The sequence below is a fragment of the Brevibacillus sp. Leaf182 genome (assembly GCF_001423865.2).
Lineage (GTDB): Bacteria > Bacillota > Bacilli > Brevibacillales > Brevibacillaceae > Brevibacillus > Brevibacillus brevis_C.
In genome coordinates this window covers 115,028-172,698 of sequence record NZ_LMPN02000014.1, presented here as the reverse complement: position 1 = coordinate 172,698, position 57,671 = coordinate 115,028, and the positions used below count along the sequence as shown (strand labels likewise).

54 protein-coding genes and 2 riboswitches (2 of these 56 running past the window's edge) are annotated in these 57,671 nt (G+C 49.0%); of the genes, 38 read left to right on the top strand and 16 right to left on the bottom strand.

What is annotated here, in order from left to right:
• Window positions 1-357, top strand: the final stretch of a protein-coding gene (gene scpC / locus ASG16_RS02910; protein ID WP_056488566.1) for a succinyl-CoA:acetate CoA-transferase ScpC. The gene continues 1,155 nt to the left of window position 1, outside the view; 357 of the gene's 1,512 nt are visible here — the last part of the coding sequence; the start codon falls outside the window, past its left edge; its stop codon occupies window positions 355-357.
• A 58-nt stretch (window positions 358-415) separates the two neighbouring features.
• On the opposite strand, the gene ASG16_RS02905 is transcribed toward scpC, so the two are convergent.
• From ASG16_RS02905 to ASG16_RS02870, 8 genes are all read right to left on the bottom strand, one after another.
• Window positions 416-1,447, bottom strand: a complete 1,032-nt coding sequence (locus ASG16_RS02905) for a cytochrome d ubiquinol oxidase subunit II (RefSeq protein WP_056488570.1) — start codon at window positions 1,445-1,447, stop codon at window positions 416-418.
• Entirely contained in the window at window positions 1,444-2,778 is a 1,335-nt protein-coding gene (locus ASG16_RS02900; protein WP_056488808.1) for a cytochrome ubiquinol oxidase subunit I, read from the bottom strand. The genes ASG16_RS02905 and ASG16_RS02900 overlap by 4 nt, the downstream gene beginning before the upstream one ends.
• Before the next feature lie 156 nt (window positions 2,779-2,934).
• Window positions 2,935-3,561 carry an FMN-dependent NADH-azoreductase gene (locus ASG16_RS02895; RefSeq protein ID WP_056488573.1) on the bottom strand — a complete coding sequence of 209 codons (627 nt, stop codon included), beginning with the start codon at window positions 3,559-3,561 and terminating at the stop codon, window positions 2,935-2,937.
• 58 nt (window positions 3,562-3,619) lie between these two features.
• The gene (locus ASG16_RS02890; RefSeq protein WP_056488577.1) at window positions 3,620-4,246 is read right to left on the bottom strand and encodes an FMN-dependent NADH-azoreductase; all 627 of its coding nucleotides are present in this window, start codon (window positions 4,244-4,246) and stop codon (window positions 3,620-3,622) included.
• Window positions 4,247-4,457: 211 nt separating this feature from the next.
• On the bottom strand, window positions 4,458-5,231 hold the full coding sequence (locus ASG16_RS02885) for a pirin family protein (RefSeq protein WP_056488579.1): 774 nt from the start codon (window positions 5,229-5,231) through the stop codon (window positions 4,458-4,460).
• 54 nt (window positions 5,232-5,285) lie between these two features.
• Window positions 5,286-5,672, bottom strand: coding sequence for a DoxX family protein (locus ASG16_RS02880; protein WP_056488582.1), 387 nt, complete (start codon window positions 5,670-5,672; stop codon window positions 5,286-5,288).
• Window positions 5,673-5,747: 75 nt separating this feature from the next.
• Window positions 5,748-6,374, bottom strand: coding sequence for an FMN-dependent NADH-azoreductase (locus ASG16_RS02875; protein ID WP_056488585.1), 627 nt, complete (start codon window positions 6,372-6,374; stop codon window positions 5,748-5,750).
• A gap of 135 nt (window positions 6,375-6,509) precedes the next feature.
• Window positions 6,510-6,956, bottom strand: coding sequence for a MarR family winged helix-turn-helix transcriptional regulator (locus ASG16_RS02870; protein WP_017247165.1), 447 nt, complete (start codon window positions 6,954-6,956; stop codon window positions 6,510-6,512).
• A 188-nt stretch (window positions 6,957-7,144) separates the two neighbouring features.
• Between ASG16_RS02870 and ASG16_RS02865 the strand changes: the two genes are divergently transcribed.
• The 8 genes from ASG16_RS02865 to ASG16_RS02820 all read left to right on the top strand — a co-directional run bounded on the left by ASG16_RS02865 (window position 7,145) and on the right by ASG16_RS02820 (window position 17,264).
• The gene (locus tag ASG16_RS02865; protein WP_056488588.1) at window positions 7,145-8,245 is read left to right on the top strand and encodes a carbohydrate kinase; all 1,101 of its coding nucleotides are present in this window, start codon (window positions 7,145-7,147) and stop codon (window positions 8,243-8,245) included.
• 3 nt (window positions 8,246-8,248) lie between these two features.
• Window positions 8,249-9,175 carry a pseudouridine-5'-phosphate glycosidase gene (locus ASG16_RS02860; RefSeq protein WP_007728920.1) on the top strand — a complete coding sequence of 309 codons (927 nt, stop codon included), beginning with the start codon at window positions 8,249-8,251 and terminating at the stop codon, window positions 9,173-9,175.
• 701 nt (window positions 9,176-9,876) lie between these two features.
• Complete coding sequence (locus tag ASG16_RS02855) at window positions 9,877-12,297, top strand: heavy metal translocating P-type ATPase (RefSeq protein ID WP_056488590.1); 2,421 nt, start codon at window positions 9,877-9,879, stop codon at window positions 12,295-12,297.
• Window positions 12,298-12,361: 64 nt separating this feature from the next.
• The gene (locus ASG16_RS02850) at window positions 12,362-12,562 is read left to right on the top strand and encodes a copper ion binding protein (RefSeq protein ID WP_048036115.1); all 201 of its coding nucleotides are present in this window, start codon (window positions 12,362-12,364) and stop codon (window positions 12,560-12,562) included.
• A 744-nt stretch (window positions 12,563-13,306) separates the two neighbouring features.
• Window positions 13,307-13,453: riboswitch (cyclic di-AMP (ydaO/yuaA leader) on the top strand.
• 388 nt (window positions 13,454-13,841) lie between these two features.
• Window positions 13,842-15,068 (top strand): quaternary amine ABC transporter ATP-binding protein, encoded by a 1,227-nt coding sequence (locus ASG16_RS02835; protein ID WP_056488593.1) that lies wholly within the window; start codon window positions 13,842-13,844, stop codon window positions 15,066-15,068.
• Window positions 15,052-15,891, top strand: coding sequence for an ABC transporter permease (locus tag ASG16_RS02830; protein WP_056488595.1), 840 nt, complete (start codon window positions 15,052-15,054; stop codon window positions 15,889-15,891). The genes ASG16_RS02835 and ASG16_RS02830 overlap by 17 nt, the downstream gene beginning before the upstream one ends.
• Window positions 15,888-16,823: a glycine betaine ABC transporter substrate-binding protein gene (locus ASG16_RS02825; RefSeq protein WP_082517190.1), complete on the top strand. Its 936-nt coding sequence runs from the start codon at window positions 15,888-15,890 to the stop codon at window positions 16,821-16,823. Before ASG16_RS02830 ends, ASG16_RS02825 begins: the two co-directional genes overlap by 4 nt.
• Before the next feature lie 18 nt (window positions 16,824-16,841).
• A complete protein-coding gene (locus ASG16_RS02820; RefSeq protein ID WP_056488598.1) occupies window positions 16,842-17,264 on the top strand; it encodes a hypothetical protein in 423 nt (140 codons plus the stop codon).
• A gap of 45 nt (window positions 17,265-17,309) precedes the next feature.
• On the opposite strand, the gene ASG16_RS02815 is transcribed toward ASG16_RS02820, so the two are convergent.
• Window positions 17,310-17,678: a Na-translocating system protein MpsC family protein gene (locus ASG16_RS02815; protein WP_056488600.1), complete on the bottom strand. Its 369-nt coding sequence runs from the start codon at window positions 17,676-17,678 to the stop codon at window positions 17,310-17,312.
• A gap of 242 nt (window positions 17,679-17,920) precedes the next feature.
• Window positions 17,921-18,067, top strand: a riboswitch (cyclic di-AMP (ydaO/yuaA leader).
• 564 nt (window positions 18,068-18,631) lie between these two features.
• Between ASG16_RS02815 and kdpF the strand changes: the two genes are divergently transcribed.
• The 20 genes from kdpF (at window position 18,632) to ASG16_RS02710 (ending at window position 42,313) form a co-directional block, all read left to right on the top strand.
• Window positions 18,632-18,709 carry a K(+)-transporting ATPase subunit F gene (gene kdpF, locus ASG16_RS31605; protein ID WP_111914364.1) on the top strand — a complete coding sequence of 26 codons (78 nt, stop codon included), beginning with the start codon at window positions 18,632-18,634 and terminating at the stop codon, window positions 18,707-18,709.
• 61 nt (window positions 18,710-18,770) lie between these two features.
• On the top strand, window positions 18,771-20,444 hold the full coding sequence (kdpA, locus tag ASG16_RS02805) for a potassium-transporting ATPase subunit KdpA (RefSeq protein ID WP_056488603.1): 1,674 nt from the start codon (window positions 18,771-18,773) through the stop codon (window positions 20,442-20,444).
• A 75-nt stretch (window positions 20,445-20,519) separates the two neighbouring features.
• Window positions 20,520-22,559: a potassium-transporting ATPase subunit KdpB gene (kdpB, locus tag ASG16_RS02800; protein ID WP_056488606.1), complete on the top strand. Its 2,040-nt coding sequence runs from the start codon at window positions 20,520-20,522 to the stop codon at window positions 22,557-22,559.
• 34 nt (window positions 22,560-22,593) lie between these two features.
• Window positions 22,594-23,154 carry a potassium-transporting ATPase subunit KdpC gene (gene kdpC, locus ASG16_RS02795; RefSeq protein WP_056488609.1) on the top strand — a complete coding sequence of 187 codons (561 nt, stop codon included), beginning with the start codon at window positions 22,594-22,596 and terminating at the stop codon, window positions 23,152-23,154.
• Window positions 23,155-23,172: 18 nt separating this feature from the next.
• Complete coding sequence (locus ASG16_RS02790; RefSeq protein WP_056488613.1) at window positions 23,173-25,503, top strand: universal stress protein; 2,331 nt, start codon at window positions 23,173-23,175, stop codon at window positions 25,501-25,503.
• A 12-nt stretch (window positions 25,504-25,515) separates the two neighbouring features.
• On the top strand, window positions 25,516-26,241 hold the full coding sequence (locus ASG16_RS02785) for a hypothetical protein (RefSeq protein WP_056488615.1): 726 nt from the start codon (window positions 25,516-25,518) through the stop codon (window positions 26,239-26,241).
• A gap of 50 nt (window positions 26,242-26,291) precedes the next feature.
• A complete protein-coding gene (locus tag ASG16_RS02780) occupies window positions 26,292-27,146 on the top strand; it encodes an arginase family protein (RefSeq protein ID WP_056488617.1) in 855 nt (284 codons plus the stop codon).
• Between the two features lie 501 nt (window positions 27,147-27,647).
• Window positions 27,648-28,214, top strand: a complete 567-nt coding sequence (locus ASG16_RS02770; RefSeq protein WP_056488619.1) for an RNA polymerase sigma factor — start codon at window positions 27,648-27,650, stop codon at window positions 28,212-28,214.
• A complete protein-coding gene (locus ASG16_RS02765) occupies window positions 28,195-29,859 on the top strand; it encodes a DUF4179 domain-containing protein (protein ID WP_056488622.1) in 1,665 nt (554 codons plus the stop codon). The genes ASG16_RS02770 and ASG16_RS02765 overlap by 20 nt, the downstream gene beginning before the upstream one ends.
• 185 nt (window positions 29,860-30,044) lie before the next feature.
• Window positions 30,045-30,611, top strand: a complete 567-nt coding sequence (locus ASG16_RS02760) for an RNA polymerase sigma factor (protein ID WP_048036129.1) — start codon at window positions 30,045-30,047, stop codon at window positions 30,609-30,611.
• A complete protein-coding gene (locus tag ASG16_RS02755; protein ID WP_056488624.1) occupies window positions 30,592-32,253 on the top strand; it encodes a DUF4179 domain-containing protein in 1,662 nt (553 codons plus the stop codon). The genes ASG16_RS02760 and ASG16_RS02755 overlap by 20 nt, the downstream gene beginning before the upstream one ends.
• A gap of 164 nt (window positions 32,254-32,417) precedes the next feature.
• A complete protein-coding gene (gene ytaF / locus ASG16_RS02750) occupies window positions 32,418-33,107 on the top strand; it encodes a sporulation membrane protein YtaF (protein WP_056488627.1) in 690 nt (229 codons plus the stop codon).
• Window positions 33,108-33,216: 109 nt separating this feature from the next.
• Window positions 33,217-36,021, top strand: coding sequence for a calcium-translocating P-type ATPase, SERCA-type (locus ASG16_RS02745; protein ID WP_048036133.1), 2,805 nt, complete (start codon window positions 33,217-33,219; stop codon window positions 36,019-36,021).
• 30 nt (window positions 36,022-36,051) lie between these two features.
• Window positions 36,052-36,753, top strand: a complete 702-nt coding sequence (gene yunB, locus ASG16_RS02740) for a sporulation protein YunB (protein ID WP_056488630.1) — start codon at window positions 36,052-36,054, stop codon at window positions 36,751-36,753.
• Window positions 36,754-36,879: 126 nt separating this feature from the next.
• A complete protein-coding gene (locus ASG16_RS02735) occupies window positions 36,880-37,854 on the top strand; it encodes a copper amine oxidase N-terminal domain-containing protein (protein ID WP_056488633.1) in 975 nt (324 codons plus the stop codon).
• Window positions 37,855-38,022: 168 nt separating this feature from the next.
• Window positions 38,023-39,093 (top strand): PAS domain-containing sensor histidine kinase, encoded by a 1,071-nt coding sequence (locus ASG16_RS02730; protein ID WP_048036136.1) that lies wholly within the window; start codon window positions 38,023-38,025, stop codon window positions 39,091-39,093.
• Window positions 39,068-39,724 carry a response regulator transcription factor gene (locus ASG16_RS02725; RefSeq protein ID WP_007726116.1) on the top strand — a complete coding sequence of 219 codons (657 nt, stop codon included), beginning with the start codon at window positions 39,068-39,070 and terminating at the stop codon, window positions 39,722-39,724. The genes ASG16_RS02730 and ASG16_RS02725 overlap by 26 nt, the downstream gene beginning before the upstream one ends.
• 241 nt (window positions 39,725-39,965) lie before the next feature.
• The gene (locus ASG16_RS02720) at window positions 39,966-40,133 is read left to right on the top strand and encodes a hypothetical protein (RefSeq protein WP_017247199.1); all 168 of its coding nucleotides are present in this window, start codon (window positions 39,966-39,968) and stop codon (window positions 40,131-40,133) included.
• A gap of 23 nt (window positions 40,134-40,156) precedes the next feature.
• Window positions 40,157-40,624, top strand: coding sequence for a cytochrome c oxidase subunit II (locus ASG16_RS02715; RefSeq protein ID WP_007726119.1), 468 nt, complete (start codon window positions 40,157-40,159; stop codon window positions 40,622-40,624).
• Window positions 40,625-40,639: 15 nt separating this feature from the next.
• Entirely contained in the window at window positions 40,640-42,313 is a 1,674-nt protein-coding gene (locus tag ASG16_RS02710) for a b(o/a)3-type cytochrome-c oxidase subunit 1 (RefSeq protein ID WP_056488637.1), read from the top strand.
• Window positions 42,314-42,536: 223 nt separating this feature from the next.
• On the opposite strand, the gene ASG16_RS02705 is transcribed toward ASG16_RS02710, so the two are convergent.
• Window positions 42,537-43,292 (bottom strand): SDR family NAD(P)-dependent oxidoreductase, encoded by a 756-nt coding sequence (locus ASG16_RS02705; protein WP_056488641.1) that lies wholly within the window; start codon window positions 43,290-43,292, stop codon window positions 42,537-42,539.
• A gap of 127 nt (window positions 43,293-43,419) precedes the next feature.
• Here ASG16_RS02705 and ASG16_RS02700 point away from each other — a divergent pair, with 127 nt between their 5' ends.
• Window positions 43,420-44,052, top strand: coding sequence for a nitroreductase family protein (locus ASG16_RS02700; protein ID WP_048036139.1), 633 nt, complete (start codon window positions 43,420-43,422; stop codon window positions 44,050-44,052).
• Window positions 44,053-44,157: 105 nt separating this feature from the next.
• On the opposite strand, the gene ASG16_RS02695 is transcribed toward ASG16_RS02700, so the two are convergent.
• Genes ASG16_RS02695 through ASG16_RS02685 form a run of 3 tightly spaced genes read right to left on the bottom strand, consistent with a single transcriptional unit; the run spans window position 44,158 to window position 47,648 of the window.
• Window positions 44,158-45,552 carry a sensor histidine kinase gene (locus ASG16_RS02695; RefSeq protein WP_056488644.1) on the bottom strand — a complete coding sequence of 465 codons (1,395 nt, stop codon included), beginning with the start codon at window positions 45,550-45,552 and terminating at the stop codon, window positions 44,158-44,160.
• Window positions 45,539-46,246: a response regulator transcription factor gene (locus ASG16_RS02690; protein WP_056488647.1), complete on the bottom strand. Its 708-nt coding sequence runs from the start codon at window positions 46,244-46,246 to the stop codon at window positions 45,539-45,541. Before ASG16_RS02690 ends, ASG16_RS02695 begins: the two co-directional genes overlap by 14 nt.
• 37 nt (window positions 46,247-46,283) lie before the next feature.
• The gene (locus ASG16_RS02685) at window positions 46,284-47,648 is read right to left on the bottom strand and encodes a hypothetical protein (RefSeq protein ID WP_048036250.1); all 1,365 of its coding nucleotides are present in this window, start codon (window positions 47,646-47,648) and stop codon (window positions 46,284-46,286) included.
• Between the two features lie 254 nt (window positions 47,649-47,902).
• On the opposite strand from ASG16_RS02685, the gene ASG16_RS02680 reads away from it, so the two are divergent.
• From ASG16_RS02680 to ASG16_RS02650, 7 genes are all read left to right on the top strand, one after another.
• On the top strand, window positions 47,903-48,859 hold the full coding sequence (locus ASG16_RS02680) for a YybI family spore inner coat protein (RefSeq protein WP_056488649.1): 957 nt from the start codon (window positions 47,903-47,905) through the stop codon (window positions 48,857-48,859).
• 97 nt (window positions 48,860-48,956) lie between these two features.
• The gene (locus ASG16_RS02675) at window positions 48,957-49,271 is read left to right on the top strand and encodes a hypothetical protein (RefSeq protein WP_056488651.1); all 315 of its coding nucleotides are present in this window, start codon (window positions 48,957-48,959) and stop codon (window positions 49,269-49,271) included.
• A gap of 218 nt (window positions 49,272-49,489) precedes the next feature.
• A complete protein-coding gene (locus ASG16_RS02670) occupies window positions 49,490-50,704 on the top strand; it encodes a GTP-binding protein (RefSeq protein WP_056488654.1) in 1,215 nt (404 codons plus the stop codon).
• 24 nt (window positions 50,705-50,728) lie between these two features.
• Window positions 50,729-50,878 (top strand): 50S ribosomal protein L33, encoded by a 150-nt coding sequence (rpmG, locus tag ASG16_RS02665; protein ID WP_056488656.1) that lies wholly within the window; start codon window positions 50,729-50,731, stop codon window positions 50,876-50,878.
• A gap of 125 nt (window positions 50,879-51,003) precedes the next feature.
• On the top strand, window positions 51,004-52,134 hold the full coding sequence (locus ASG16_RS02660) for a glycosyltransferase family 4 protein (protein ID WP_056488659.1): 1,131 nt from the start codon (window positions 51,004-51,006) through the stop codon (window positions 52,132-52,134).
• Window positions 52,131-53,123 carry a phosphotransferase gene (locus tag ASG16_RS02655; protein ID WP_056488662.1) on the top strand — a complete coding sequence of 331 codons (993 nt, stop codon included), beginning with the start codon at window positions 52,131-52,133 and terminating at the stop codon, window positions 53,121-53,123. The genes ASG16_RS02660 and ASG16_RS02655 overlap by 4 nt, the downstream gene beginning before the upstream one ends.
• 24 nt (window positions 53,124-53,147) lie before the next feature.
• The gene (locus ASG16_RS02650; protein ID WP_241970679.1) at window positions 53,148-54,479 is read left to right on the top strand and encodes a glycosyltransferase; all 1,332 of its coding nucleotides are present in this window, start codon (window positions 53,148-53,150) and stop codon (window positions 54,477-54,479) included.
• A gap of 91 nt (window positions 54,480-54,570) precedes the next feature.
• On the opposite strand, the gene ASG16_RS02645 is transcribed toward ASG16_RS02650, so the two are convergent.
• Together ASG16_RS02645 and ASG16_RS02640 are read right to left on the bottom strand one after the other, a co-directional pair.
• Window positions 54,571-55,704, bottom strand: a complete 1,134-nt coding sequence (locus ASG16_RS02645; protein WP_056488665.1) for a glycerate kinase — start codon at window positions 55,702-55,704, stop codon at window positions 54,571-54,573.
• A gap of 90 nt (window positions 55,705-55,794) precedes the next feature.
• Window positions 55,795-56,958, bottom strand: a complete 1,164-nt coding sequence (locus ASG16_RS02640; protein WP_056488668.1) for a cation:proton antiporter — start codon at window positions 56,956-56,958, stop codon at window positions 55,795-55,797.
• A gap of 232 nt (window positions 56,959-57,190) precedes the next feature.
• Here ASG16_RS02640 and ASG16_RS02635 point away from each other — a divergent pair, with 232 nt between their 5' ends.
• Window positions 57,191-57,535 (top strand): cupin domain-containing protein, encoded by a 345-nt coding sequence (locus ASG16_RS02635; RefSeq protein WP_056488671.1) that lies wholly within the window; start codon window positions 57,191-57,193, stop codon window positions 57,533-57,535.
• 49 nt (window positions 57,536-57,584) lie between these two features.
• On the opposite strand, the gene ASG16_RS31480 is transcribed toward ASG16_RS02635, so the two are convergent.
• Window positions 57,585-57,671: the 3' portion of a hypothetical protein gene (locus tag ASG16_RS31480; protein ID WP_007726154.1), read on the bottom strand. Its footprint extends 48 nt past the window's final position; only the last 87 of its 135 coding nucleotides appear in the window; its start codon lies off the right edge, out of view — the gene reads right to left on this strand; its stop codon occupies window positions 57,585-57,587.

The following is a 57,671-nucleotide window of genomic DNA, read 5'->3' as shown; positions in this document are numbered from 1 at the left end:
GATTTTGCTCGCAACGCACGTCTGGGCATCTTCGTAACCAAGTCGATTGCCAAAGGTGGAAATATTTCGAGCATCGTTCCGTTTGCTTCTCATGTGGATCATACTGAGCACGATGTAGATATTATCGTGACCGAGCAAGGCTTGGCTGACCTGAGAGGCTTGGCTCCGCGTCAAAGAGCCATCAAAATTATCGAGAACTGTGCGCATCCGATGTACCGCGATCAATTGATGGCGTACTACGAGGAAGCACTCACACGCGGCGGGCACACTCCGCATGTACTGGAAAAGGCATTCTCCTGGCATGTGCGTTACGCGCAGGAAGGGACGATGCTGGAGAAAAAGCCAGCGCTGGTCTAGTCGATTGAATGATGAAAAAACAAACCCGCTCGGGCATGGAAGCCTTGGCGGGTTTTTCTCATTTTTGCCGTACATACTGCTCGTCCCTCATGAACAGACGCCAGAAATAAATAAAACCGGGTACGAGAATCGCAAAACCGACCAAATAACAAATGAACAAAGCGTGGAACGTATCCGGATGTGTAAAGCTGGACTCAATCGTCACATGGGGATAGACGATGTAGGGGAGGCGCGCTGCACCGTACGCATAGCTGGCGAGCAGGTATTGCGTCGTGGCGACGATGACCGCAATCCGCGGAAGATGGATGCCGAAGTATCGACGGTCTTGGGGCAGCAAGAGAGCGATATAACTAATGAAAAAACAGACCGCCGATGCAATCAGCCACGGCAAATAGTCGAGCATGCGGTCATATAGCCATTTTGCCTCCAGTTGCATTGTGAGCACGGTAACCAATGCCGCAAGCAACGTAATTGGCCCCAGAAGCACCGCATCCCGGCGGTAGACGGAGAAGGCTTTCTTTTCACCTGCGACGAAGGAGTAGTCCGTGAGAAGCAGCGACGAGAGGTAGAGTGTGCTGCTGACGGCAAGACCAATAAAGGAATAGACGTGCGGGCTGGTCAAAAACAGTCCCCAATCGAGGTACTCCACACCATTGATCGTTCGAGACAACCCGCCCTGAGTCACAGGAAGCACGCTGATTAACAGAGCTGGCACCAATATCCCGGTAACGCCGGAGACGATGCTGAGCATCTTGTCATACTTGTAAATCAGATGAGAAAACACCATGAACGTACTGCGAATCAGCATCAATAACACCACGAGACACCCGGGAACCAGCAGCAGGCTCCCTAATGTGTAGGTCGCGCCAGGGAAAAAGGTTACGAGCGCGACAACAATTAACACGATAAAGACATTCACGACCTCCCAGGAGGGCGAGAGATAGCGATTGGCGATTTGAGTGGCTTTGGTTTTTTCTCGATTCAAATAGATCATCGACCAAAAACCTGCACCGAAGTCGAAGGAGGCCGCGACGGAATAGATGACGACGAAAATCCAGAGCAGCGTAATGGCAATAATCGTGTCGGTCATGCCGTTCCTCCGTCCACTTTCGGCTGTTCTGGCGGATCGAGCTCCAAGGGATGGCGGCCAAAATAGCTACGGAATACGAGCAGGGTGACGATCGCGAAAAATATGTACACCGAGAGGAAAATCCAGAATAGGGTGGAGATGCCTGCTGCTTTTGTAGCGGCATCTACTGTTTTCATCACACGATAGACTACCCATGGCTGGCGTCCTGTGCAGGCAAAAATCCAGCCAAATTCGATGCCTAACAAGGCGAGCGGTCCACTCGCGACAAATACCCAGAGAACCCAACGAGGAAACTGAGAGCGCTTTAGGAGCTTCTTCCAAGCGAAGCCGATGAAACCAACGAAGATTAACAAGCTGCCGATGATGACCATCCCGTTAAACAGCGTATGGACGTAGAGTGGAGGCCACAGCTCCTGTGGAAAGTCATCCAGACCGACCACGACCTCGTCAAAGCGATTGGCTGCAAGGAAGCTGAGCGCCCATGGAATCTCGATGGCGTATTTGACTTCTTTCGTCTCGGGATCGGTAAAGCCGCCAATCGCGAGTGGGGCGTATGCTTGTGTTTCAAACAGTCCTTCCGCAGCGGCCAGCTTTTCCGGCTGGTATTTATGCAAAAGCTGGGCGGATTCATGACCGTTCAAGGCGGTTAGAAGGGAAAAGGTGCCACCCACGATTAAACCGGCCAAAAGAGCTTTCTGATGATACAAATAAACCCGACTGCCTTTTGCAGCGCGCAGCATTTTCCACGCTGCCACTCCAGCGACGATGAATGCCCCCGTCATATAAGCAGAAACAGTTACATGACCTGCCGTCACGATAAAGCTGGGATTGAAAAAAGCTTTCCACGGGTCCACGTCGACGATCTGCCCATCGACCATCCGGAACCCAGTTGGCGTGCCTTCGAAGGCGTGGACATTCGTAATCAGAATCGCGGAGGCCGTCGCACCAAGCAAAACCATGAACAAACTCAACAAACGCATGTTGCGGGATAGGCGGTGAGCCGCGTAGACGTAGATGGACATAAATAAAGCTTCCACGAAGAAAGCGAATATTTCGATCTGAAAAGGCAGCGAGATCACCCTGCCGACAATCTCCATGAACCCAGGCCATAACAGGGAGAGCTGGACTCCAGCAATCGTTCCTGACGGGATCGCGACACCTAGCAGGATCGCCTGGGCTTTTGTCCAGCGTTTGGCCATAATCTCGTAGTCGCGGTCACGCGTCCGCCAAAAGAGGAGCTCCACCAGCAAGATCATGAGCGGGAGACCAACGCCCAAGGTCGCAAAAATAATGTGAAAGGCCATAGTCGTCCCGAATATGGCTCTGGTCATCACGATATCTTCCACGTTCAACTTCCTTTCTGATCGGCACCAAAAATTGTTAACGATTTCCTCGTTAATGTCCCATGAGGAGGCGGAGTTTATACGAAAAAGACCGTCACAAAAATGTGACGGTCGAGGTTTACCAGTAGCCAAGGCTGGCGGTCCTTAGAAGGATTCCGCCAGTTTCGCTGCTTTTTCTACACCTGCTGCAGCGAGCTCGGCTGCTTTGTCCGGGAATTGGTGGTGGCCTTCTACGATTACTTCCGTTATATTGCTGATACCCCACATGCCTAACATGGCGCGAACGTATTTGTTTGCCATTTCCATGTCAGCCAAAGGCCCTTCGGAATAAACGCCACCGCGTGCGCTCAAGAGAGCCACTTTTTTGTCACCCATTAGACCAACTGATCCTTCTGGCGTGTACTTGAACATTTTACCTGGTTGGGAAAGGTAAGCAATGTAAGTTTGCAGAACAGCAGGAATTGTGAGGTTCCACAATGGGAAGGCTATCACAATTTTGTCTGCCTCTATAAATTGGTTCAAGTATTTACTTACGAAGTCGACATCTTTTTGCTCTTCAGCAGTCATTTCGATACCTTTGCCTGCATTCAACATAACAGTGATCAGGTTATTGCCATAGTATGGGAGGTTTTCCGCGAACAGATCCAATTCAGTAATTGTGTCATTTGGATGGGTTTGTCTGTAGGTTTTCATAAAAGCTTCGTAAAGCTGAACACTTATAGCGTGCTCAACAGGACGATCATTTGCTTTGATAAAAAGTACGTTACTCATGAAAATTTCATCCTCTCTATTTTTGTCTGTCAGCTTTGCATCAATGACGCGACGGTCCTTAGAAGGATTCCGCCAGTTTTGCTGCTTTTTCTACTCCAGCTGCAACAAGCTCAGTTGCTTTGTCTGAGAATTGGTGATGGCCTTCTACGATTACTTCCGTTATATCGCTGATACCCCAGTAGTTTAAAAGGGTGCGAACATATTTGTTTGCCATTTCCATGTCAGCCAAAGGGCCTTCGGAATAAACGCCACCGCGTGCGCTCAGCAGAGCCACTTTTTTGTCACCCATCAGACCGACTGAGCCTTCCGATGTGTATTTGAACGCTCTGCCTGCTTGCGTGAGGTAAGCAAAGTAAGTTTGCAGAACAGCAGGAATTGTGAGGTTCCACAACGGAAATGCCATAACCACTTTGTCTGCTTTTTCAAACTGCTTCAAGTATTTGTTCACGAAGTCAGCATCTTTTTGCTCTTTCGCAGTCATTTCGATACCTTTACCTGCTTTTCCCATAGCTGTGATCAATTCATTTTCATAGTATGGAAGGTTTTCAGCAAACAGATCCAACTCAGTGATTTCGTCATTCGGATGAGTTTCTCTGTACGTTTTCGTAAAAGCTTCGTAAAGCTGCAAACTGATAGCTTGCTCAACCGGGCGATTATTCGCCTTGATAAAAAGGACGTTACTCATAAAAATACCCATCTCCTATATATTTTTGTTAGTTACTAATATTTATTAAGTAAATATTTGTTCTTAAGGTTATTACGTGTCAGATCATTTGTCAACATTTTTTAACTAGCCGTAGCAGTTCGTACCACTTTTTATACGAAAACGAAAAAGACCGTCACAAAAATGTGACGGTCGGGTTTGATGATAGGATAAGGGCGTTTGGAAGAGTAGATTATTTACGATAAAGTGGATAATCAACTTCAGTGGGTACTTGAATCAACACCAGGCGGAGCGGGGCATCCGTTGATGCTTGGTAGATGGCTGTGTTGCTTTCCTCGGAGGAGAGAACAACAAAGTCACCTTTGGTTGCCGGGGTGTGGTTCTCGCTGACAATTGCTTTCTCTGCAACGCTTCCGTTCCCTTCCACTATGACGACTGCGTGAGCATAACCAGCCGGGAGTTCTTTTGCATACGATTTTCCAGCGGGAATCGTAATGTCGAGCATCAAGGAATCGGTGACCAACTGAATGGGAGCAGACGATCCGATGATGTGTTTTACTTGCACACCATCTGCATCCTCAGACGGAAACTCCTCATGATCATATTGATGGTAAGTCGGAGGTTGCTTCGTCGTTTGTGCGAGATGCGGTTCAAACCAGATTTGAAACATTTCCGTATCCTTGCCAAGCTCTTCTGCATGGTACGCGCCTGAACCGGTTTGCATGATCTGCGCGCCGCCTGTCGACACCTCTTGAAGATTTCCGAGCGTGTCCCGATGTCCGACTGTCCCTGTAAGGACGTACGACAAAATTTCGAAGCCGGAGTGAGGGTGCAGCGGAATTTCAAATGTCTTCAGTGATTTTGCCCATGCCCAGTAAAATAGTGGTCCTACCCGTTTGACAACGGAGCCTTCATGAGGGAAGCCAATTGGTTTGTTCTCTACGATTTCACCGTCGCCAAAATGTCCTTTTGCTTGCTGGTTCTGTGTATAGACGCGGATTTCCATCTGATGTTCCTCCCTTAGTACGATTGCTAACTTACGGGTGGTGAGGAGTCACCATTAAAACAAAACGTATGCGCCTGGACCGATCAACGCTACACCAATAACAACGGCGATTAACGTGAGGTTGTATTCGAATCCGTTTTGTGTGACCCAATATCCATTTTGACCGTGTACTTTCAGAATGGCAACCAGCATTGTGAAAGCAAGCAAAATAGAACTTGCCCAGATACCTACGCCTGCCGCAAACATCAGACCGCCAACGAGTTCAGCGAATCCAGCGACAAAGGCCATAGCTACGCCAGGTTTTACTCCGATGGAATCCAGCCAGCCGCCTGTTCCTTTCAAACCATAACCGCCAAACCAGCCAAACAGCTTCTGCGCACCATGACCTGCAAACGTCAAACCAATGACTAAACGAATCAATAACAATCCAGTATCCAACACTTTTCATCTCTCCTTAATTGTTTTTAATTAGTATATCTTTATTTTGAGATATTTGTCCAAAAAGGCTGGCGGGCCTTAGAAGGATTCCGCCAGTTTTGCTGCTTTTTCTACACCAGCTGCAACGAGCTCAGCTGCTTTGTCTTGGAATTGGTTGTGACCTTCTACGATCACTTCAGTTACATTGCTGATGCCCCAGAAGCCGAGGATCGTGCGAACGTATTTGTTTGCCATTTCAATCTCAGCCATAGGCCCTTCGGAATAAACGCCACCGCGTGCGCTCAACAGAGCTACTTTTTTGTCGCCCATCAGACCAACTGGACCTTCAGCAGTGTACTTGAATGTTTTGCCTGCTTGGGAGAGGTAATCCATATAGGAGTGCAGAACTGCAGGAACAGTGAAGTTCCACATTGGGAAAGCAAATACGATTTTGTCTGCTTCTGTAAACTGGTTCAGGTATTTGTTAACCAAGTCAGCACGTTTTTGCTCATCAGCAGACAGCTCAATGCCGTTGCCTGCTTTCCACATAGCAGTCAGCATATCGTTGCCGTAATAAGGGAGGTTTTCAGCAAACAGATCCAACTCAACGATTTCATCGTTTGGATGTGTCTCTCTGTATGTTTTGGTGAAAGCTTCGTACAGCTTTACACTTGTTGCCTGCTCAACTGGGCGATCGTTTGCTTTAATAAAAAGTACTTTACTCATGAAAAATTTATTCCCCTTCCATTTAGTAAGTCGCTAACTTTTAATGCATAAATCTTGATTTTAAGATTATTACGTATCAGATCGTTTGTCAACACTTTTTTGAAACGATTGTAGTGGTAGGAGGGGACTGCTCATCTAATAAGTAGCCTGAGCAGTGCGTCCCAACTTTTTTAGCAGTTCGATGGCTTGACGCTGTTCTTCTGGTGTGAGACCTTCCATCGCTTTCTCAATGGCGAGTTGATGAGGAGGGAAGATTTCGGACAAAAATTGATGCCCTTTTTCTGTGAGTTCCGCATAAATGACGCGGCGGTCTGCCGAACAGGGCTTGCGAATGAGCAGTTGCTTCTTTTCGAGTTTGTCCACAACGTATGTGATGTTTCCGCTGGAGATCAAGATTTTTTCGCCAATTTGCTGCAATGGTTGAGGACCTTTATGAAATAATACCTCTAGTACCCCGAATTCAGTCGGATTAAGTCCATGCTCGCGAATGTGACGATTGGAGTGAGCGGTAACCCAGTTGTATGACCTTGATAAAACTACAAAAAGATCGAGGGGATCATTTCGCAGTGGTTTGTCAGACATATGGACCCTCCTATAGATCGAAATTTCGATATCTCTAATTTAAGATAATCCTACATGATCGTATTCCTATTTGTCAAATTGGGATAAAAAATAAAATAAAAAACACGCTTGTACAAACAGTTGTCTTCATGATAAACTTTTGTTTGTAAACGAGCTGTGAAAGCGAAACAGAAGAAAGGAGGATGACCGTGGAAAAAGACATGCAGATCCTTCATCATATCCGGCAAAATCCTTTTATCACGCAACAGGAGCTGGCTGATCTGATTGGCATCTCACGTTCAGCGGTAGCTGGCTACATCGCACAGTTGACCAAACGCGGGGAAATCAAGGGACGGGCTTATGTACTTCGTGATGAAGGAATGATTGCTTGTATCGGTGGGGCCAACCTGGACCGCAAAGCACGCGGCAAGCAACAGGTGCGTCTACAATCATCCAATCCCGTAACGATTATGGAATCGTGTGGAGGGGTGGCACGGAATATCGCGGAGAACCTCGGTCGTCTTGGCTGCAATACGTCCCTCATCACCAGCATTGGTGAGGACAAAGAAGGCGAATGGCTCTTGCAGGAGACGAAAAAGCACGGGGTGCACATCAGCCAAGTGTGGCGACTGCCTACACAGCGTACGGGAACGTATACGGCGCTTCTCGATATTGATGGAGAGATGGTTGTTTCCTTGGCGAACATGGATATTTACGATGCTCTCACACCGGAGATGTTCGCGGAGAAATGGTCGCACATTGCAGCAGCCCATGTAGTTTTCATCGATACAAACATTCCGGCGGACTGCTTGGCCTACATCATCGAACGTTGCCGGGAGGAAAACATCCTGCTTTTCGTTGACCCGGTCTCTTCAATAAAAGCTAAGAAGCTCCCACAGCAATTGGACGGAGTAGAAGCGATTTTGCCGAATCGCGAAGAAGCCGAGCTGATGGCTGGCATGAAGATCACGACGATCGAAGAATGCGCCGAGGCTTGCCGCAAGATCAGGGAACGAGGCGTCAAGCACGTCATCGTGACCTTGGGCGAAGAAGGAATTTATTATCAATCCGAGGACGTTGAGGAGCATATGTCTCCATACCCAACGGAAGTGGTAGATGTAACAGGGGCGGGAGATGCGTTCGCGTCGGGACTCTTGTATGGCATTGTAAACGGAGAGTCTTTCCAGAGAGCGTGCCGCCTTGGATTGGCAGCATCCGCTCTGACATTGCAAACAGAGCAGTCCGTATCTCCTCTATTAAAAGCAGATCAATTGGAACTGGCCGTAGAACAATTCGAAAAGGAGCGATAAGAGATGAAACAATATTTGACCTTTACTGAGGAAGTACGCCACGCACTGGAGAACAACCTGCCGGTAGTTGCACTGGAGACGACGATTATTTCGCACGGTATGCCATATCCGCAAAACATTGAAATGGCAAAAGAAGTAGAGCAAATCATTCGCGACAACGGTGCCGTACCAGCTACGATCGGGATCATGGACGGCAAAATCAAAATCGGTTTGACTGACAGCGAGCTGGAAGAGTTTGCGACGAACAAAAATGTAGCAAAAGTAAGCCGTCGCGACTTCGCTTACATTTTAGCTAGTGGTAAAATCGGTGCGACTACAGTAGCCGCTACCATGATCGCAGCTGAGATGGCTGGCATCCACATGTTTGCAACTGGCGGTATCGGCGGCGTACACCGTGAAGGCGAAATCACTTGGGACGTATCTGCTGACCTGACTGAGCTGGCGCAAACAGATGTAGCTGTAGTATGCGCAGGGGCGAAATCGATCCTCGATATCGGCCGCACACTCGAATATTTGGAAACGCAAGGTGTACCAGTTGTGGGATACCGCACAGATGAATTCCCATCCTTCTTCGCTCGCGAAAGCGGATTTGGCGTAGACATGCGCATCGATACACCGGAAGAAGTCGGTAAGATGATGAACACCAAATGGGATCTGGGACTCAAAGGCGGTATGATCATCGCGAACCCAGTGCCAGAATCCGATGCACTGAATCACCAGGAAATCGAGGCAGTGATCCAAAAAGCACTCGCAGAAGCAAAAGAAAACAACATTGCAGGTAAACAGGTAACGCCATTCATGCTCGATAAAGTGAAAAAGCTGACAGAAGGCAAGAGCTTGGCAACGAACATCGCGCTGGTGAAACACAATGCTGAAGTAGCTGCGAAAATCGCGGCAGCTTATCAGAAAGAAGCGAATCAAGGTAAATAAGAGAGAGCGAAGATCGAACAATTGCCCTCGGTTAATCCGGGGGCTTTTTTTTGTTTTTTAGCGGCTGTAGTGGGGGGAAGAAGCGCATTTCCGTCTACGCTTCGGCCTACGCCCCAAAAGGGGTTAGACTGTCCGCTTCGGAATAAATGTCGGGAGCGCTTCAAAAGTAGAGTTTCGATGATGTATTCGCAGAGGTTGAAGCTGAAAATCCCCGCCATTGATTCCGAAGCTGGGTCGGGCTCCAGAGGCGCTAGGACTGGAAATGCGCTTCTTCCTGCGCAGCTCTGTGGTTAACATCTTGAAAGCTGTCTCAAGAGGGTTACTTAGAAGACTTCCTCAAATTCAAAAAATTATCTTGGTTGTAACTCCTCCGTACAAACTCACATTATGGTTTAAAAGTGCGGCCAAAATCTTCGCTGTTAAGAAGTACTGCCATATGTTTGGAAGGAGACCGCCCGAACGCAGTGAGGAAAAAGGCGACTGGAAAACATGTGGCAGGGCTTCGTCCGGCAGAATAGCTGGATGACGACTAAGCATTTTTCCTGTGTTTTCAGCACGTAAAAGCCCATTTAGAAAAAAATTGAAAAAAGCACTTGATATACCCTGTGGGGGTATTGTATAGTAAAGGTGTGATCAGGAAACAACGTAAGGGAAACGATACGAAAAAATATACCCCGTGAGGGTATTTGGAGGGATTAAAAATGAGTGCCAAAACAGCAGAGGCAACAGTCGCAATCTCAGGGATGACTTGCGCAGCTTGTGCACTGCGCATCGAAAAGGGCTTGGGTAAAATGGAGGGAGTGGAGACTGCCAACGTCAATCTGGCTTTGGAAAAATCCACAGTCGTCTTCGATCCAACGAAAACGAATATCGACGACATCCGCTCCAAAATTGAATCGCTCGGCTATGGCGTCGTCACTGACAAGGTGGAGCTAAACATCTCGGGAATGACATGTGCGGCTTGCTCCACACGGATCGAAAAAGGCTTGAACAAAACCGCTGGGGTTCTGAAGGCAAACGTGAACCTGGCGATGGAAACAGCCACTGTCGAGTACGATTCATCACAGGTAAGTGTGACGGACATTATTCAAAAGGTAGAAAAGTTAGGGTATCAGGCGACTCGTAAGGAAGAAGGAAAAGAAGAAGAAAAAGTAGATCGTCGCCAGGAAGAAATCAAACGTCAGACCCGCAAGTTCTGGATTTCCGCGATTCTGTCGCTCCCGCTGCTCTGGTCGATGGTGAGCCACTTTTCCTTCACCTCGTTTATCTGGCTGCCTGAAATCTTGATGAATCCGTGGGTACAGCTCGCATTGGCAACACCGGTACAATTCATCATCGGCGCACAGTTTTACGTCGGAGCTTTCAAAGCCCTTCGCAACAAGAGTGCCAACATGGATGTGCTGGTTGCTCTCGGTACCTCGGCTGCTTATTTCTACAGCCTGTGGGTCGCGATCAACTCCATCGGTGCTCATGGTGGCCACATGCTGGAGCTGTACTTTGAGACCAGTGCGGTACTGATCACGTTGATCGTCTTGGGTAAACTGTTTGAGATAAAAGCAAAGGGACGCTCTTCGGAAGCGATCCGCAAGCTGATGGGCTTGCAAGCAAAAACAGCAGTAGTCGTACGGGATGGCGTCGAAATGACTATTCCTGTAGAAGAAGTGAGACTGGGCGACGTCGTTCACGTGAAGCCGGGCGACAAAGTACCCGTCGATGGCATCGTCATGGAAGGACAGTCCGCAGTTGATGAATCGATGCTGACTGGTGAAAGTATTCCAGTGGATAAAGCCGCAGGCGATACCGTCATTGGAGCCACCTTGAACAAAAACGGCTTCTTGAAGGTTCAAGCAACCAAAGTCGGAAAAGAAACGGCTCTGGCGCAAATCATTAAAGTAGTGGAAGAAGCACAAGGAACAAAAGCACCGATTCAGCGCGTAGCTGACAGCATCTCCGGGATTTTTGTCCCAATCGTAGTAGGGATTGCTATTCTTACCTTCTTGATCTGGTACTTCTTCGTTATACCTGGCAACTTCGGTGAGGCTTTGGAAAAAGCAATTGCTGTACTCGTAATCGCTTGCCCGTGCGCCCTCGGTTTGGCAACGCCGACCTCGATCATGGCGGGCTCTGGACGCGCAGCTGAGTTGGGCATCCTGTTCAAAGGCGGGGAGCATCTCGAGACGGCTCACCACTTGGATACGATCGTCCTCGATAAAACAGGGACTGTAACCAAAGGCGAGCCAGAACTGACAGACGTCATCACCATCGATATCGAAGAGCAAGAGCTGCTCTCTTTGGTCGGTGCCGCTGAGAAAAATTCCGAGCACCCGTTGGCTCAAGCCATCGTTCGCGGTATTGCGGATAAAGGAATCACCCTGTCCGATACAGGTTCATTTGAAGCCATTCCTGGTTTCGGTATCCGGGCAACCGTCGCTGGCAAAGAAGTACTCGTCGGTACGCGCCGTTTGCTGGAAAAGCATCAAATTTCGTACCAAGCAGTGTCTGATACCATGTTGGCACTGGAGCGCTCCGGTAAAACGGCGATGCTCGCAGTCGTCGAAGGCAAGCTCGCTGGATTGATTGCCGTAGCGGATACGATCAAACCAACCTCCAAGCAAGCTGTTCAGCGCATGAAAGCAATGGGATTGACTGTGATCATGATGACCGGTGACAACCGTCAAACAGCCGAGGCCATTGCCCGTGAAGCAGGAATCGATCACGTCATCGCAGAAGTCCTGCCTGAAGGCAAAGCCGCAGAAGTGAAAAAACTGCAAGAACAAGGCAAAAAAGTCGCGATGGTCGGCGATGGTATCAACGATGCTCCTGCACTCGCAACCGCTGACGTCGGTATGGCAATCGGTACAGGTACAGATGTGGCAATGGAAGCAGCAGATATTACCCTGATGCGTGGCGAACTGACCAGTGTCGCAGACGCCATCGAGATGAGCAAACTCACCATCCGCAACATCAAGCAAAACCTGTTCTGGGCATTGGCCTACAACACTTTGGGCATCCCGATTGCCGCAATCGGCTTCCTCGCTCCATGGCTTGCCGGTGCCGCAATGGCCTTCAGCTCGGTATCCGTTGTACTCAACGCACTGAGACTACAACGAGTGAAGCTGTAACAACAGTAACAAGCGGCTTTGTCCGCCTTACCTATAAAACATAAAATGTAAGGAGAGATTGATCATGACAAATATCACATTGAACGTAGAAGGTATGTCTTGCAACAAATGCGTAGCGCGCATCGAGAACACATTGAAAGAACTGGGTGCAGAAGGCAAAGTAAACCTGGCTGAAAAAAAGGTTGAGGTTTCCTACAACGAGGGTAACTTGACTCTCGATGCAGTAAAAGAAGCTATTGAAGACCAAGGCTACGACGTCGTTTAATCATCGTACCTTTGAAAAAGCTCCTGCCTGATTTAATGAGGCAGGGGCTTTTTTTAATTGTGATTTGAGTAGCTGTAGTGGAGGGGAAGAAGCCCATTTCCAGTCTACGCTTCGGCCTACGCCCCGCAAGGGGTTAGACTGTCCGCTACGAAATGAATGTCGGGAGCGCTTCAAAAGTAGAGTTTCGGAGATGCAATCTCAGAGGTTGAAGCTGAAAACCCCCGCCATTCATTTCTCCGCTTGGTTGGGCTCCAGAGGCGCTAGGACTGGAAATGTTCTTCTTCCCAAGCAGCTTTTTACTACATCTTGAAAGCAGCATTCAAGCTGTCTTTTAAAAAGCATGTAGAACCTCATCAGCTCGTAAAGGAAACAGGAGAAATAAGCGAAGATCTTTGGACACACCTACCTAGGCGCAGTGAAAAAAAGCGAAACTGCCTTTAGCGTCCACCTCTGAGACTCATCTTGAATGGACTACTTTGGACGCGGTTTCGCTTTTTTTCACGGAGCCGGGCACCCCATGCTTCCGCGCAGGGGTTCCAAGAATCTGAGCGTTTTCTCCTGTTTCCTCCCCACCACAACAGCGAGTAAACGGCACCAATATCTTGATTTTATGAGCAACTAACAGCTAATCCAATCCGACTCATAAAGAAAAACAGAATCGAGTTAAAACCATGATAAACGAACATTCACAATAACTGGAAGCGAGCGTATAATTCAAATCACAATCACGATCCAATAAGAAATAACACAATACGGCCTAGTTCCGAGATTCTCGGAAGCGGGGGAACCAATCTTTTGGGGTTAATCCTGAGTGATCAGGAGGGATGAGAAAATGTCTTCTCTGCCATCCTACCCGTCAGCTAACCTCGTCGGCCAAAGCAGGGAAGGTCATGGATGGATAAAGTCTAGGCATATAATGCGCAACAGGGGGATTCCTTGCGGGCGTGTGATAGGCCGATGCAGGCTTTTTCTTTGGGACCTTTGTTCTGGAGAAAAAGGATGGATCGGCCTATTTTTTATGGCAATACCGATGAGCAGCTTACGCGATACAGACGTGAAGGAAAGGGTGTAGATCGCTGGGAGGCAGTTGGTACGACATAAACCGCTGACAATCGAAATCAGGAAGACAGAGTACAGGGAGTCCTGAAAATGGACGCCAGGTATTACGTAAGCCTGCGGATTTTCAACACGAGTAAAAATCAAGCGTGTCTTGGTTTTGCTGGAGTGTGGAAACTTCGCGGGCTTTTTTCATTTACAAAAAAGAAGGATGGGGGATACCATGCCCAAAATGAAAGTCCATCAACTGACAAAAGTGTTCGGCAAGCAGCCCGAGCTGGCCTTGAAGCTGCTGGCGGAAGGACGTACAAAAGAACAAATTTACAAGCAAACGGGCCAGTCTATCGGGGTAAATCAGGTCAGCTTTGAAGTAGAGGAAGGTGAAATCTTCGTCATCATGGGCCTGTCCGGCAGCGGCAAATCAACCTTAATCCGACTGTGCAATCGACTGATTGACCCAACGAGCGGAAGCATCGAGATCGATGGGGAAGAGATCGTCCATATGAAGGCGACGGCTTTGCGCGAGGTGCGGAGGAAGAAGCTCGGAATGGTTTTTCAAAATTTCGCCCTGTTTCCGCAGCGGACGGTACGAGAAAACGTGGAGTTTGGATTGGAGATTCAACAAGTACTACCAGGGCTCCGGCAAGAAAAAGCACGGGAAGCGCTCGCGCTCGTTGGATTAACTGAGTGGGAAAATGCGTACCCGGATCAATTGAGTGGAGGAATGCGTCAGCGAGTCGGATTGGCGCGGGCTTTGGCTAATCATCCCGATATTCTCTTGATGGACGAAGCGTTCAGTGCATTGGACCCGCTCATTCGAAAAGACATGCAGGATGAGCTGCTGGAGCTTCAGATGACGATGAAAAAGACGATCCTGTTCATTACACATGACTTGCATGAGGCGTTGCGGTTGGGCGATCGGATTGCCTTTATGAAAGACGGACAGATCATTCAGATCGGCCGACCGGAAGAAATCATGGCAGACCCAGCGGATGAATTTGTGCGGAAGTTCGTGGAGGATGCCGACCTGTCCAGGGTGCTCGTTGCTGAAAATGTGATGAAACGGGCAGAAGCAATCACCCCTGACAAAGGGGCGCGAGTGGCACTGCAACTCATGATGGATAACGGTGTGTCCAGCTTGTACGTCGTGGACAAAAAGCGCACACTGCTCGGCTTGATTACGGCGTATGACGTATCACTTGCGATCGGTACGGGGGATTCGCTGGAGACGATCATGAAAACCGACCTCCCTACCGTTTCACCTGACGCACGTCTGCACAGTTTGTTCCCGATGATGGCAGACCTGCATGTCCCGATTGCGGTAGTGGGCGAGCAGCAGCGTTTGTTGGGTGTCATCGTAAAAGGAGCGGTACTAGGCGGGCTGGTAGGTAAAGTCAATGTCCAAGAACACCAGAGAACAGAGGTGATGAGCGATGGACGCCGTGCCTAAGCTGCCTATTGGCGAATGGATGGAAGGATTTGTGGAGGTGCTGGGCCAGTACAAAGGGGTATTGTTTGATCCAGTGTCTATCGTCATTTCCACGATGGTGACTTACTGTTCCACTGTTTTGGCAGAGATACCCTCGCTGATTCTCATCTTGCTGCTAGGGGCCGCTGCGTGGGTTTTTGCAGGGAGAGCGTCCATGGTCTTTACGGTTATCGGACTTTCTCTCATTCAAAACTTGGGGTACTGGGATGAAACGATCGAGACGTTGGGACTCGTCCTCACTGCCACCATGATTTCGATCGCCATCGGGATTCCGGTGGGCATTCTTTGCGCGAGACATGATACGTTTCGCAAACTGGTCACGCCAGTACTGGATTTGATGCAGACGATGCCAGCGTTCGTTTATTTGATTCCCGCGATCTTTTTCTTCGGCTTGGGCGAGGTGCCGGGAGTTATTGCCTCCGTTATTTTTGCTTTGCCGCCAATCGTGCGTCTTACGAACTTAGGCATACGTCAGGTCCCAGCGGAAATGGAGGAAGCGGCGGACGCCTTTGGTGCAACTGGCTGGCAAAAGCTCGTAAAAGTACAACTGCCTTACGCGAAATCGACAATCTTGGCGGGAGTCAATCAGTGCATCATGCTCGCCCTGTCGATGGTGGTCATAGCGGCTATGATCGGGGCGAAAGGCTTGGGCGCAGACGTATATCGCGCTGTATCACAAGTGGATATAGGAAGAGGATTCGAGGCGGGACTATCCATCGTGATCATCGCTATCATCTTGGATCGGCTTACTCAACATGCAGGGAAAAAGGAGAGAAATACATGATGAACAAAATGGTTCCAGCTTTACTGGCAGTGATGATGGGAGCGACAGCTTGGCTCGCAGGCTGCTCCAGTCAAAACACAAACACACCAATACCGACTGCAACGGTGATCGGTCCGATTCCTTCTGAGACGTCGGACAACGCGCTTGGAGAAAAGCTCGACTACAAAATCATCGGAATCGACGCAGGAGCAGGCTCGATGGTGAAGACAGAGGAAGTCATGAAACTGTATGGCTTGGATAAATGGCAGCTTGTCGAAGGCTCAGATGCAGCGATGACAGCAGCTTTGATCAAGGCGTACGAAGCGAAGGAACCGATTATCATTACGGGCTGGACGCCGCATTGGATGTTTAAAAAGATGGATTTGAAATACTTGGCGGACCCAAAGAACGGCTTTGGCGGAGCGGAACAAATCCATACCATCGTGCGCAAAGGGCTGAAAGAGGATCAGCCTGCTGCCTATCAATTCCTGGATAAGTTCTGGTGGGAGCCAGCCGATATGGAGTCAGTCATGGTCCAAATGATGGACGGAAAAGATCCGGAAGTAGCCGCTGCGGAATGGGTAAAAAACAACGAAGCTAAAGTAGGGAAATGGGTGGAGGGTATTAAGCCTGTCCAAAAAGAGAAACTAACTCTCGCTTATGTAGCATGGGATTCCGAGATTGCCAGCACGCATGTCGTAGAGCATGTGCTGGAGAAGAAGCTGGGGTATGAAGTCGAATTGAGTCAGGTGCAGACAGGACCGATGTGGGCAGGAGTGGCCATTGGGGATGTAGATGGGATGGTTGCGGCTTGGCTGCCGTCTACAGATACGAGCTATTTAAAAAAATTTGGTGGGCAAATCGAGGATTTGGGTCCGAATCTCGACGGAACCAAAATCGGACTCGTGGTTCCTTCGTACATGAACATCTCGTCCATTGAGGATCTTCAATAAGGAGGGGGAGGCGCTGTTATGAAGCATTATCTCGTAATCGGCAAGGGGGAAGCATTCACTTCTTTTGTCCAGACACTATGCTGCGACAGTTTGCCAGCATTTTGGGGAAGAAATCCCGGTGCCTTTTCATTGACAGCGGGGTCTGGAGACAAGACGATTCAGCGCTTTTTGCCCATCTCATTTGACGAGTGCTACCGCGATCAGGAGTCCTTGCTGCTCTACCATTCCGTCTATATCTTTCCCGACGAGTGGGCGGAGGGACGCGACTTGCTTACACTGTTCAAGCAGTTGGGTACCTGCCGGATTTTTGTGATGACGCAGGAGCATCGGAACGCGATGTTATACAAAGCGCTCGGGGCGAATCACGTCATCGTGAGCCAGCCTGGGTATACAGGTTACGGCTGGTTGGCTGAACAGATGAGTTGGGTAAGAGAGGAATAGAAAAGGCTCCGCCTGCAAATGAAGGCGGAGCCTGTTTTCGTAAAATTAACCCAACATTTTTTCGAGGTCCTTGTCCAATACATAAACCTCGATCCGTTCACCCATTTTTGTGCTGATGTCGCTATGACTCGATAGTACCTTGCAGCTTGTCAGCTTTTCAACGATTTCTTCCGATTCTTCGCTGTACATTTCACGGAGAACCTCGCGCATTTCTTTGACAATGCGGCGACCTTTATCGTGACTGGACAGATGCTTTTCTTCGACGGTGAGAACGCCTTTGAACCTGGCGATGACCATATCACCGACGATGTAGGTCTTCGCTTCCTGCGGGCCTCGTCCAATCAGATCGCGCTGAAATTTTATGAATGCTTCGCTGATTTCGGCTTCCAGCTTTTTTTTGTTAGAGATGGCCAAACGCCATACCTCCCATAATTTATCATTGTGCCTAATATTACTCAGCAGTCTTGGGGCTGTCAAACAAATAGGCTGATAATGTGAAAACGCGAGAGAATTGATGAAATATCATGATCGGATGAGGCCTGATAGGTTTAAATCGCTTACACGGATAAAGAATGCAGAAATCGTGTGAAAAAGACAGAAATAGGACATTAACATCCGATTATGCCGGACGTATAATGAGACTCGTAACCAACAAATTGCAAATATGGCCAAATCCCGAGGCACTCGGGAACGGAGGACCCAATCAGTAGGGGTTAATCCCACGTATGAATCGTGGGAGGGATGAGACACTCTTTCGCCATCCTACCCGTCAGCTAACTTCGTCGGCTAAAGCGAGGGAGGTCTAAAGACCGCCTGTTTGAGGAGGCCTTTTTGTTATCCTTTTGGGACGACAAGGGTTGACTCGAAACGTAATGCAGGTCTTTTCGTTTTGCTCAAAAACGGTCAATGACCGTTGTTACTTACAAGTAAATAGCTGTTTTTTTGAAAAAGGAAACGGGAGACAAAACGCAAAGAAGGCAACTTCAAGTCGGCTGGGCGTTAGGTAGACCAATGAGTACTTTTTCTCCGATACAAAGGATCGTTTTTATTTGCCGCGAAAAGGCGGGCGACTTGTTTCGTCTGTTCCTCTTCAGCTCGGTCAAATATGGCGATCTTTCGGGGAAATCGTAAGCATTGGTCTATTTTTTTCCCAAATGGCAGGTTTTCTACAAAAAAGAAAACTCGTACAGGGGAAGCGAGAGAGACGAGTCGGCCAGACTTCACGGAATAGTACATACGACAAAAAAGGAGGGACATGGCATGGACGTGGTTTCCATACTGCTCTTGGCGCTTTCATTCGGTGTATTTTTTGTACTCATCAAGTTTTGTGACGCCGTGGTAAGAGAAGAACAGGGAGGGAAAGAGAAATGATCTGGTTGCTGCTGATTGTGGCAGGGCTTGCGATGTACCTGTGCCACGCATTGATTTACCCAGAAAAATACTAGGGGTTACCCGAATCATTCGTTTATTTGGAACCATTTTTTAGAGGGAGTAGGAGGAACTGTCGTGGACTTTATACAAATAGCGTTGGTTTTGGTGGTACTTTTCGTACTCGCCATACCGATGGGAAAATATTTGGCACGCTCCTTTTCGCTGGAGACTACCCGATTGGACCGTGTTTTTGGCGGGGTGGAAAAAGCGATATACAAGCTGTCTGGCATTCGCGTAGCAGATATGACCTGGAAGCAGTACGCAATGGCTGTTCTGGTCAGCAACATTTCGATGGTAGCTATTGCGTATCTCTTGCTTCGTTTGCAAGGGATGCTGCCTGGAAACCCGAGTGGAATCGCGGCGATGGAGCCGTTGCTATCCTTTAACACGGCGGTCAGCTTTTTGACGAATACGAATCTTCAGCATTACAGCGGGGAGAGCGGATTGTCGTATCTATCGCAGATGCTGGTCATTATTTACCTGATGTTTACGACGCCAGCGACAGGGATCGCGGTCGTGATGGCCTTCATGCGTGGGCTGACAGGGCAGCGTAGCATCGGTAACTACTACGTAGATCTGGTGCGTGCTCATACACGTGTGTTGATTCCACTGGCGATTGTTGTGACATTGCTTTTGGTGTCCCAAGGCGTGCCGCAGACGATGGAGCCGACGGCAACAGCGACAACCATTAGCGGAACGGAGCAGCAAATCGCTCGCGGTCCGGTTGCTTCACTCGTTTCGATCAAGCATTTGGGGACAAACGGAGGTGGATTCTTCGGGGTAAACTCTTCGCATCCGTTTGAAAACCCGACACCATTAACAAACGTGATCGAAATTTTGTCGATGTTCTTGATCCCGGCGGCACTGCCATTCACATTCGGCTTCTTGGCGAAGAGCCGCAAGCAAGGCTGGGTCATTTTTGGAGCGATGTTCGTGATGTTCCTGGCGTTCCTGATCACGGCGTATGCCAATGAGGTAAACGGCAACCCGGCGCTGGAACGAGCTGGCCTGTCACAACAAATGGGCAGCATGGAAGGAAAAGAAGTCCGTTTTGGTATCGCGCAAAGCGCCTTGTTCACTGCCGTGACAACAGCGGCAACGACAGGAACCGTGAACAACATGCACGATACATTGACACCACTAGGCGGCTTGGTTCCGCTCGGTGAAATGATGCTCAACTGCGTATTCGGCGGAGATGGTGTCGGAACGATTAACATTTTGATGTATGCGATTTTGGCTGTATTCTTGGCGGGCTTGATGGTGGGGCGTACGCCTGAATTCCTCGGCCGTAAGATTGAAGGAAAAGAGATGAAGCTGATCGCCATCGCGATTCTTGTTCATCCCCTGATTATTTTGGCGCCAACCGCTATTGCATTGGCGACAGAAATGGGCTCGTCCGCAGTATCGAACCCAGGCTTCCACGGCATTTCACAAGTGCTGTATGAGTATACTTCTTCGGCAGCCAACAACGGTTCCGGCTTCGAAGGCTTGGGCGACAACACGCCATTCTGGAACATTTCTACCGGACTCGTCATGCTGTTTGGTCGATACATCTCAATTATTACGATGCTGGCGGTAGCAGGCTCCTTGCTCGCAAAAACGCCAGTACCGGAAACGATGGGTACGCTGCGCACAGACAATAGTGTATTCACGGTGATTCTGATTGCGACTGTGGTGATCGTAGGCGCACTGACATTCCTGCCTGTGCTTGCGCTCGGCCCAATCGCCGAGTGGCTCACAATCCGATGATAAGGGGAAGTTCAAAAGCCGACTTTTTGAACATCGATTTGAAAATGAATACTAGAGGCAAAGGAGTAATTTTCCATGAGTAGAACGCGCACGGTTGCGCTTCCTAAAGATTTGTACCAACGGGCCTTTGTCGAGTCTTTCAAAAAACTGGACCCGCGTGTGATGATGAAAAATCCAGTTATGTTCGTGGTAGAGATCGGGTTTTTCATAACGCTTCTCCTGACGTTTGTGCCCAATTTGTTTGGGGGAGCTTCGGACCCGTTTTACAACGGTATCGTCAGCTTTATCCTGTTCGTGACGATTTTGTTTGCCAACTTCGCAGAAGCCTTGGCAGAAGGGCGCGGCAAAGCACAGGCAGAGAGCTTGAAAAAAACGAAGCAGGACACGCAAGCAAAAAAAGTGGGGAAAGATGGTCGCATTCAAGTCGTCAGTTCCACAGAACTGCGAAAAGGCGATCTGGTCATAGTGGAAGCAGGCGAGCTGATTCCATCCGACGGGGAAATCGTCGAGGGTGTCGCCTCTGTGGACGAATCAGCGATTACGGGTGAATCTGCTCCGGTCATTAAAGAAGCAGGTGGCGATTTCAGCTCTGTCACGGGAGGTACACGTGTCGTCAGTGACCGTATCCGCGTCCGTGTGACGACTGATCCCGGCGAATCGTTTTTGGATCGCATGATTTCGTTGGTGGAAGGTGCAAAGAGACAGAAGACCCCGAATGAAATCGCGTTGAATACGCTGTTGGTCAGCTTGACGTTGATATTCCTGATCGTCTGCACGACCTTGCAGCCGATCGCCAACTATGTAAATGCAGCCATTCCGGTTGCGACACTGATTGCTTTGCTTGTTTGCTTGATTCCGACCACGATTGGCGGACTCTTGTCAGCGATTGGGATTGCGGGTATGGATCGGGTCACACAGTTTAACGTCATTGCCATGTCTGGTAAAGCCGTTGAGGCATCCGGTGACATCAACACCATTATTTTGGATAAAACGGGAACGATCACGCATGGTAACCGGATGGCTGCCGAGTTTGTCACCGTAGGCAACAGCAAAAGCACGGAATTAAACCGAGTAGCTGCACAAAGCTCGGTCCATGACGAAACACCGGAAGGACGCTCTGTTGTAGAGCTGGCGAAAAAACAAGGTTTGGCACCTGCTGAACTTGAATTGCCGGGTTCCGAGGGCGTGGAGTTCCGCGCTGAAACGAGAATGAGCGGGACGAATCTGGCAAGCGGCGTCCTCATCCGCAAAGGGGCCGTCGACGCCATCAAAAAATACGTGGCAGAGCAAGGGGGCAACCTCCCTGTTGATTTGGATGAAAAAGCAAACCGGATTGCAACGGCGGGCGGCACGCCATTGGCTGTAGCAGAGGGAAATACGATTCTCGGTTTGATTTACTTGAAAGATACTGTAAAGCCAGGGATGCGCGAACGCTTTGAAGAGCTGCGCCGCATGGGGATTCGTACGGTCATGTGCACGGGGGATAACCCGCTGACAGCAGCGACGATTGCCCGCGAAGCAGGTGTGGACGATTTCGTAGCCGAAGCCAAGCCGGAAGACAAGATTGCGCTGATCCGCAAAGAACAAGCGGCAGGCAAGCTGGTCGCCATGACAGGTGACGGTACGAATGACGCGCCAGCTCTCGCGCAAGCCGATGTCGGTTTGGCGATGAATACGGGGACGGTAGCGGCGAAGGAAGCAGCCAACATGGTCGATCTGGATTCTGACCCGACCAAAATCATCGAGGTCGTGGCGATTGGCAAGCAGCTTTTGATGACACGCGGTGCATTGACGACGTTCAGTATCGCCAATGACGTAGCGAAATACTTCGCGATCATTCCTGCGATGTTCATGCTGGCGATCCCGCAAATGAGTGCGCTCAACATCATGGGTCTGGCTACACCGCAAAGTGCGATTTTGTCCGCGTTGATCTTCAATGCGATCATCATCCCGATCCTGATTCCGCTGGCGATGAAAGGTGTGAAATACACACCGATGAGCGCGACAAAGCTGCTTAGCCGTAACCTGGTGATCTATGGCTTGGGAGGAATTATCGTTCCGTTCGTGGGCATCAAGCTGATTGACTTGATTTTGGTTGGATTAAATTTAGTTTAGTTAAAATGAAAAAAGAAAGCTCAGGTGAACGGATATGATATGGAAAAATTTGCGTCTCAGCTTCGTTTTGCTGCTGATTTGCGGCATTGCCTACCCGCTGGCGATGACAGGGGTTGCACAGGTTATCATGCCTGCACAAGCAAGCGGCAGTCTGATCACGGATGCAAGCGGCAAGGTGGTTGGCTCCGAGCATATCGGGCAAACCTTCACTGATCCGAAGTACTTCTGGGGACGCATTTCTTCAATTGATAACAATGCGGCAGGCTCTGGCTCGAACAACTACGCGCCATCCAACCCGGCCCTGATCGAACGTACGCAAAAGGATATTGCCGCATTTCTGGCAGCGAATCCTGGCGTGAAGCAGGAAGACATCCCGGCTGATTTGCTGACGAACTCCGCTTCTGGTTTGGACCCGCACATCTCACCAAAGGCTGCCCAGATACAAGTCGAGCGTGTAGCCAAGGCGCGCAATCTCGAACCGGTACAGCTACAGGCTTTGATTGATGCGAATACAGAGGGAAGAAGCTTGGGGGTATTCGGAGAACCGCGTGTTAATGTATTGAAGCTGAATCTGGCTCTGGACGAATTAAAGTAATAGAGGGAGGGCTGCGAGATGGTAGAGCAATATCGGCGAAAGTCCCCGGAGGAAATCTTGCAGTCTATCTCCAGAATGCACCGGGGCAGGCTGAAAATCATTCTGGGGGCTGTCAGTGGTTCAGGTAAAACCTACCACCTGCTAATGGAAGGGCAGACGCTAAAGAAAAAAGGGATTGATGTGGTCGTAGCTGGCTCAGGTGAGGCCACTCATCCCAAGCTGGCACAAAAGCGGGAGGGCTTGGAGCAAATCCAGCCAATCATCTGGTATTCCCTCGGGGAAGCAAGACATGATCTGGACGTCGCAGCCATTATCGAGCGAGATCCGGAAGTCGTGCTCGTAGACGGTTTGGCTCATCGCAATCGTCCAGATGCCCCGCGACCAACCAGCCTGGACGATGTTCAGTACTTGTTGAACCACAATATAAGTGTGATTGCGACGGTAAACATTTACGAATTGGCCGGGATGAAAGAGATGGCGGAGCGACTGACGAAGGCAGAAGTACGGATCGACCAGTGTGTCCCTGAAGATACGCTTGCCATGGCCGACGAGGTGAAACTGCTCGACGTTACGCCAGAAGCCATTCTGAAACGGCTCCAAGAAGACGATCGCAACCCGACTCGAACCAAGCATCCGCTGTTTCGCAGAGACAATCTGCATATGCTGCGGGAACTCGCTCTTCGGTTCGTAGCTACTGGCGTAAACGAGGATTTGGAGGATTATCGGGAGAAGCACGGCATGGTGGGGGCTTCAGGAGCCACAGAGAAGGTGCTTGTTTCTGCCCAGTATCATTGGAACGGCTCGATATTGGTTCGGCGCGGACAACAGGTTGCCAAGCGGCTCGGCGGAGAGCTCTTGGTCGTCTGTTTTCTCCCTTTGTCCAAGAAGCTGACGAAGGAAGAGGCAACTTTTAAAAGATCCATCGGAAAGCTCGTGGACAAAGTCGGAGGTACCTTTGAAGAGCAGATGCTTGTACGTGAAAAAGACGTAGCAAACGAGCTCGTCGCCTATGCGATGGAGAATAATGTGACTCGAATCGTCATGGGGCAATCCAAGCGTACGCGCTGGGAAGAGATATGGTATGGCTCCATCGTCCATAAGATTCTTCGGCAAACGAAAAATATTGATATCTTGATCGTGGCAGATCGTTCCGAGCGGGACGGTGAGCGTGTCATGCCGACCAAGCGAGAACGGGCGATAACGGCCAATCCGTACCGACGACTCTCCGATGAGGAGATGCAGCAGGAAATCGGTAAAATCAAGCGCGGGACGCTAAAAGTATATGTAGGAGCAGCACCTGGTGTCGGCAAGACGTACACGATGCTCCGAGAAGGCAACGAACTCGCCGAAAATGGCATCGATGTGGTGATTGGGCTTTTGGAAACGCATGGACGAAAGGAAACCATTGAGCAGGTAGGGGGACTTCCTCTCATTCCGCGAAAGCGCATTCCGTATAAAAATGTGACGCTGGAAGAAATGGACACGGACGAAATTATCCGGCGAAATCCGGAGGTCGTACTGGTGGATGAGCTGGCACATACGAACGTGCCGGGGAGTGCCTATGAGAAGCGCTACCACGATGTCGAGAAGATTTTGGCTGCGGGTATTTCCGTCATATCCACGATGAATATACAGCACCTCGAGAGCTTAAACGACAGCGTCGAGCAAATCACGGGAATCCGCGTGAGAGAGACGGTGCCGGACCATATTCTGCATCAGGCAGATGAGGTAGAGCTGATTGATATTTCACCCAAAGCACTGCGTCAGCGGATGCGGGAGGGCAATATTTACGCGATGGAAAAGGTGGAGCAGTCGCTGACCAACTTTTTCAAAACAGGGAATTTGATCGCGTTACGGGAGCTGGCCTTGCGTGAAGTGGCGGACGACGTCGACGAACGCTTGGAGGCGTGGGAGCGACGAACGCTGCGCGGGCCTTGGCGGCAGCAGGAAGTCATTTTTGTCTGTGTGAATTTGCGCGCAGACAGTGAACGATTGATTCGACGAGGGTTCCGAATTGCCTATCGGCTCAAGGCGTCCTGGCATGTAGCTTACGTGCAGGATCATTCGTTGCTGACAGAAGAGGAAGAGATGCAGCTAGCGAAGCTGAAAGCACTAACAGAGCGGCTCGGAGGTCGTTTCGAACGATACGAAGCCCCTTCCCGACGCAAGGTTTTCACCAAGCTGGTTTGGCATATGAACGAAAAAGGAACAACGCAGGTCGTCATCGGGCAGTCGGCACGTACCCGCTGGAAGGAAATTCTCGAGGGTTCAGTCATTCAACGATTATTGCGGGAGGTCCGACACATGGATGTGCTGGTCGTGGCTGATCACGCACCCGATATGATGTGAGGGAGGGTAATGATGGGCACAGAAAAAGAAGGGCAATGGGACCAAAGCGTGGCAGACGCCTATAGCCGTTTGGAGTGCCTGATACTAGAGCCAACTACGGAGGCAGATTTGTTTTCCAGGCTGATCCGGGTCTACCTGGAGGAAGAAGAGGTGCGCATACGGCAAAAGCTAAAACGCAAATCCTCACAGCGAATCTCTCGCGTCATGCATGAGCGGGTGGGTGAGTTTTTGTCCGGGCAGTTGACCGGGCTTTCGTTTCAAGTGATCGACGGTCTCTTGTTTATAAAGAGGGAGAAACAGTTAGTCGGGGCACTCAAATGCATCCCTGATCTCGGCAGCTACGATACGCCGTCCTGGAATGCGACACTTGCCCGTTTTGCCAAGCAGTATCAGAAGCGGTTCAATCTGGCGCCAGAGAAGCTGCTGTTCGTTATCTGCTCGCTCGCCAAAAGCTTGGATGCAGCTCATGCCAAGGCGTTGACCGGAATTGATGTGTGGTGCGGCGCCGCACTAACAACCCCAGCCTATCGGGATGCGCTACAGGTATATGTCAACAAATACGTGGAAGTCATGGACGCTCTCCCGCAGCCTATGCACCAAGTGTATTTTTTAAGTGCGGATGTCCATCCGAATGCGCTTGCTTGCCAACTACTGCGCGGAGAAAAAGCATCCCTGCCAGATCGCTGGTTGTGGCCTTCCGTCAGTGATCTCATCCAATTATTACAAACGAAGCTGTGATATACTTTTAGGGATGTTCATACGATGAATTTCCTTGGGAGGGACTGTTTATAAAAGTAAAAGTAGCTGGTATCCCGCATTTCACAGGTGCATATGTCTCTGGTACAGAATTAGCCCCGGACGCGCTTCGTACAGCAGGATTGATCGAGCAGTTGCAGCAGCATGGCTTGGAAGTGCAGGATATAGGAAATCTACATCTTCCCGACGATTTGCCTCGCCATAATATTCCACCAGTTCGTAATTGGCCGGCTCCGCGAATGTTTTGGGATTTGCTGCAAAAGGACGCGCAAGATTGGCTCGATACGGACGACTTTGTCTTGATGCTCGGCGGCGATTGCAGCTTGGTCGTTGCAACGGCACAGGCTCATCAGGCTCGGTATCAGGAAAAAGCGTATCTGCTCGTGCTTGACGGTCATCTCGATGCAGTAGTTCCATTGGCTTCCCGCTGTATTGGCGCAGCAGGGATGGGATTATGGTTTTTGCTTCAGGATCGCGGACAATGGATCGAGCCAAGCGGCTGGGATGCCGAGCGAATCCGCCTTGTCGGCTGCCAGCAGATCCCTGGAGAAACTTTCGGCGTTGACATCATGTCCTTGGCCCAGCTCACAGAAGGCAGCATCGTGGAACGAGCTTCTCATACGCTCCAATCGATCCCGCCTGATGCCAAAATCCTCGTTCATTTCGACGTAGATATCATGAACAAAGACGCGATGCCAGCAGCCTATTCGCCAAGTGAGACAGGATTGTCGCTGTCCGAAGCGGAGGCATTGCTCGCAACAGTTTTACGAGATTCGCGCGTGACAAGTATGGAAGTAACGGAATTCTCAGGGGCAAGGGATACCACTGGCGAGTATGCGCTGAGGCTAGTAGAATTACTCGCCCGGGCACTATCTGCACGTGCTTAAAGCCCATCCCATCAATGAAATAAATTCGATACCAAGTGAGCTCGGCAGACCTGATTTCGTTCAGGCTGTCGAGCTCTTTTTTTGGATCTTTCTTAGTTTTAGGAGGCAGCAAAGCTGATGAGAAGAAAAAGCACAGGGCTCGCAGACCTTGACAACGCCTACCCAGTCGGAACTTTAAAAAGAGGACCACGCTTGTCGAACACTTCTTCTCTGAGAAACATCCGCCCGTAGGGTGGCTTTGGCTCGACGGTCCTCTTTTTAAAGTGGAGACGAACAGTCAATCCCCCACGCTGGCGTGTCAGAGTCGAAGAGAACTGTGCTTTTTCTTCTCCTCCACTATGTTGACTCAAACCCCAACTCTTTTGACAGGAAAATAATATTTTTAAAAAATAAGGAGAAAGGATTTTCCAGCTCATTCGTATTAGTGGTGAATCAACCAAAACAGGAAGCTGCGCAGCATTCCCCAAAGGCTGATCGGTGATAGATGGAGGAGTAGTAGAAATGCCGGACGATCGGGAATTGATCGAGCAAATCCTGGCTGGCAATCAGCAGTTGTACAGTCAGATTATCGACAGGTACAAGGGCAAGATCGTTACTTACTTGTACAAAATGATCGGTAACATGCCAGACGCACAGGATTTGGCTCAAGACGTGTTTACCAAAACCTTTTACCTATTGAAAGACTATCGGCCTGAGCACAAATTTTCTTCATGGCTGTATCGAATCGCGAGCAATCATTGTCTCGATGAAATACGAAGACGCAAAAGAACGGAGCGGACGGCAATCGTGGAGGAACAGATCGTTGATCCAGAGACACCAGAAACCGCCCTGTTAAAAAAGGAACGGGACGCCCAACTGGAACGAAGTATCATGCTGCTGGATGAGGAGTATCGCGAGGTGTTCGTCTTACACTACTTGCAGCGTCTGTCGTATCGAGAAATCAGCGAGCGATTGTCTCTTACGGAGAGTGCGGTTCAAATGCGTTTGTTCCGTGCTCGTAAAGAGATGAAAAAAAGCCTGACGAAAACGATGGGAGGAGGAGATGTTTATGACATGCTTCATGTTTAATCAATGGAAGCTCTATGAAAATGGCGAGCTCTCCCCTTCCGAAAGCAAAGGATTAGAGCAGCACGCAGAACAATGCCCACAATGCCAAAGAAAGCTGCAAGAGTGGGTAGATCACATGCTGGAAGAGGAATTTTCCGCCTATCCGGAAGTTCCTGTACCCGATACGTTTACGAACGAGGTCATGAGTAAACTGTTCGAAGCGATTCCCGTACGTACGGCACGGAAGCACTCCTCCCGAACCAGAAGACAAAGGGGTTGGGATATTGTGAAAAAGACAGGATTGGTAGTAGCAGGACTTACGGCGCTGGTAGTGACAGGAACGGTTGTATCACCGACGTTTGCTAATTATGTGAATAGCTTGTTCCAGATTGAAAAGGATGCGGGTATGAAAAACGCCGTCCATAAAGGCTTTGCCCAAAAGATGAATCAAAAGATAACGGACCAAGGTATTACCTTTGAAGCAAAAGAGTTGATGGTTGACTCGATGCGGATCGCGGTCATCTATGATATGTACGACCAGAATGGCAAGCAAATTGATCTAGATGAACACTTCTTGGATTCTCAATTGATTGATCCGACTGGGAAAGATTTGATCAGTGAAAATGATGGAATCATTATGGCTAAACATGGGAATTATTTTATCGCCAAGTTGGCCTTAAACGATATTTTCGAGTCCTCTGATACTACTCCTGATCAGTTGATTCTTAAAATAGAGCAGACAGAAATTGCAGGGAAAGAAGGAAAGTGGGAACTAGAATTCCCGATTGATATGAAGAAAGTAAAGGAAGCGACCAAAATAGCGAACTTCCATGAAGCTAAGTATGAATCACCACAGGGACTCGTCATGGAGTTGAAAAAAATCGAGTTTTCTCCGAGCGCAACCCGAGTCCTGATGGAGACCACGTACACGACAGAAGCTGAAGAGGCGAGGAATCAACAAGTAGAAACCTATAAGAAGAACCAGGAGCAAGGCAAGACCATTGGGATCAAGTCGGAGTTTTTGGCTGATTCTCTAAGTGGGAACGATATCGCGTATGAAATTACCAATGAGCAGGGAGAAGTGGTTGCAGCTTGGGATATGGATTTGGATAAAGGCATTAGGAATCGGAAGAATGTTCTCCATGTATCCGGAACAGTAGCCGAACCGGAAGGGGACAAAATGAAGTGGTGGCAAACTTTTGCTCCGATTCAGGGGGAACAAAAGTTAACGTTTCAGCTTAAAAAGATATATGAAAGGAAGCTGGCCTACCCCCAAATGGAGCTTGTTCCAGCCGAACTGGTTAAGCAGAAAGAGACCGTAAAGGATGAAGTCGGTAATATCTTTTCGTTTTCTTCCTTCGCGCTAGAGCCGGCTAATGGCGAGAAAAAGCCAAAAGCTCAGGCGGTGATCACCGTAGAGGGTACGTTAGGTAAAAACGTGGTCAGAACCGGTTTTTGGTTCGTCAAAGATGAGAATGGGAAGGTTTATCATTCCTATCTGAGTGAGACAGAGAGCATCAGGGACAAGGACGGACACGTAAACTTCAAAGGTAAACTGGAGATTCCAGGCATGGAGCAGGAACCGAAAAAGCTCACCGTATCCTATGCTGATTATACGGTCGAGCATCGCAATGTGAAGTGGGAAGTACCGATTGAAATCAAGTAGTTTGAAGGTAAAGGAAGAGGTAGACACAGGCCTCTTCTTTTTTGTTCCGGGGATGAAAAAAAGATTTTTTTATAAAAAGAGAAAGGATTTTCCAATCTCTCCGTATTAGCTTATGATTCAACCAAAACGGAAGCTGCGCAGCATTCCCCGCTGGCTTGATCTGTAATAGATGGAGGAGTAGCAAAATGCCGGACGATCAGGAACTAATCGAGCAAATCCTGGCTGGCGATCATGAGCAGTACAGACAAATTGTCGACAGATACAAGGGCAAGATTGTTGGCTATTTGTACAGGATGATCGGCAACATGCCAGACGCACAGGATTTGGCTCAAGACGTGTTTATCAAAACCTTTTATCGTTTGCACGACTATCGGCCTGAGTACAGGTTTTCCTCATGGCTGTATCGAATTGCGAGCAATCATTGCTTGGATGAAATGCGAAAACGCAAACGGACAGAGCTGGTAGAAATCGATGAGGAGCAATTGATTGACCCAGACACGCCTGAGACAACTTTGTTGAAAAAGGAACGGGACGCCGAGCTGGAACGGAGCATCATGCTGCTAGATGAAGAGTATCGCGAGGTATTCGTCCTGTTTTACCTACAGCGACTGTCGTATCGGGAAATCAGTGAGATACTGTCCCACTCGGAGAGCTCCGTTCAGATGCGTTTATTCCGCGCCCGCAAAAAGATGAAGGACAGCCTGACGAAAACGATGGGAGGGGGAGCTATTTATGAAATGCTTCATGTTTAATCAATGGAAGCTATACGTAAACGATGAGCTGGCCCCTGCCGAGAGCAAAGGATTGGAGCAACATGTGGAAAATTGTCCACAATGCCAGAAGCACCTGCAAGAGTGGGTAGAAGGCATGCAGGAAGAGGGTTTTTCTGACATTCCGGAGGCTCCTGTACCCGATGCATTTACAGACGAGGTCATGGATAAGCTGTCTGATGCAGCTCCTCCACGTTCTAAGCGAATGCACTCCTCCCAAACCAGAAGACAAAGGGGTTGGGATATTGTGAAGAAGACAGGACTGGTAGTAGCAGGACTTACGGCGTTGGTGGTAACAGGAACCGTTGTATCACCGACGTTTGCGAATTATGTGAATAGCTTGTTCCAGATTGAAAAAGACGCAGACAATGGCATGAAAAACGCCGTCCATAAAGGTCTTGTTCAAAAGCTGGAGCAAAAGGCAACCGATCAAGGAATTACTGTCGAGTTAAAAGAGCTGTTGGCTGACTCGATGAGGATCGCAGTCATTTATGATGTATACGACCAGAGCGGCAAGAAGATAGAAGACCATATTTTCGATGCGAAACTGATGGATCAGAACGGGAAGAATTGGTTCGAGGATGATGAAGGAGATAATTCGGGAAGTCATGGAGAGTTTTTCATCACAGAACGATTTTTGAACGAAATCTTTGAATCACATGAGGCTATTCCCGACCAACTGACCTTACATTTAGAACAGACAGAAATCGCCGGTAAGACAGGAAAATGGTCATTGGAAATTCCGATTGATATGAAAAAAGCCAAGGAAGCGACGAAAGCGGTTGCCTTCCAGGATACAGCTTTTCAATCGCCACAAGGGCTCGGGATTGAGCTGAAAAATATCGAATTTTCCCCGAGTGCGACACGGGTCATGCTGGATACCACTTTCCCAAAATCAGCTTATTTGGAGGTTGAACGAACGTCGATCCTGTACGATCGGAAAAATCCGCGAGGCGCCATTGTCACAGAAAAAGAGCGCGAACCTGCTTTTTCGGGAGAGAATCTGATGTACGAAATCACCAATGAAAAAGGGGAAGTGGTGGCAGCTTGGGACATGAAATCATTGGATGATGGGCTTGATAACAAGATGAATGTTCTATGGACGCCAAGAACAGAAGAAGAACCCGAAGAAAAAGCAGAGGGCGATGTCTTGAATTGGTGGCATACGTTTGGTCCGATTCAGGGAGAACAAAAATTAAAGCTTGAGCTCAAGAAAATTTATGAGAAAAAACTGGCTTCACCTAAATTTGATCTGGTTCCAATAGAGCTAAACAAGAAAGCCGCGACTTTCAAGGATGAGACAGGCAGTACCTTTACGTTCTCTTCTTATGCATGGGAGCCTGGTAAAGGCGAAGATCTAGGTGAGGCTGTGATTACAGTGGACGGTACATTAGGAAAAGACGTACTCGAGAACCACTATTGGTCTGTAAAGGATGAAAACGGGAAGACTTACTATGCGTCAGTAAATACAGAAAGCACCAGAGACAAGGACGGACGTGTACAGATCAAAGGCACGATCACCATCCCAAGCTTGAAGCAAGAACCGAAAAAGCTCACGGTATCCTATGCTTCCTATATGGTGGAGCACGACGTGAATTGGGAAGTGCCTTTTGAAATCAAATAGTTCAAAGAAGGAAGAGGCCGACAGTGGCCTCTTCTTTTTCATCACAGGATATTGCCCTTCACAATAAGAATGTAAACCGCGCTCCGAGATGGCCATGATTTGTTGGCACACCAGCGGAGCTTTTCGCGTATACCTAATAGGCAATGGGAAAGAGGTGACCACATATGAGCGGATGGCTCGCACTCCTGCTCGTTTCCCTGGCCATCAGCATGGACAGTGTCAGTGTAGGATTGACGTATGGTTTACGGAACATGAGAATGCCCTTTTTGTCGCTCGTCGTCGTTTCCGGTTGTTCGTTTGCTGTTGTATATGGTGTCATGCTCGTAGGCTCATCCCTCACCGAATGGTTAACCCCCGAGATCGGCAAGTATATTGGTGCCGCAGTCTTGATTCTCATGGGGTTGTTTACTCTGTGGCGGCTCATTGCGACACGGTCGGGGACAGAGGCTCAGGAGTCTGCCGCTGCGAGTAACGCTATTGTAGCCGCAGAAAAACAGGAAGAGCAGGAGCCCATCGTATTATTGTCGCAGTTCCGCATTTTTGGCGTCATGATTCAGATTTTAAAAGATCCGTCCAAAGCCGACGCTGACCGTTCTGGGCATATTATGGGCTGGGAGGCCGTCATGCTGGGGCTTGCTCTGTCATTGGATGCTTTCGGCGCAGGCATCAGCCTTACGTTTTTGGGATACTCGCCACTGCTTGTCGCTCTCTGTATCGCGGTGATGAGTGCCTTGCTTCTTGTGGTAGGAATTGCTCTCGGCAGGCGCGCCGGAAAATCTAGCTGGTTGACGCGACTCACCTGGCTGCCGCCGATTTTGTTGATTTGCATTGGAGTAGCCAAAAGCTTGAAATAACCGACAAACGAATCACAGACCCCGTCCAGATAAATGGACGGGTTGTTTTATTTTCTAGCTCGTCTGCATACACATAAAAATGAGTGAGAAGTGGATGGAGGAGATGTAGGTGGATACACAGCCAATTCGAAAATGGTACACGCTGGCGGCGGCCGACGTGACCGAAGCCCTTCATAGTGATGCTGCGCAAGGGCTGACTCAGCAGGAGGCGGAGCGGCGACTGGCTAAACAAGGTGCCAACCAGTTGGCTGAACAAAAGCGAAAGCCTCTCTACTCGGTCTTTGTTGATCAGTTCAAGGACTTTATGGTGCTCATCCTGTTCATCGCAACACTGATCTCGTACTTCCTCGGAGAGTACTTGGATGCGATTGCGATTATCGCGATCATCCTCATTAACGGCATCCTCGGTTTTATTCAGGAGGCCAAGGCTGAGCGATCCTTGCAAGCGCTAAAGGAGTTGGCATCCCCGATGGCGCGCGTCATCCGGGCCGGGAACATTTCCATGATACCGGCTTCGCGGCTGGTACCTGGTGATCTGGTGCAATTGGAGGCCGGGGACCGTGTTCCCGCAGATTTGCGGTTGCTTTCGGCCAATCGGCTAGAGGTAGAGGAGTCAGCGTTGACAGGGGAGTCTGTCCCCGTCGGAAAAAACGTGAAAAGACTGGAGACAGCCCAGGCATCTACTGTACCGCTTGGCGACCAAAAAAATCTCGCGTTCATGGGCACGATGGTCACCGGAGGAACAGGGAGTGGCATCGTCGTAGCGACAGGGATGAGCACGGAAATCGGGAAAATCGCGCACTTAATGAATACAGCGGAAGAAGCAGAAACCCCTTTGCAACTGCGCTTGGAGCAAATGGGCAAAATTCTCGTGGTCGTCGCACTGTTGTTAACGATTGTGGTCATCGCTGCTGGTGTCTGGCACGGTCATGAGCTGTTTACGATGTTCCTCGCCGGGGTGAGTCTCGCAGTAGCGGCGATTCCGGAAGGCTTGCCAGCGATTGTGACTGTCGCGCTAGCGCTCGGCGTCCAGCGGATGATCCGCCGCAATGCGATCGTACGCAAGCTCCCATCGGTCGAGACATTGGGCTGCGCCTCTGTCATTTGCTCCGATAAAACAGGGACCCTGACTCAAAATAAAATGACCGTTACCCAAGTGTGGCACAGCGATTCCACGTATGAGGTGAGCGGCAGCGGCTACGCACCAGAGGGAGCCTTTCACTATCTAGGGAAAATGGTATCTCCCGCCCGTGACGGAGCGCTCTCACAAATGATCCGAATCGCAGATCGATGCAATAACGCCCGTTTGACATGCGAGGAGCAGAGCACGCGCAATCTGCTCGGGATGGGCAAGTCGTCACGCTTTTGGCAAGTGGTAGGCGACCCGACAGAAGGTGCTCTCAAGGTGCTTGCCGCGAAGGCATTGGGCGGTAATGCAGAGCGTAGCAACCAGAAGAATCAGGGACAGCGTGTGGAGGAGCTCCCCTTTGATTCTGACCGCAAAATGATGTCGGTCGTCGAAAAGGGGACGGACGGCGTGTATTCCCTGCTGACGAAAGGCGCGGCGGAGGCATTGCTGGCGAGATCGACACACATTTTGTGGAAGGGAGAGCTCATTCCACTCTCCGCGACGCTTCGCCACCAAGTACTGGAGCAAACGGAACGGATGGCAGGGAAAGCGCTGCGCGTACTGGGATTCGCGTATAAGACACTGCAAGGCTATCGCCCGGGACAACCAATCGGCTCCATGGAAAACAATCTCGTCTTTGTCGGATTGGCCGGGATGATCGATCCACCGCGTGAAGAGGTGCGTCCAGCAATCAATCTGTGCCATCAAGCAGGAATCAAGACGGTCATGATTACAGGCGACCACAAGGTGACAGCAGAAGCAATCGCCCGGCAGATTGGTTTAATGCGTGGCTACGGAGAAGTATTGGAGGGGCGGGAGCTGGATGGCATGTCAGATGAGCAGCTCGCCGAGTATGCGGAGCGCGTCACTGTCTATGCCCGTGTGTCTCCTGAGCACAAGCTGCGGATCGTCCGTGCCTTGCAAAGCAAAGGACATGTTGTTGCCATGACCGGAGACGGTGTCAATGATGCTCCCGCGATCAAGACCTCAGACATTGGGATCGCGATGGGGATTACCGGTACAGATGTGACGAAGGAAGCGGCCGATCTCGTGCTGCGCGACGATAACTTCGCCACGATTGTCGCCGCCGTGGAGGAAGGGCGTAACATCTATGACAACATTCGAAAATTCATCCGTTATTTGCTGGCATCCAACGTAGGGGAGATTCTCGTCATGTTTTTTGCGATGCTCCTCGGGCTTCCTTTGCCTTTAGTGCCGATCCAGATTCTGTGGGTCAATCTCGTGACGGATGGCTTACCGGCCATGGCGCTTGGCGTCGATCAGGCGGAGAAAGATACGATGTATCAGAAGCCGCGCAACAAGGCAGAGAACATATTCAGCCGGGGGTTGGGATGGAAAATTATTAGCCGTGGTTTCCTCATCGGGACCATGACATTGCTCGCGTTTTGGCTGACGCTCAAAGAGAATCCGAATGACTTGGTGCATGCCCAGACTGTTGCTTTCGTCACGTTGGTTATGGCGCAGCTTATTCACGTTTTCGATTGCCGGAGTCAATACAGCGTTTTTCACCGCAATGTATTTGAAAATAAATACCTCGTCTGGGCCGTGCTTTCGTCGATCGTGCTCGTGATTGGTGTCGTATACATGGAGACACTCCAGCCGATCTTCAAAACAACGGATCTGAATCTGCGCGATTGGGCATTAATTTTGGTCGCGGCGGGAGTTCCTACGTTTGTCGCGGGAATCGGTGGGGTACTTACCAGCGGCAGACAGCGCACAAGCAACGAGAAACGCGCAGCTATGCGTACGGTTCGTCCTGACTAATCGAGCCGCAAAAGGGGAGAGGGAGCCATCGTGCGCTTGAGAAGGGGAGGGTGGAAAAGGCGTAGAAGGAGAATTTTCGCTGGGCTCCTACTGATTATTGTGGTATTGATCACTTTGTTTATCATTGTGGAACGCAGGGTAGAGCCGACGTTGATGTTGATTGCCCAGGCCAAGGCAGAGCAGGTCGCCAAGCTCGCCATTACCGATGCAGTCACCAAACGTATGTCCCAACAGGGTCTCGATGTCAACGAAGTCGTCATCATGGAGAAAGACGAGAATGGCAGTATCAAAGCGGTGAATTTTAATTTCAAAGAATACTCCCGAATTGTGGGGGAAACGACAGCCCGTATTCAAAATCGTTTGAAGGAATTCGAGCAGGAGCACGTCCAGACATCTATACCGCTTGGCTTGGCTACCAAAAACGTCTTTCTGGAGCACTTTGGGCCTGATATTCCGGTGTCGTTCGTTCCGATTGGAGCCGTCAAAACGAAGCTGGAAACAGGCCTAAAGCAAGCTGGAATCAATATGGTGCTGGTGACTGTCTACATTCACGTCGAAGTCGATTTGCGGGTCATTATCCCGTTTGCTACCAAGCAACAGACGGTCACCACACAAATCCCGGTCTCCGAAGCCCTGATCGTCGGAAAGGTACCGACTTATTTGTACGACAACCCGTCAGGCAAGCCCGATGTGCCGATGCCACGAAACGACCAAATCCCAAGCCAGCCGTGATGTTTTTCGCTTATACACGAACGATTTACACATCTATGAAAATTTATTTGAAACGTTTCTGAAAGGGTGCCGTCCAATGAATAGAGACACACAAAAACAAGCAAGAACATTGGAGGCGTAAACAACATGAAAACAATCCGTACAGGTATGATGACAATCGCGGCACTGGCCGTTTTGGGAACTAGCGTGGTATCTGCAACCTCCGAACCAGTAAAAGAACTTTCTGTTAATATTAACGGTCAAGCAATCGCACAAGATGCGATCTTCGATAAAGGTCAACAAACCGTTCTGGTTCCACTTCGTCCTGTTGCTGAAGCCCTCGGTTTCAAAGTAAGCTGGAACGACAAGGAAAAAGCAGCAGAAGTGCAAAGAGGCGCGATCACCAGCTACGCAAAAGAAGGAGAGGATCGTTATCCTTTCGCAAAAATGTACAAAACGCTGGGAGCAGAGCCTCGCGTACTGAATGGTAGCACCTATGTGCCAGTTAAATTCGTAGACGAAATCCTGCAAGCAGAGGTGAATGTAACCGATGATACAGTGACAGTAGTGGAGGACGAAATCGCTCCTATGCGTACAGGGACCATTACAAGCATCAACAAATCCGATAAAGGCTACTCGGTTACACTGAACATCTATGAGTCTGGTATCATCCTGCACCTGACGGAAGACACGAAAATTACAGATGAAGCTGGTAAAGTGCTGAAGCCAGAAGACTTGAAGCTCGGTATGGCCGTTGATGCTACAACCGAAAAATTCATGGCGATGAGCTTGCCACCACAAACGAGTGCGCTCAGCATCACGGTAAAAGGCGGCCTGGAGACTCAGGACGTCCTGGGAACTGCGGGAAAAGTAGCGAGCATCTCTGCTGACAAAGATGGCAACTACAAAATGCTTGTAGAGGGTCGCGGTATTACTGAAACCTCCCAAGAAAAAATCAACCTGAACATTACTGAGAAAACAGTGATCATCAATGCGCGAGACAACAAAGTACTCTCCCCAACTGAGCTGAAAAAGGATATGCAAGTAGTAGCCTTCTACGGCCCAATGATGACGAAAAGCCTGCCGCCTATCGGCACTGCTGAGAAAATCGTAGTAGAATAAGAGAAAGAACGGGATGGCATTTGCTGTCCCCTTTTTTGCGTTTATGGCTAGATCAGCATGTCAAAAGCTCCTTTCAATTCGAATGATGATAAGGGAATTCCCTGATACACTTTCTTTTATGGAAACTTTACAATAACGTTAGAACGATTGTCTCAAAAGGAGGAACGCATGGGTACGTCGAGTGAAGTGCTTTCCCTGATGCAGTCCATCTTTGCCAACGCTAGCGATGCGATCCTGGTAATTGATAATGAGGGACGAATCGTAAAGGCCAATGCTGCGTTGGAGCAGATGACGGGCTGGACAGAAGAAGAGCTGATTCGGGATAAACATATTTGCGAGCTGTGTCTCGGTATGGCAACGTGTATGGAAGAAACGAGCTGCACGGATTGCTTTTTTAAGCGCGTGCAAATGCCTTCATTCGAGATGAGGCTCCGAACGAAATCAGGTGTGGATTACCCTGTCGCTGCCAGCTCTGCGAGACTAGAGGATGAATCGCAGGGGAAGCTGGTCATGATTTTGCGTGATATGTCTGCGCAACAGCGAGTGGAAAAAGAGCGCTACCAGTACAAGCTGACGAATTTTGCGATCCAAGCACAAGAAGAAGAACGAAAGCGCATCGCCCGGGAGCTGCACGATGGCGTAGGGCAGGCGCTTTATAGTATTTTAGTGGGACTAAACGTAGTCAGACAACGAGAATTGAGCGAGCCAGTTATGCAGCATGTCACGGAATTGGTGAATATGACTTCCAAGGCGATGGAGGAAGTGAAGCGCATGGCGCTGGAGCTGCGCCCATCTGCACTGGATGATCTCGGTTTACTGCCTGCATTACGTTCGTTGATGAAACGGGTGGAAAAGACGTTTCATATCCAGGTGGAGCTGCATGTTCAGGGGGAGAAACGCAGATACTCTGCTGCGATGGAAACAGCACTGTACCGGATTGTACAGGAAGCCATGACCAATACGGCAAAATACGCAAAGGCGAGCCATCTGGGAATCATGTTCGAGAATAGGGAGAAGGAAATTGTCGTCACGATTGTAGATGACGGCGTAGGGTTTGAAGTAGAGAAAACATTGAACATCGGCAAAGGTCTCGGTGTGTTTGGCATGAAGGAGCGTGCCCAGCTGCTTGGTGGTACCGTTGATATTCGCTCCGCACCCGAGGAAGGAACGACCGTGATCGTCCGAATTCCGGTGCCGAAGGAGGGGGTAGAGGATGACCATTCGCGTCTTGATCGCTGATGATCATGCGATTGTACGCTCTGGGCTGGGGATGCTGATCAACGCCCAGGAGGACATGGAAGTCGTCGGCTATGCAGCTGACGGAAAAGAGGCATGTGAAAAAGCATGGGAAGTCCGGCCCAACGTTGTCTTGATGGATTTGAGCATGCCGCCTGGAGAAAACGGCTTGACAGCAACTGCCAGACTGAAGGAAACGGCACCAGACATTCAGGTGCTCGTGCTTACGATGCATGATGACGAGGAATACTTGTTTCGGGTACTGCAAGCCGGTGCTGCCGGCTATATTTTAAAAAGCGCCCCTGACCTCGATTTGATCACGGCGATCCGCTCGGTCAATCAGGGCATGGCGTATTTGTATCCATCTGCGACGAAATCTCTGATCGAGGAATTTCTGCAAATGGTCAAGAACGGGGAGGAGCAGGCCAAGTACGACATCCTGACTGATCGGGAAAAAGAAGTGCTGGTCTTGATTGCAAAGGGCTTCAGCAATAAGGAAATTGCCGAGCAGCTCACTGTTTCCGTCAAGACGGTAGAATCGCATAAAGCGCATATTATGGAAAAGCTCCACCTGCGTACGCGGCCTGATTTGGTGCGGTATGCGATTAAGAAGGGCTGGCTGGATTTTGAGTAGCTTTTTTTGGTCAGGGCAACAACGATTGCTACAATAAGTCCAAGGACGATCCCAATACGGGGTCGTCTTTTTTTGTGTCGAACCTGTGTCCGAAAAAGGTCATAAAGCAGTCGAAATCAGGGGTTTCCCGGAACATTTTAGGGGATTTCCCCGAATTACTTCCAAGGGGTTCCAGCGGTAGAATGAAGGCGTGAAAACTACACCGCGCCCACGAGGCACGTTAGGAAAGGAGAAGAGCGCGATGGAGACGCAAGTGGATAAGGCGGAGAAAGGCAAGAAATCAAAATCCAGCAAGCTGCAAACGAACCAGGAAGACTTGAAGGGAACGTTTGTCGCGGTTCTGATCGTCGGAGGTATCATTCTAGTCGGTTGGTTGGGTGTATTCGGGCTTTTCCTGGATAGGGCGTAATAAGGAAGTAAAGGAGGGTACTTATGCATTTGCATCGATATGAAAAAATCTGGTTGATGCTTGGCGCAGGCGGTTTGGCCTTATTTATTGTTTTGTTGTGCGTCAATGCGTTTGCCATGGGGATGGCTCCGCCAAGTAATATGGAAATGATTGATCCAGAGAAGGTTACGGAGACGCCTCCTTTTGATAAACCAGGCTTGAAACAGGTAGGAGACAACGAATACGATGCTTACATGACAGCATTTGCGTTCGGCTTCGCTCCGACCAAGATGGAAATACCAGTTGGCGCAACGGTGAATTTCCACGTCACGAGTCCAGACGTTATTCACGGATTCCAGATTCCAGAGACCAACATTAACTTCATGGTTCTGCCTGGACACATCAGCTCGGCGACACACACGTTTGACGAGCCAGGCGAGTATTTGATCCTTTGTAACGAATACTGTGGCGCAGGTCATCAGGTAATGGCGACCACGATTATTGTGAAATAAAGGTAGGTGAATCCTATGGTAATCGCACGGAAGATCGACGATACACTCCCCCATGTTCCGGTTCAGCGTTCTGCGGCAAGACTTAGTTTGGCTTATGTGTGGGTGGCTTATATTGCATTCGGATTGGCAGCCGTGGCAGGGATGGTACAGGGCATGGTTCGCGGGGGAATCATGGAACTGCCGAGCTGGACAAATTACTATCAAATTTTGACCGCCCATGGCGTGTTGATGGCACTTATTTTTACCACGTACTTCATCGTCGGATTTATTTTCTCAGGAGTTGCCCGTACGACAGGTGGTTCCTTGCATGGAGCCGCTCTGAAATTTGGCTGGGCCGGTTGGATTCTTATGACGCTAGGGACGTTGATGGCTGTTGTCACCATTCTAATGAATGAAGCCTCTGTTCTTTATACGTTCTATGCACCACTGAAAGCATCTCCGTACTTTTACATTGGTTCTGCCTTGCTCGTAGTAGGCAGTTGGCTGGCGGGATTCGGAGTTTTTGCCAGCTATCGCAAATGGAAACGCGAAAATAAAGGGAAAACGTCTCCGCTTTTCCTCTACATGGGGGTCACTACTTACATCCTGTGGATTACTGCGACAATTCCTGTAGCGGTGGAGGTTTTGTTCCAACTCATCCCGTGGTCACTCGGGCTGGTTCCAACGATTAATGTCATGCTCAGCCGTACGCTGTTCTGGTTTTTCGGTCACCCGCTCGTTTATTTCTGGCTATTGCCTGCTTATATGGCGTGGTATGTATGTTTACCAAGAATCATCGGCGGTCACGTTTTCAGTGATTCGCTCAGTCGACTCGCTTTTATCTGCCTGCTGTTGTTCTCGATTCCTGTCGGGTTCCACCACCAATTGATGGAGCCGGGAATCTCACCGGCATGGAAAATGATCCACGTTACACTGACGCTGATTGTTGTAATCCCATCTTTGATGACAGCATTTTCGATGTTTGCCATCTTTGAAACGACTGGACGTAAAAAAGGCGGAGTTGGACTTTTCGGTTGGTTCAAAAAACTGCCTTGGACAGATGTACGTTTCTTTGCTCCATTTGTAGGGATGCTGTTCTTCATTCCTGGCGGAGCTGGGGGTATTATTAACGCAAGTAACCAGATTAATGCGGTCGTGCACAATACGATTTGGGTTACCGGTCACTTCCACATCACGGTAGGGGCAGCTGTTGCGCTCACCTTCTTCGGTGTCACCTTTTGGCTGATTCCAGCATTGACTGGACGGCAGTTGACCAAGACTGCGAATCGGATGGGAATGGTGCAAACGGTATTCTGGGCAGTAGGGATGTTCTTGATGTCGCTCGCCATGCACACGATGGGCTTGCAAGGGGCGCCACGCCGTACAGACTACACAACGTATATGGATCACCCGTTGGCTCTGGGCTGGATGGATTACCAGCGAGTGATGGCTTTCGGTGGAGGATTGTTGTTCGTATCTGCGATTCTCTTGATCCTGATCTTGCTGTACCTGACGTTCTACGCACCAAAAGGGAATACAGAATATCCGATTGCCGAGACAGAGACAACGCAAGAGGTTCCAAAAATTTTGGAGCGTTGGCCTGTATGGATCGGACTCGTTGCCTTCCTGGTGATTCTCGCCTACGGTTATCCGATTTTGCAACAAATTCAGCACCAGGCACCAGGCTCGCCGCCTTTTGTGACTTGGTAAGACGATACTCAAGAAAAAAGCCGCTCATTCCGTTTGGAAGCGAGCGGCTCTCCTTTTTTAAAAAAACTCTAGCGCTGCCAATTCGGTAAAGGCAAGAATCAGATACCCGATTGCCAAAAGCCATAGGGCGAGAATTCTGAGGTCTTCCTCTTCAAATGGCATACAACTCCTCCTTTTTCTCTTGTTAGCACAACATATTCAAGAGGGAGGACATTGGTTTAGCTTATGGCTCGTATATCATCTTGCGGGTCATTCCGCCATCTACAATTAGCTCAGTACCCGTAATAAAATCGTTGTCCTTTTGTGTCAAAAATAGGCACGCACGGGCAATATCTTCGGGTGTCCCTACACGACCTGCCGGATGCTGGGAATGATCACCGGGACGAAGAGCGGCATAATCGCGGTGTTCAATCCAGCCGGGAGAGATCGTGTTGACACGAATCCCATCGGGGCCGAGTGAGACACCAAGCGCATGTGTTAATGATAAAATGCCTCCTTTGGAAGCCGCGTATGCCTCCGAGTGTGGCTCGGACATGTGCGCCCGCGTCGAACAAAGATTAACGATGGCGCCACTACCATGGCGACGCATGATTTTGGCTGCTTCTCTCGATGCGAGAAAAACACTGCGCAAATTGGTGTTCAAGATATGGTCCCATGCTTCGACGGTCAGTTCATAGGGAGATTCCCATACGGACAAGCCCGCGTTGTTGATCAAAACATCGAGCCGTCCCCAGCGCTCATCGACGGTTCTCATCAAATGTTCGATCTGCGCTGGAACGCTGACGTCAATGTGCTCGAAGTGTGCCGTGCCTTTCACAGCTTCTGTCGCGTTGATTAGCGAGGCCGTTTCTTCCCCCGCTGCACGATTGTATTCGGCGATAACGACATGTGCTCCTTCGGCAGCATACATGGTGGCGACTGCCCGTCCGATGCCTTGGCCACCGCCAGTGACGATGACAATGTTATCCGTGTATTTCATCGAGAGTGCCTCCAAACAATAGGGTATGAAGCGAATTGTAAAAAGTAATTGCAAAATGTTTGTAACGATAATAAAGTAAGTAGTATATTTTTAACAGCGTACTATACAGTATGGAGGAGATTCAACTATGAATACAGAACTGAAAATTACCGCTGAACAGGTAATGGAAGCCCGTCACAGCGTGCGTAAATATGATCCAAATGAAAAAATTCCACAAGGCGAGCTGAACGAAATCCTGCGTCTCGCAGCAAGTGCGCCATCTTCCTGGAACTTGCAGCATTGGCGTTTCCTCGTCGTGACCGATCCTGCGATCAAAGAAAAATTGCTCCCAATCGCATACAATCAGCAGCAAGTAGTGGATGCTTACGCTACCATCATCATTCTCGGCGATCTGGAGGCTTACAAGTCTGCTCGTCCTGTTTATGATGAAGCATTGGCAAAAGGATATGTTACAGAGCAAGTACGTGAGACCATGATCGCGCAAATCGAAGGGGCTTACAATAACAACCCGGAAATCGCGCGTGATGAAGCAATCCGTAATTCGTCCTATGCAGCGATGCAACTCATGCTGGCGGCAAAAGCAAAAGGCTACGATACGTGCCCGATGGGTGGCTACAACCGTGATGCGCTCATTAAAGAGCTGAACATCCCATCCCGCTATTTGCCAACACTCATGCTGACTTTGGGGAAAGCAAGCGTGCAAGCTTATTCCACTTCCCGTTTTGGTTTGGAAGAATTGGTCATTCAAAACAGCTTCTAATATCGTGTTCCAACAGAAAAAAACTCATCCACGCCTCATAAGAATGCGGCAAGGGTGAGTTTTTTTGTCATATTTTCTTCAGGAGAACCATCCGCTCTTCCTGCCTTATTGATTCGGCAACAAAGGTAAATCCACCATAATTGATGTTCCTTGACCAAGAGCGCTGCTAACCGAAAACCGCCCGGCATGGAGTTGAATGATCTCTTTGCAGATCGCCAATCCCAGACCACTGCCGGAGAGCTTGGAGCGCCCCTTGAAAAACTTTTCTGTGACATGCGGCAAGTCTTCCGGGTTAATGCCTTCACCAGAATCCGTGACGGTGACAAGGAGCCTATCGCCTGACAAGGAAGCTGCGATAACGATAGAGCCGTTTTGTGGCGTGAATTTCAATGCGTTGTCCAACAGATTCACAAATACTTGCTTGAGTCGATTCGCGTCTCCCATAACTATGAGTGGGGTAGGGGGAGTCTCCAGCTTCAACTCGATTTGTTTCGCATTGGCACGTACTGAAAATTGAAGATGCAAATCATGGAGAAGATCCCGGACATCCATGCGTTCGCGAGACAATTTCATCTCACCGGATTGAAACTTCGAGAAATCGAGCAATTCCTCGACGAGCCCGATTAACCGAGCTGTCTCCTTGGAGATGACTTCGAGACCGAGCATCGTCTCTTCAGGCTCTTCTAAACCACCCGAAATGAGCGTTTCGCCCCATCCTTTAATCGACGTAAGTGGGGTACGCAACTCATGGGAGACAGAGGAGATGAAGTCATTTTTCAGCTTTTCGTTCTTCCCAATCTCCGCTGCCATGTAATTGAAAGTGTCCGCGAGGGTTCCTACCTCATCCTCGTATCGTTTTGGCGCGCGGACAGCGAAATTTCCTTCCGCCATTTGTTTCGCCGCATTCGTTAAATCTTCGATAGGGTCAACGATTCGCTTTGCCATGAGCAGGCTGAGCGCAAAAGCGAGGACGACTACGCCTGTCCCGACGCCAGCCCCGTACAAGGCAATGCGATTTACTGCTTGATAAAGCGGTTCAGCGGAGATCGTGTACCGCAGAACGCCTACAAATTCTCCGCTGTACGTAAGCGGATTGGACACCGCGATGACACGCTCCCGCGACTGCGGGCTTTTCCCGATGTACAAACCACTTTGCCCCTTGAGGGCATCCATGACGTCAGGGGTATTGATGATCTCGCTGGTCTGAAAGCCGTAGGAGTTGAGAATGACTTTTCCTCCTGGGTCCAAGACCTCAATTTTGGCGTATTCCTGATTCGAAACATTCTCCAAAATGTAGCGTGCTTTGTCTTTTAACCGATAGCCAGTGGCGTACTTGTTAATAAAATTGGTGAAGGTCGTGCTGCGGGTCACTAATGCTTCGGTCGCAGTCCCGATGTAATACGTATGAACGGCCCAGTAAAACAGTCCTTCCAAGAGCAGTACGATCAGAAGGAGAATCAGGCCGAAATGAAGAACCAGCCTACTCTTAATGCCTTTCATCTGGGACGTCCTTTCGCCACAGGTAGCCATACCCCCAGACTGTCTCCAGGAAAGCTGGATGAGCGGGATCATCCTCGATTTTTTGCCTTATTCGGCGGATATTCACATCAACGATTTTTAAGTCCCCGACGAAAAATTGACCCCAAACTGCTGTTAAAATTTCGTCCCGACTGATGGCTTTGTTTGCATTCTCAGCCAGTAATTTGATGATGGCGAATTCTTTCGGTGTGAGGTCAATTTCTTGTTCGGCCCGAATTAGCTTGCGCTCATCGAGCAACAGCGTGAAGGGGGCAATGTTAATTTCATTTTTGTCCTCGGCCTCAGGAATGGGTGTCAATCTGCGATGCAACGCTTTGACACGGGCCAATAATTCCGCTGGGCTAAACGGCTTGGAGACGTAATCGTCTGCTCCGAATTCGAGACCCATGACTTTGTCCAGCTCCTGGCTTTTGGCCGTCAGCATAATAATTCCGAGACGCGGATATTTTTTTCGCAGTTGCCCGCATACTTCGAAGCCATCAATACCTGGGAGCATGACGTCGAGAATCGCAATGACGATGTCTGATTGTTGATCTGCGAGATCAAGTGCCTCTTCTCCGGTCTCAGCCTCAATTACCTCATAGCCCTCGCGCTTGAGATTGATGCGCACAAAATCCCGGATGGATTTCTCGTCTTCCAGTAATAAAACCTTCATAGGGCAAATCTCCTCGATAAGGGTATACTATTTTACTTTATTCCCGGTTTGTCATCGGTTTGAAGAGCTGACGAACTTCTTCAGCGGTAAGCTGCATCGATCGATATTCCGCGAGAGCAGCCTTTCCAAGGGTAGGTGTCGTTTGCGGTAAAATAGCGATCAAGACTTGTTTGCCCTCTTCCTTCAGCAAAATGTAGGGAACTTGCTTTTGCTTCAATCCGCTTTCAAATTTGATCCATTCGTTTTGTGGAATGCTTTGCAGCGTTAGTAATTCTGCCTTATTTTTGCCATTCGCACCGTAATAAAGGAATCGGACGAGAAACGGATTCGTATCATGGTTGATGGAGATGGTGTATTTTTCGCCCCATTTTGCCGGAATCTTGAGGTCAAAGCTTTGCGTGTAATTTTGATAATGATCTTCGATGTGCTTCAAGCCCGTTTTCCCGTCCCATTGGAAATAGGAGGAGACCCAGGGGATTTCTGCCATGGCCAAATCCTCTGTCCCAGCGGGTTGTATCTTCGTGCCGATCTCGATAATGCCATCACCGTTGATATCTTCACTTTCCAAAGAATAAGGCTTGAAGGTCAGATCCATCTCTCCTTCTATTTTTGCCAAAGGGTTGGACAGTTGTCCATTGTCCCAGAGGAGTAGTTCAGTGGAAGCAGAGTGAGCACCTAATCCAGCATCAATAAATAGTCCGTTTCGGGTTGGCGATGCTTTTCCGATGATAGCCTGATAGTAACCATTCACATATCCGTCAAGGGCTATCTCTGTCTTTTTGGCGATTGTGCCATTCGCCGCCCCATACAGCTCCGCTTTGGATGTGAAGTTATTTTTATCGAGAACAACGAGAGCGAGATCCGCGTGGTCATCTCCTGTCAAATCGCCAACTGCCATAATGGAATAGGGCTGCTTCATCAATTCCTGGGTCATATTATTCGCTAGCGAATAAACGGAGAGCTCCTTGTTCAAATCTTCGCCGCCTCCCATTCCAATCAGCATTTCCGGAATTTTGTCCTCAGTGAGATCTTGAAAGGAGACGTAGTCCAATTCGCTGCCGACACCAGTGAAGGAGGAGAGCTTTTCCCAGTTTCCTTGCTTTTGGGTAAGCACAAGCACACCGATTTCGTAATCGGTTTTTTCGGTTTTGTAAAAAGCGACGACCTCTGCAACCCCATCCCCGTTTAGATCCTGTAGGGAGACGGCACTGGCTTCTGCGGGATGAAGAGGAACAGATAATTGTGACCCAGCCGGCAAAAATTGCATGACGGCCTGATTGATCGATTTTTGATCGCCGTCTGCTGACGGGGCGCGCATCAATTCGTTGGGGGTATCTGTGAGTCCACAACCGCTAACAAGCGAGGCGCAGAGTGCTGTCGTTACGAGCCAAGCCTTTTTCATTTCAAATGTTCCTTTCTGTTGCTGCATCCATTTGACTATATTGTAGCTTGCCCATCCCGCAAAATTGTTGCAAAACGGTAAAAAAACCCGTTTTCGAGCTTTTCAAGAACAAGCGAACATGTTCTAAGCTCCCTTATACAGGAAAAAAGTGCGAGAGAACAGGGAACATTTTACTAGCAACAATTGACCTAGCAAATTCGTTTAAAAATGTAGGATAGGAGTTGGATGTTATCTATACGAAGGAGGAGAATAGGATGAAAGCATGGCACAAAACGATGGCGGCAGTTCTTTGCAGCAGTGCGGTTCTCATGGCTTCGGGCGTTGGGGCTGACTCGGTTCAAGCAAGCGGCACCCAATCGCAAGCGTACGCGCCGGTAGTCTTATTGCAACCCGAGCAAAATATCCCGTTCACCATACAATTTGCCGATGGATTTGTGGCAAAAGTAACGAATACAAAAACAAAAGCGACGAGTACAGTAGATATATCGGACAATAAGGCTACGTACGTGAAGCAAGGAATTTATCATGCCAATGGAAAGCTGCAAAAGGCAACCAATGGGTATACGCAAAAGCTGGTAGAGCTGGTACCATTCCGGGATGCCAAGGGCAACCTGCGTTACATGGGCAAGCAAACCTTGCATGGGCTGAATACGGAGGATCGTCTGGCAGTGGCGACCAGTGTGTGGAACATCGTCAATAAACAGCCGCAGCTCTTACAGGTAACAGTTCAAAAAGCAGACTGGGACAATATGCCGTCACCAGATGTGACGATCAATAGCGGGTTCAGTATGGGCAGCGACAGTACCTTTGTCCTTGATACGAAGTATGCAGACGTGACCGGAGACAACATCAAGGATCTTATTTTGCTCGTAGGTGATAAGATGGGCGTATCGATGAATCAGACGGCTCATAACTTGCGCATCGTGGTTCGCGAAGGGAAGGATAATCAGCAGACGTTTAGCTCTGTAGGGAAACGCGACAGCGGTATTCTTCCGAAGCTCGCCATCACGGATGGCAATGCTGATCAAGTGAAAGACATCCTCGTTACAATGCCGACTGCAACAGGTCATGTGTACAGTCAGCTTACGTGGAAAGAAAATCGCCCGCAGCCAGTCGTCGAGCAGGGGAAATTGAATGATCGTCAGGCGTACCAGCCAGTCATTGGGGCTTATGGTGAAGCGGTTGGGATGAATAAGGCGAAAAAACAATAGTGGAGCAGGCGTGGAGGAAATCAGTCAGAGTGAAATCTGGCTGATTTTTTTGTAGTATGGGTCATGAGATGCTAAAAAGCGCTGGGGGGCTCTTAACATGGAAGGGGAATTTGAAAAATATAAACAAGAATTTCTTCAATTAAGTGAATCACTCAACATTCAGATAAATGCCGTGAGAGGAATTGATTGTTTTCTTCCTTTCTTCACAAGAATCAAAGACGATTCTTCTATACTGATAATCAAATTAGATGGTGAACGAGAGGGGTATATTTACACACTAATGATTTCAGGAAAACTACTTGGGCAAGGTGAATATATCAGAACAGAGACCTCCGACCTCGAAGGTGGTCTAAGTTACATGTTTGTAGAGTATGCCAAAATAGTTTGGAAGTGGAAACCTACAGGCAGATAAAGAGAAATTCCAGTCCTATAACGCAGTACAAAGGAAAATAACCATTAATAACTTCATGTTTCCTGGGAAGGCCTTGGAAGGATTCCTTTCAAGGTCTTTTCATTTTAATTAAATCGTAATAATTACGTTTTATATTGACTTCAGGTGTTTGGGTGCGTTATGATAACCAACAAATCGTAATAATTACGTTTTGAGGAAGCTGAAAAGGAGAAACTAGCATGAACAAAAACGAAAATAAAATCCCCGTCACAGTTCTGAGCGGGTACCTGGGAGCAGGCAAAACCACACTGCTGAACCACGTCCTAAACAATCGGGATGGGCTACGAGTCGCCGTGATCGTCAACGACTTGAGCGAAGTAAACGTAGACGCCTCTCTTATTCTCTCAGGCAGTGGTCTTTCACGCGTGGACGAAAAGGTCGTAGAGCTGTCGAATGGCTGCATTTGCTGCACCTTGCGAGAAGATTTGCTGACGGAGGTAGAGCGTCTGGCCTTGGAAGGACGGTATGACTACATACTGATTGAATCGACGGGAGTAGGCGAGCCGGTTCCTGTCGCTCAGACTTTCACATACGTAGACGAAGAAAATGGCATTAATTTGTCGTCCTTATGCCGTCTGGACACGATGGTAACCGTAGTGGATGCGTACCGCTTCTGGCATGACTTTTCTTCCGGCGAAAACCTTTTGGACAGAGGGCAGGCAGTTGGCGAAGAGGATACCCGGGAGGTCGCCGATCTTTTGATCGACCAGATTGAATTCTGTGATGTGTTGATCCTGAACAAATGCGATCGTGTCGCTCCTGACGATTTGATACAACTGGAAGCCGTTCTACGCAAGCTACAGCCAAAGGCTCGCTTCATCCGCGCTGTTCGTGGGCAGGTGGACCCGCAAGAAATTTTGAATACCCATTTGTTCGACTTCGAGACTGCCAGTCAATCAGCGGGATGGATTGCTGAGCTGCAAAAGGAAGTGCATACACCTGAGACGGACGAGTACGGAATTTCTTCCTTCGTTTATCGCAGTCGCAGACCGTTTCATCCAGCCCGTTTTGAAAAGTGGTTAGAGGATTGGCCAGAAGAAATCGTGCGTGCCAAAGGCTTTTTCTGGTTGGCGACACGAAATGACGTGGCGATGTCACTCAGTCAGGCGGGGCCATCCATCGAAATCGGAACGGCAGGCTATTGGACGGCAGCGTTATCGGCAGAAGAGCAACAAGCCATTCTGTCAGAGGAGCCGGACTGGCAGCAAACATGGCATCCTGTACATGGGGATCGAACGACAGAGCTTGTCTTTATCGGGATTGATCTAAACCAGGAGCAAATCGTGAAGCGTCTCGATGCATGTCTCCTGAACGATGAGGAATACGAGGCGGACTGGAGTAAGCTGCCCGATCCACTCCCGACAGCAGATGCTGTTATCGAGACGACAGTATAACCAAAAAAGAGGAGGCTGACATCTATGCGCGTGAACGTTACCCTGCAATGCACGGAAACTGGAGATCGCAACTATATCACATCCAAAAACAAGCGGAATCATCCCGAGCGACTAGAACTGAGAAAATACTCGCCACGTCTAAAGCGCCATACCATTCACAGGGAAACAAAGTGATTACGAAAAAGTCACCGAGGACCTATAGGCATGGTACCCAACACCTTCTTATCAGCCAAACATAAACTAAACTTGTATCTATTTAATGCGATGCGATAACAACGAGTATATGAGGAGGGTACTGTTTGGAGAGCAACAAATTAAAAGTGTTGGTCATGACGAATGAGTATCTACCCAACATAATCGGAGGACTGGGGATTGTCGCCACTCATTTGTCTCGAGCATTGAGTAGGGAAGGTGTGGAGGTAACGGTTCTATGCGCCGGAAATTCCAAGCGATTGACGATATCAAAACCAAACGACAATTTGCGGATTCTTCGATTTCCAAAAAGTACTCGCTATTTTCATCGCACGAAACAATCCTTCAAAGCGAAAGCAATTTTGAACACGGTCTCTAGCAAAGGATTCACCAAACCCGATATCATTCATGTGCATAGTACAGAGTTCGCAGATACTGCGAACTGGGCGAAAGTCCGGTTTCAAGTGCCGATCGTCTATTCCTGTCACTCAATGACCTCCCATGGTGCCCTTTCCGCGCTTGGAAAAAACCAAACAAAATTGATTCGTAGCGCAAGTCGAATCATTGTGCCGAGTAAATGGCAAATAGGTGCAACAAGGAAACGTTACCCCAAAACAAATATCAATAAATTTTCTGTTATCCCGCACGGTGTTAAGCTTGGAACCAGCCAGTCAAAGTCTGCCCCGACTAATTTGCTGTACGTAGGTAGATTGATTCCTACCAAAGGGGTCGATGCTTTAATAAGAGCGATTGGTCTCCTGGCACGAACCCATAAAGATGTTCGCTTAACCATTGTAGGCAGCGGCCGTATGAGCTATCAAAGAAAAATCAGAGCCCTTACAAAACAAATGGGCCTCACGAAGCGAATTCACTGGGTCAAAAAGAGCAAATATGGAGCGGTGCAACGAATGTACACCTCGTACGGTGCCGTTATTGTTCCGAGCAAAAAAGAGTCGTTTTGCCTGGTCGCATTGGAAGCAATGGCAAATGGTGTACCACTTGTTTCTACTTTGTCAGGAGGCTTGAAGGAATTTGTAAACGCCAAAAATGCCCAAGTCATCTCTGATGTAAAAAGCTCAAGTATAGCTCGAGCCATTAAAGCGTTATGGGATAATCCTTCCCTAGCGAAAAGCAGAATACGCAATGCCCATTTGACTGCCGCACAATATAAATGGTCTTCGATTGCTCTTCAATATCAATCGTTGTTTACAGACCTGAACAAGGTGGAAGGACAATGAGCAAACACTTCATTACCGGCGTAGCCAAACAGTTTGGGGTCCGGGTACGCAAGCAAAAGAAAATTCGGGCAGGAATCCATCGGATTGTAACGTTAGACGGCCGTACGCTCAGTTTAAAGCGGATGCCAAAAGGAATTGGCCGAATACGGTGGATCGACCGAATGCTTTTACGGGTCCGGCGAGGCGGATCACTTTTAGCTTGGCGTAATCCAAACAGGCCGGAGGGTCGCAAAGCATATCATCTCTCAAAGAAAGGAGAGACTTTTGTGCTAACTCCCTGGATTTCAGGGAGGAAGCCCTCACCGAGATCTTTGGCTGATATGAGGGCATGTGGTGTCGCGCTGGCACGCTTTCACGAGGCTGGATTGACTGCCCTTAAAGGAAATTTTGGGTACAGTGAGATGGGGACATGGTTCGCCACTTTGTATAAACGGCACCGCTATATCCAAACGAAAATAGCAAAAGCGAGAAGAAATGGTTTTAGCCAACCAGTTAACCGTTTTATCAAGCAACATGGAGCGGAAATCATACGGTATGCCAGACAAGCGGAAGGATTATTGAAAGGCAGCGGATATCTCAGCTACCGTCGTCATCCACGCAAACATGGAATATTGTGTCATGGGGACGGGGGGCCGAGCAATTTTATTCTCAATGCTGAAGGGACCTATCTGATCGACTTTGAAACCTTGCGTGTCGATCTGCGCGCCTATGATTTATACCGGATCATTTATAATTCCTGCAAAGATTACCAATGGGATTTTTCCATAGCGAAAGCCATTCTGGATGGCTATCGTCAGGTTGCCAATCTCAACAAAAGCGAGTACAAACTAATGAGCGCCTGGTTGCGATCTCCGTTTTCGACGTATTTGGTAGTATCCCCTTTCAAAAGGATTCCGTTTACGATGAAGCGGTTACGATGGGCACTTGATTCAGAGAGGAGAATCGGTTCTTTTTTACAGGAACTTGATGAGTATGCTGATAGTCAATAGCTCTTAAACAGGAGAGTGTTCGGTATGAAAATCCTCATCATCGCCCCCGAGCAAATCCCCGTCCCTCCCATTCTTGGGGGGTCCGTCGAAATTACGATTCTGGCGATTGCCAAGGAATTGAGTAAGTGGCACTCGGTCTCGATCATCAGCAGAGCGCATCCTCGTCATCCAAAGTATTCTGTGATCGATGGGGTAAACATTTACCGAGTTCCTACCGGCAGTCCTGCGAAATATTTGACCCATGTGAAAAAAATCCTGAAAAAGCGCCGATTTGACATTATACAGATCGATAATCGCCCGGAGTTCGTTAGGTCGATCAAATCGATGTTTCCAAAATCCACCGTATCCTTGTATCTTCACTCACTGACCTTTGTCAACTCCCCCCACACCAGCCGGACAGAGACTTTGGCTGGATTACGAAAAGCTGACTTGATTATCACCAACAGTTCATCCCTTCAAAGACGGCTTTCTGCTCGTTTTCCCAGACTTTCGAGAAAAATCCGTGTTGCAAGGCTTGGCGTTGATACATCTCGTTTTTCCCCTCTTCAAAAAAAACCTCCTTCTCGTGCCTTCACCTTATTGTTCGCGGGCAGACTTATACCACGCAAAGGCGTTCCCGTATTGCTTCAAGCAGCAAAGATCGTGAAAAAACAGGTTGCCCAACCAGTCAAAGTAATGATTGCCGGAGGGTCACCAAAAAGCAAATATTATAGGCGATTACAGTTGCTTTCCCGTAAATTTGGCATACGTACCCAATTTCTTGGTACGGTACCCCATCGCCGTATTCACCGCGTTTTTAGAAAAGCGGACCTGTTCATATGTCCTTCGCAAAAACATGAATCATTTGGTCTAGTAAACGTCGAAGCGATGTCTTCCGGACTGCCAGTCGTTGCCTCGAAAAACGGTGGCATAAAAGAAGTCATTGAGCACGGCCGCTCTGGATTGCTGATCAAGCAATATACCAAACCGCAAGCCTTCGCAGATGCAATCCGTTCGTTAATCACGAATAAATCGGTGTATTTGAAAATGAAGAGGGAAGCTCGCCAGCTTGCTTTAGAAAAGTTTAGCTGGCATGCAACAGCTACCAGACTCAACGACATTTACCGATATGGAAAATCGTCACAAAATGATGAGCCCCAGAATTGCCACCACAATAATCCCCGTAATACCTTCCACGAGTGTAGCCAATGTCTGGGCCCGATACGCGATGGTGAGGCTCATTTTGGAGAATTGGGACACGACCTAGAAATAAGAGTCGTTAACATGACTGACGACCATTTCACCGCTGCCGATTGCCATGACTGTCTGGATTTATCTGATCAGAACGGTCTCCAGCATGGCATCCAGCCCGAGTGAAGGCAAGAACGGCACGACAAAGGTGGAGGTGATGACGAGTCCGATAACTGCAATCAGAGGCTGACATACCTCCTTTTAAAGTAGTGGGCGATCAGGTTTTCAGGCAATAAATCCGCATAACCTGCTCGGCTGTCTGCTCCAAGAGCGAGGCGGCTTCGCACATCGATTGATCCAGCGTCATCGGTTTGTTTGTGATGCTGACAACGGCAGAAACGCCTTTTTCATAAAGGGCGTTGATGCTATTTCCAATGGAACCAGCGAGGACGATGACGGGAATGCCGTATCGTTGTGCGACTTGGGCAACTCCACATGGCGTCTTTCCTTGGGCCGTCTGAGAGTCGACTTGTCCCTCGCCTGTGATTACAAGATTGGCTTTGTCCATGGCTTCCGCGAGTCCGGTCGTCTCGATCACAATCTCAATCCCGGAACGTAGCTGACCATTCAAAAAAGCGAGAAGGGCACCAGCGACACCACCCGCAGCACCTGTCCCAGGCAAATCGTGAATGGCGATGCCGAGGGTCTTTTCTATCAGGTCAGCGAAATGGCGCAAATGATCATCCAATTGCAGCACCATTTCCGGTGTGGCTCCTTTTTGCGGGCCGAAAACGTGAGAAGCCCCATTGGGTCCAACAAAAGGATTGGTGACATCACACGCGATGACGAAGGAACAGTCAGCCAGCCGCTTATCAACGTGACTGGTATCAATACGGCTCAAACGTGATAATTCACCACCTCCAAAAGAGAGTGGCTGATTGTCTTGATCGAGGAGCGCATATCCGAGAGCTTGGAGCATGCCAGCGCCTCCATCATTGGTAGCGCTACCACCCAATCCCAGAATGAACTTGCGGCACCCTTGATCCAGTCCTGCTGTAATCAACTGACCAAAGCCATAGGTCGTCGTGACAAGCGGGTTGCGATCTGCGGTAGAAATCAAGTAAAGACCAGATGCCGCAGCCATTTCGATCACACAGGTTACACCGTCACCCAAAATGCCGAATTCAGCAGAAATATCCTGTCCGAGCGGGTTTTTTACAGTAGTGGTTAGTATTCTGCCATCCGTGGCATCGACCAGGCATTGCATGGTACCTTCGCCGCCGTCAGCCATCGGTTTCACGATAAGTTCACTATGCGGGAGTGCGCGTTGAATTCCTGAGCGAATGGCTTCGCCCACTTGTTTGGCAGTCAGGCTACCTTTAAAGGAGTCCGGAGCGATTACAATTTTCATGACGGTGTGCCTCCTATCAGAAAAGAGGGTATTTTTCCCATAATAGAAAAGACTGTCACCCGCGTCTAGGCGAGAAACAGTCTTGGTGTGTTAGGCGTTCTTTTTCAATGCCATTTCTTCTGGCTGTGCCGTTTTCGAGAAGAACCATTTCATCATTGGTGGAGTGACAATGGTGGTTAAGAGTACGACTACAATCAGGACGGCAAACATGTCTTGTGTGAGCAAATTGCTCTCCAAACCAATCGCGGCGATAATGAGCGCCACTTCCCCACGGGATACCATCGCTGCACCAATGGCCATCGAGTTTTTCCATGGGAAGCCTGTGATTTTTGCACCAAAAGCACCACCGATGAGCTTGGAAACAATTGCGATGACGCTCAGAAGCACAATCAGTCCGAGATTTTCCAAGATGCCAGAGAACTGTGCCGTTACCCCAATCGAGGTGAAAAACACGGGTACGAAAACAGCATAGCTGATCGTTTCGACCTTGTGCGTCACTTCTTGCTTGTAATTGGTCAAGCTGATCGCAACCCCGGCGATGTAAGAACCGATGATAGCAGCAACCCCTGTATATTCAGCAAAATATGCGAACAGGAAACAGATGATAAGAGCTGCGGAAATGACCGATTCTGTAACCTGCAACGGAGCGAATTTTTTCAAAATCCAAGGGACAACCTTCCAGGAGAGAACGATGACGATGGCAAAAAACGCGACCTTTTTCAAAATCACCATGCCGAGATTAACGTCACCGCCAGCAAAGCTCATCAAGAAAGCGAGTGCCAAGATGACCAAAACGTCATCAATAACAGCGGCTCCCATGATCGTTGCGCCTTCTCTTGATTTTAGCTTGCCCAATTCCTTCAACGTTTGTACGGAAATACTCACACTGGTAGCAGAGAGCAACAGGCCCAGGAAGATCGATTCGATGTTGGAGAGACCAATCGCAATCCCGGCACCATAACCGAGTGCAAGTGGCATGACAATCCCTGCGACACCTACGCTGGTTGAAGACTTGGCGGTGCGTTTGAACTCATCAATATCGGTCTCCAAGCCCGCGATAAACATGAGCAGGATAACCCCGATTTGGCTAATTTCCTTGAGGATTTCTGTGTCTGTGACCAGCCCGAGAACGGTAGGACCTAAAACGATACCGATGAGCAGTTTCCCCAAAACGGATGGCTGTCCCAGCCGCACACTGATGTCACCAGCGATTTTGGAGGCGATCAAAATGACAGCCAGTTGAAAAATAAGCATGTGGTTTCCCCCTTTTTACGAAATAAAAAAAGAGCCCGCAATCACAGACTCCTTTTTGTCGGCTAAAAAAAGACAAAAAGAACCCTATGATGACAGGCTCCTCCAGTAACGAATCAAATATTCACTTAGAATACACAAATATTTTAACATACTGGGCAGAAAAAGTAAACACTTGGTGACAAATGCTCCTCAGCGTGTGAAGATAGAGCAAAAAACCGGAGGAGGAGCAGGTATGGCAAAAATCAGCAAAGAGAATGCAGAGCATTATCATTGGGGCGATCAATGCGATGGCTGGCATCTGGTCAAAAGCCAAGAGCTCAGCGTTATTCATGAGCGGATGCCGGGAAATACCGCCGAAGTGCGTCACTATCACGAGCGGTCGCGTCAGTTTTTCTTCGTGCTATCAGGACAGGCTATTTTGGAGATAGATGGCATTCATCATGAGTTGGGCAGGCAGGAAGGGGTAGAAGTGCCTCCGGGAGTCAAACACCAGATGAAAAACGAGGGAGCAGAGGATGTGGAGTTTCTGGTAATTTCGCAGCCGACAACAAGAGGAGACCGCATCCAAGCAGATTAAAGAAAGCCTGACCGTCAAAAGAAGCGGTCAGGCTTTTGTATCATCAAGCTTATTTGAAATTGGTAAAATCAGACATTTGTGCGAAGATATCTGCCAATGCGTGCATTCCTTCGAATGTTTGATAAGCGAAAATAGG

Excerpts from the sequence above, each read along its gene's own strand:
- ASG16_RS02905 (WP_056488570.1), bottom strand. The coding sequence starts at position 1,447 with ATGACCGACACGATTATTGCCATTACGCTGCTCTGGATTTTCGTCGTC.
- ASG16_RS02900 (WP_056488808.1), bottom strand. The coding sequence starts at position 2,778 with ATGACCAGAGCCATATTCGGGACGACTATGGCCTTTCACATTATTTTT.
- ASG16_RS02895 (WP_056488573.1), bottom strand. The coding sequence starts at position 3,561 with ATGAGTAACGTACTTTTTATCAAAGCAAATGATCGTCCTGTTGAGCAC.
- ASG16_RS02890 (WP_056488577.1), bottom strand. The coding sequence starts at position 4,246 with ATGAGTAACGTCCTTTTTATCAAGGCGAATAATCGCCCGGTTGAGCAA.
- ASG16_RS02885 (WP_056488579.1), bottom strand. The coding sequence starts at position 5,231 with ATGGAAATCCGCGTCTATACACAGAACCAGCAAGCAAAAGGACATTTT.
- ASG16_RS02875 (WP_056488585.1), bottom strand. The coding sequence starts at position 6,374 with ATGAGTAAAGTACTTTTTATTAAAGCAAACGATCGCCCAGTTGAGCAG.
- ASG16_RS02870 (WP_017247165.1), bottom strand. The coding sequence starts at position 6,956 with ATGTCTGACAAACCACTGCGAAATGATCCCCTCGATCTTTTTGTAGTT.
- ASG16_RS02860 (WP_007728920.1), top strand. The coding sequence starts at position 8,249 with ATGAAACAATATTTGACCTTTACTGAGGAAGTACGCCACGCACTGGAG.
- ASG16_RS02855 (WP_056488590.1), top strand. The coding sequence starts at position 9,877 with ATGAGTGCCAAAACAGCAGAGGCAACAGTCGCAATCTCAGGGATGACT.
- ASG16_RS02850 (WP_048036115.1), top strand. The coding sequence starts at position 12,362 with ATGACAAATATCACATTGAACGTAGAAGGTATGTCTTGCAACAAATGC.
- ASG16_RS02835 (WP_056488593.1), top strand. The coding sequence starts at position 13,842 with ATGCCCAAAATGAAAGTCCATCAACTGACAAAAGTGTTCGGCAAGCAG.
- ASG16_RS02830 (WP_056488595.1), top strand. The coding sequence starts at position 15,052 with ATGGACGCCGTGCCTAAGCTGCCTATTGGCGAATGGATGGAAGGATTT.
- ASG16_RS02825 (WP_082517190.1), top strand. The coding sequence starts at position 15,888 with ATGATGAACAAAATGGTTCCAGCTTTACTGGCAGTGATGATGGGAGCG.
- ASG16_RS02820 (WP_056488598.1), top strand. The coding sequence starts at position 16,842 with ATGAAGCATTATCTCGTAATCGGCAAGGGGGAAGCATTCACTTCTTTT.
- kdpF (WP_111914364.1), top strand. The coding sequence starts at position 18,632 with ATGATCTGGTTGCTGCTGATTGTGGCAGGGCTTGCGATGTACCTGTGC.
- kdpB (WP_056488606.1), top strand. The coding sequence starts at position 20,520 with ATGAGTAGAACGCGCACGGTTGCGCTTCCTAAAGATTTGTACCAACGG.
- kdpC (WP_056488609.1), top strand. The coding sequence starts at position 22,594 with ATGATATGGAAAAATTTGCGTCTCAGCTTCGTTTTGCTGCTGATTTGC.
- ASG16_RS02790 (WP_056488613.1), top strand. The coding sequence starts at position 23,173 with ATGGTAGAGCAATATCGGCGAAAGTCCCCGGAGGAAATCTTGCAGTCT.
- ASG16_RS02785 (WP_056488615.1), top strand. The coding sequence starts at position 25,516 with ATGGGCACAGAAAAAGAAGGGCAATGGGACCAAAGCGTGGCAGACGCC.
- ASG16_RS02770 (WP_056488619.1), top strand. The coding sequence starts at position 27,648 with ATGCCGGACGATCGGGAATTGATCGAGCAAATCCTGGCTGGCAATCAG.
- ASG16_RS02765 (WP_056488622.1), top strand. The coding sequence starts at position 28,195 with ATGACATGCTTCATGTTTAATCAATGGAAGCTCTATGAAAATGGCGAG.
- ASG16_RS02760 (WP_048036129.1), top strand. The coding sequence starts at position 30,045 with ATGCCGGACGATCAGGAACTAATCGAGCAAATCCTGGCTGGCGATCAT.
- ASG16_RS02755 (WP_056488624.1), top strand. The coding sequence starts at position 30,592 with ATGAAATGCTTCATGTTTAATCAATGGAAGCTATACGTAAACGATGAG.
- ytaF (WP_056488627.1), top strand. The coding sequence starts at position 32,418 with ATGAGCGGATGGCTCGCACTCCTGCTCGTTTCCCTGGCCATCAGCATG.
- ASG16_RS02735 (WP_056488633.1), top strand. The coding sequence starts at position 36,880 with ATGAAAACAATCCGTACAGGTATGATGACAATCGCGGCACTGGCCGTT.
- ASG16_RS02730 (WP_048036136.1), top strand. The coding sequence starts at position 38,023 with ATGGGTACGTCGAGTGAAGTGCTTTCCCTGATGCAGTCCATCTTTGCC.
- ASG16_RS02725 (WP_007726116.1), top strand. The coding sequence starts at position 39,068 with ATGACCATTCGCGTCTTGATCGCTGATGATCATGCGATTGTACGCTCT.
- ASG16_RS02720 (WP_017247199.1), top strand. The coding sequence starts at position 39,966 with ATGGAGACGCAAGTGGATAAGGCGGAGAAAGGCAAGAAATCAAAATCC.
- ASG16_RS02715 (WP_007726119.1), top strand. The coding sequence starts at position 40,157 with ATGCATTTGCATCGATATGAAAAAATCTGGTTGATGCTTGGCGCAGGC.
- ASG16_RS02710 (WP_056488637.1), top strand. The coding sequence starts at position 40,640 with ATGGTAATCGCACGGAAGATCGACGATACACTCCCCCATGTTCCGGTT.
- ASG16_RS02705 (WP_056488641.1), bottom strand. The coding sequence starts at position 43,292 with ATGAAATACACGGATAACATTGTCATCGTCACTGGCGGTGGCCAAGGC.
- ASG16_RS02700 (WP_048036139.1), top strand. The coding sequence starts at position 43,420 with ATGAATACAGAACTGAAAATTACCGCTGAACAGGTAATGGAAGCCCGT.
- ASG16_RS02695 (WP_056488644.1), bottom strand. The coding sequence starts at position 45,552 with ATGAAAGGCATTAAGAGTAGGCTGGTTCTTCATTTCGGCCTGATTCTC.
- ASG16_RS02690 (WP_056488647.1), bottom strand. The coding sequence starts at position 46,246 with ATGAAGGTTTTATTACTGGAAGACGAGAAATCCATCCGGGATTTTGTG.
- ASG16_RS02685 (WP_048036250.1), bottom strand. The coding sequence starts at position 47,648 with ATGAAAAAGGCTTGGCTCGTAACGACAGCACTCTGCGCCTCGCTTGTT.
- ASG16_RS02680 (WP_056488649.1), top strand. The coding sequence starts at position 47,903 with ATGAAAGCATGGCACAAAACGATGGCGGCAGTTCTTTGCAGCAGTGCG.
- ASG16_RS02675 (WP_056488651.1), top strand. The coding sequence starts at position 48,957 with ATGGAAGGGGAATTTGAAAAATATAAACAAGAATTTCTTCAATTAAGT.
- ASG16_RS02670 (WP_056488654.1), top strand. The coding sequence starts at position 49,490 with ATGAACAAAAACGAAAATAAAATCCCCGTCACAGTTCTGAGCGGGTAC.
- rpmG (WP_056488656.1), top strand. The coding sequence starts at position 50,729 with ATGCGCGTGAACGTTACCCTGCAATGCACGGAAACTGGAGATCGCAAC.
- ASG16_RS02655 (WP_056488662.1), top strand. The coding sequence starts at position 52,131 with ATGAGCAAACACTTCATTACCGGCGTAGCCAAACAGTTTGGGGTCCGG.
- ASG16_RS02650 (WP_241970679.1), top strand. The coding sequence starts at position 53,148 with ATGAAAATCCTCATCATCGCCCCCGAGCAAATCCCCGTCCCTCCCATT.
- ASG16_RS02645 (WP_056488665.1), bottom strand. The coding sequence starts at position 55,704 with ATGAAAATTGTAATCGCTCCGGACTCCTTTAAAGGTAGCCTGACTGCC.
- ASG16_RS02640 (WP_056488668.1), bottom strand. The coding sequence starts at position 56,958 with ATGCTTATTTTTCAACTGGCTGTCATTTTGATCGCCTCCAAAATCGCT.
- ASG16_RS02635 (WP_056488671.1), top strand. The coding sequence starts at position 57,191 with ATGGCAAAAATCAGCAAAGAGAATGCAGAGCATTATCATTGGGGCGAT.